Origin of the sequence: Candidatus Tisiphia endosymbiont of Piscicola geometra, assembly GCF_964026415.1 — a bacterium.
Classification (GTDB): Bacteria; Pseudomonadota; Alphaproteobacteria; order Rickettsiales; family Rickettsiaceae; genus Tisiphia.
Genome location: NZ_OZ032144.1, coordinates 1,326,445 through 1,384,115, shown reverse-complemented (window position 1 = coordinate 1,384,115; position 57,671 = coordinate 1,326,445). Strand labels below are relative to the sequence as shown.

General features: G+C 32.4%; 54 protein-coding genes, 1 tRNA gene and 2 pseudogenes (2 of these 57 only partly in view). 33 read left to right on the top strand and 24 right to left on the bottom strand.

Translation table 11 applies throughout. The annotated features are described in order from the left end of the window. Window positions 1-248 carry the 5' portion of a 30S ribosomal protein S6 gene (gene rpsF, locus AAGD26_RS06575; protein ID WP_341751584.1) on the bottom strand. The gene continues 121 nt to the left of window position 1, outside the view, so the window shows 248 of its 369 coding nt (coding positions 1-248); the start codon lies at window positions 246-248; the stop codon falls past the left edge of the window. A 473-nt stretch (window positions 249-721) separates the two neighbouring features. Here rpsF and AAGD26_RS06570 point away from each other — a divergent pair, with 473 nt between their 5' ends. Then, window positions 722-1,426 carry a winged helix-turn-helix domain-containing protein gene (locus AAGD26_RS06570; protein ID WP_341751583.1) on the top strand — a complete coding sequence of 235 codons (705 nt, stop codon included), beginning with the start codon at window positions 722-724 and terminating at the stop codon, window positions 1,424-1,426. Between the two features lie 76 nt (window positions 1,427-1,502). On the opposite strand, the gene dut is transcribed toward AAGD26_RS06570, so the two are convergent. From dut to AAGD26_RS06550, 4 genes are read right to left on the bottom strand one after another with little or no spacing between them, the layout of a single operon-like run. Further along, window positions 1,503-1,946, bottom strand: coding sequence for a dUTP diphosphatase (dut, locus tag AAGD26_RS06565; RefSeq protein ID WP_341751582.1), 444 nt, complete (start codon window positions 1,944-1,946; stop codon window positions 1,503-1,505). Window positions 1,947-1,999: 53 nt separating this feature from the next. Then, on the bottom strand, window positions 2,000-2,809 hold the full coding sequence (locus tag AAGD26_RS06560; protein ID WP_341751581.1) for an SPOR domain-containing protein: 810 nt from the start codon (window positions 2,807-2,809) through the stop codon (window positions 2,000-2,002). 24 nt (window positions 2,810-2,833) lie between these two features. Beyond that, the gene (argS, locus tag AAGD26_RS06555) at window positions 2,834-4,567 is read right to left on the bottom strand and encodes an arginine--tRNA ligase (protein ID WP_341751580.1); all 1,734 of its coding nucleotides are present in this window, start codon (window positions 4,565-4,567) and stop codon (window positions 2,834-2,836) included. Window positions 4,568-4,570: 3 nt separating this feature from the next. After that, a complete protein-coding gene (locus tag AAGD26_RS06550; RefSeq protein WP_341751579.1) occupies window positions 4,571-5,722 on the bottom strand; it encodes a deoxyguanosinetriphosphate triphosphohydrolase in 1,152 nt (383 codons plus the stop codon). Between the two features lie 243 nt (window positions 5,723-5,965). On the opposite strand from AAGD26_RS06550, the gene AAGD26_RS06545 reads away from it, so the two are divergent. Then, window positions 5,966-6,298, top strand: a complete 333-nt coding sequence (locus AAGD26_RS06545; RefSeq protein WP_341751578.1) for a HesB/IscA family protein — start codon at window positions 5,966-5,968, stop codon at window positions 6,296-6,298. Window positions 6,299-6,419: 121 nt separating this feature from the next. On the opposite strand, the gene AAGD26_RS06540 is transcribed toward AAGD26_RS06545, so the two are convergent. The 3 genes from AAGD26_RS06540 to AAGD26_RS06530 form a co-directional block, all read right to left on the bottom strand. Continuing rightward, entirely contained in the window at window positions 6,420-7,184 is a 765-nt protein-coding gene (locus AAGD26_RS06540) for a CDP-alcohol phosphatidyltransferase family protein (protein ID WP_341751577.1), read from the bottom strand. A 37-nt stretch (window positions 7,185-7,221) separates the two neighbouring features. Next, window positions 7,222-7,917, bottom strand: a complete 696-nt coding sequence (locus tag AAGD26_RS06535) for a phosphatidylserine decarboxylase (protein ID WP_341751576.1) — start codon at window positions 7,915-7,917, stop codon at window positions 7,222-7,224. A gap of 152 nt (window positions 7,918-8,069) precedes the next feature. Further along, window positions 8,070-8,540 (bottom strand): RT0821/Lpp0805 family surface protein, encoded by a 471-nt coding sequence (locus tag AAGD26_RS06530; protein WP_341751575.1) that lies wholly within the window; start codon window positions 8,538-8,540, stop codon window positions 8,070-8,072. Between the two features lie 135 nt (window positions 8,541-8,675). Here AAGD26_RS06530 and AAGD26_RS06525 point away from each other — a divergent pair, with 135 nt between their 5' ends. The 4 genes from AAGD26_RS06525 (at window position 8,676) to AAGD26_RS06510 (ending at window position 11,376) form a co-directional block, all read left to right on the top strand. Further along, entirely contained in the window at window positions 8,676-9,584 is a 909-nt protein-coding gene (locus tag AAGD26_RS06525; protein WP_341751574.1) for a cation diffusion facilitator family transporter, read from the top strand. A 10-nt stretch (window positions 9,585-9,594) separates the two neighbouring features. Then, a complete protein-coding gene (locus AAGD26_RS06520) occupies window positions 9,595-10,038 on the top strand; it encodes a nucleoside deaminase (protein ID WP_341752338.1) in 444 nt (147 codons plus the stop codon). 101 nt (window positions 10,039-10,139) lie between these two features. After that, window positions 10,140-10,610, top strand: coding sequence for an MFS transporter (locus AAGD26_RS06515; protein ID WP_341751573.1), 471 nt, complete (start codon window positions 10,140-10,142; stop codon window positions 10,608-10,610). After that, entirely contained in the window at window positions 10,567-11,376 is an 810-nt protein-coding gene (locus AAGD26_RS06510; protein WP_341752337.1) for an MFS transporter, read from the top strand. The genes AAGD26_RS06515 and AAGD26_RS06510 overlap by 44 nt, the downstream gene beginning before the upstream one ends. Before the next feature lie 14 nt (window positions 11,377-11,390). Here the strand turns inward: AAGD26_RS06510 and tsaD are convergent, their stop codons facing one another. Beyond that, on the bottom strand, window positions 11,391-12,425 hold the full coding sequence (gene tsaD / locus AAGD26_RS06505; RefSeq protein WP_341752336.1) for a tRNA (adenosine(37)-N6)-threonylcarbamoyltransferase complex transferase subunit TsaD: 1,035 nt from the start codon (window positions 12,423-12,425) through the stop codon (window positions 11,391-11,393). Between the two features lie 135 nt (window positions 12,426-12,560). Then, window positions 12,561-14,018, bottom strand: coding sequence for an Asp-tRNA(Asn)/Glu-tRNA(Gln) amidotransferase subunit GatB (gene gatB / locus AAGD26_RS06500; protein WP_341751572.1), 1,458 nt, complete (start codon window positions 14,016-14,018; stop codon window positions 12,561-12,563). Between the two features lie 286 nt (window positions 14,019-14,304). Here gatB and infA point away from each other — a divergent pair, with 286 nt between their 5' ends. The 3 genes from infA to AAGD26_RS06485 all read left to right on the top strand — a co-directional run bounded on the left by infA (window position 14,305) and on the right by AAGD26_RS06485 (window position 15,556). Then, on the top strand, window positions 14,305-14,520 hold the full coding sequence (gene infA, locus AAGD26_RS06495; protein ID WP_341748261.1) for a translation initiation factor IF-1: 216 nt from the start codon (window positions 14,305-14,307) through the stop codon (window positions 14,518-14,520). Window positions 14,521-14,535: 15 nt separating this feature from the next. Further along, complete coding sequence (locus AAGD26_RS06490) at window positions 14,536-15,168, top strand: Maf family protein (RefSeq protein ID WP_341751571.1); 633 nt, start codon at window positions 14,536-14,538, stop codon at window positions 15,166-15,168. Window positions 15,169-15,304: 136 nt separating this feature from the next. Beyond that, complete coding sequence (locus tag AAGD26_RS06485) at window positions 15,305-15,556, top strand: type II toxin-antitoxin system Phd/YefM family antitoxin (RefSeq protein ID WP_341751570.1); 252 nt, start codon at window positions 15,305-15,307, stop codon at window positions 15,554-15,556. 53 nt (window positions 15,557-15,609) lie between these two features. Here the strand turns inward: AAGD26_RS06485 and AAGD26_RS06480 are convergent, their stop codons facing one another. The 8 genes from AAGD26_RS06480 to ybeY all read right to left on the bottom strand — a co-directional run bounded on the left by AAGD26_RS06480 (window position 15,610) and on the right by ybeY (window position 23,506). Further along, window positions 15,610-16,101, bottom strand: coding sequence for a hypothetical protein (locus tag AAGD26_RS06480; protein WP_341751569.1), 492 nt, complete (start codon window positions 16,099-16,101; stop codon window positions 15,610-15,612). Window positions 16,102-16,682: 581 nt separating this feature from the next. Further along, complete coding sequence (locus AAGD26_RS06475; protein ID WP_341751568.1) at window positions 16,683-17,174, bottom strand: hypothetical protein; 492 nt, start codon at window positions 17,172-17,174, stop codon at window positions 16,683-16,685. A 584-nt stretch (window positions 17,175-17,758) separates the two neighbouring features. Beyond that, window positions 17,759-18,250 (bottom strand): SH3 domain-containing protein, encoded by a 492-nt coding sequence (locus AAGD26_RS06470; RefSeq protein ID WP_341751567.1) that lies wholly within the window; start codon window positions 18,248-18,250, stop codon window positions 17,759-17,761. Window positions 18,251-18,258: 8 nt separating this feature from the next. Continuing rightward, window positions 18,259-19,986: a cation:proton antiporter gene (locus tag AAGD26_RS06465; RefSeq protein ID WP_341751566.1), complete on the bottom strand. Its 1,728-nt coding sequence runs from the start codon at window positions 19,984-19,986 to the stop codon at window positions 18,259-18,261. Between the two features lie 83 nt (window positions 19,987-20,069). After that, complete coding sequence (rsfS, locus tag AAGD26_RS06460; protein WP_341751565.1) at window positions 20,070-20,399, bottom strand: ribosome silencing factor; 330 nt, start codon at window positions 20,397-20,399, stop codon at window positions 20,070-20,072. A 39-nt stretch (window positions 20,400-20,438) separates the two neighbouring features. Beyond that, the gene (locus AAGD26_RS06455) at window positions 20,439-22,073 is read right to left on the bottom strand and encodes an ABC-F family ATP-binding cassette domain-containing protein (RefSeq protein WP_341751564.1); all 1,635 of its coding nucleotides are present in this window, start codon (window positions 22,071-22,073) and stop codon (window positions 20,439-20,441) included. Further along, a complete protein-coding gene (locus AAGD26_RS06450) occupies window positions 22,070-23,005 on the bottom strand; it encodes a hemolysin family protein (RefSeq protein ID WP_341751563.1) in 936 nt (311 codons plus the stop codon). The genes AAGD26_RS06455 and AAGD26_RS06450 overlap by 4 nt, the downstream gene beginning before the upstream one ends. A gap of 3 nt (window positions 23,006-23,008) precedes the next feature. Continuing rightward, window positions 23,009-23,506, bottom strand: coding sequence for an rRNA maturation RNase YbeY (gene ybeY / locus AAGD26_RS06445; RefSeq protein WP_341751562.1), 498 nt, complete (start codon window positions 23,504-23,506; stop codon window positions 23,009-23,011). Window positions 23,507-23,670: 164 nt separating this feature from the next. On the opposite strand from ybeY, the gene dusB reads away from it, so the two are divergent. Continuing rightward, window positions 23,671-24,642 carry a tRNA dihydrouridine synthase DusB gene (dusB, locus tag AAGD26_RS06440; RefSeq protein WP_341751561.1) on the top strand — a complete coding sequence of 324 codons (972 nt, stop codon included), beginning with the start codon at window positions 23,671-23,673 and terminating at the stop codon, window positions 24,640-24,642. A 24-nt stretch (window positions 24,643-24,666) separates the two neighbouring features. Here dusB and AAGD26_RS06435 read toward each other — a convergent pair whose 3' ends face one another. After that, window positions 24,667-26,466 carry a Ulp1 family isopeptidase gene (locus AAGD26_RS06435; RefSeq protein ID WP_341751560.1) on the bottom strand — a complete coding sequence of 600 codons (1,800 nt, stop codon included), beginning with the start codon at window positions 26,464-26,466 and terminating at the stop codon, window positions 24,667-24,669. Between the two features lie 237 nt (window positions 26,467-26,703). Between AAGD26_RS06435 and iscX the strand changes: the two genes are divergently transcribed. From iscX to rimM, 8 genes are all read left to right on the top strand, one after another. Further along, entirely contained in the window at window positions 26,704-26,913 is a 210-nt protein-coding gene (gene iscX, locus AAGD26_RS06430; protein ID WP_341747867.1) for a Fe-S cluster assembly protein IscX, read from the top strand. Between the two features lie 223 nt (window positions 26,914-27,136). Next, window positions 27,137-27,212: transfer RNA gene (locus AAGD26_RS06425), tRNA-Val, on the top strand. A 282-nt stretch (window positions 27,213-27,494) separates the two neighbouring features. Then, window positions 27,495-30,101 (top strand): AsmA-like C-terminal region-containing protein, encoded by a 2,607-nt coding sequence (locus AAGD26_RS06420; protein WP_341751559.1) that lies wholly within the window; start codon window positions 27,495-27,497, stop codon window positions 30,099-30,101. Between the two features lie 10 nt (window positions 30,102-30,111). Next, complete coding sequence (locus AAGD26_RS06415; RefSeq protein WP_341751558.1) at window positions 30,112-31,356, top strand: AmpG family muropeptide MFS transporter; 1,245 nt, start codon at window positions 30,112-30,114, stop codon at window positions 31,354-31,356. 4 nt (window positions 31,357-31,360) lie between these two features. Beyond that, window positions 31,361-32,305 carry a D-alanyl-D-alanine carboxypeptidase family protein gene (locus AAGD26_RS06410; RefSeq protein ID WP_341751557.1) on the top strand — a complete coding sequence of 315 codons (945 nt, stop codon included), beginning with the start codon at window positions 31,361-31,363 and terminating at the stop codon, window positions 32,303-32,305. Window positions 32,306-32,312: 7 nt separating this feature from the next. Then, window positions 32,313-32,969, top strand: coding sequence for an isoprenoid biosynthesis glyoxalase ElbB (elbB, locus tag AAGD26_RS06405; RefSeq protein ID WP_341751556.1), 657 nt, complete (start codon window positions 32,313-32,315; stop codon window positions 32,967-32,969). A 142-nt stretch (window positions 32,970-33,111) separates the two neighbouring features. Continuing rightward, complete coding sequence (locus AAGD26_RS06400) at window positions 33,112-34,464, top strand: MFS transporter (protein WP_341751555.1); 1,353 nt, start codon at window positions 33,112-33,114, stop codon at window positions 34,462-34,464. Between the two features lie 3 nt (window positions 34,465-34,467). Continuing rightward, entirely contained in the window at window positions 34,468-34,959 is a 492-nt protein-coding gene (gene rimM / locus AAGD26_RS06395; protein WP_341751554.1) for a ribosome maturation factor RimM, read from the top strand. A 9-nt stretch (window positions 34,960-34,968) separates the two neighbouring features. Here rimM and typA read toward each other — a convergent pair whose 3' ends face one another. From typA to AAGD26_RS06375, 4 genes are all read right to left on the bottom strand, one after another. After that, window positions 34,969-36,789 (bottom strand): translational GTPase TypA, encoded by a 1,821-nt coding sequence (gene typA, locus AAGD26_RS06390; RefSeq protein ID WP_341751553.1) that lies wholly within the window; start codon window positions 36,787-36,789, stop codon window positions 34,969-34,971. Between the two features lie 287 nt (window positions 36,790-37,076). Further along, window positions 37,077-38,423 (bottom strand): MFS transporter, encoded by a 1,347-nt coding sequence (locus AAGD26_RS06385; RefSeq protein ID WP_341751552.1) that lies wholly within the window; start codon window positions 38,421-38,423, stop codon window positions 37,077-37,079. 209 nt (window positions 38,424-38,632) lie between these two features. After that, window positions 38,633-39,052, bottom strand: a complete 420-nt coding sequence (locus AAGD26_RS06380; RefSeq protein ID WP_341751551.1) for a type II toxin-antitoxin system VapC family toxin — start codon at window positions 39,050-39,052, stop codon at window positions 38,633-38,635. After that, window positions 39,049-39,276 (bottom strand): type II toxin-antitoxin system prevent-host-death family antitoxin, encoded by a 228-nt coding sequence (locus AAGD26_RS06375; protein WP_341747876.1) that lies wholly within the window; start codon window positions 39,274-39,276, stop codon window positions 39,049-39,051. Before AAGD26_RS06375 ends, AAGD26_RS06380 begins: the two co-directional genes overlap by 4 nt. A 217-nt stretch (window positions 39,277-39,493) precedes the next feature. On the opposite strand from AAGD26_RS06375, the gene AAGD26_RS06370 reads away from it, so the two are divergent. The 5 genes and pseudogenes from AAGD26_RS06370 (at window position 39,494) to AAGD26_RS06350 (ending at window position 48,603) form a co-directional block, all read left to right on the top strand. Then, entirely contained in the window at window positions 39,494-40,249 is a 756-nt protein-coding gene (locus tag AAGD26_RS06370; RefSeq protein ID WP_341751550.1) for an HAD family hydrolase, read from the top strand. 428 nt (window positions 40,250-40,677) lie between these two features. Then, window positions 40,678-41,432: pseudogene (gene tatC, locus AAGD26_RS06365) on the top strand (twin-arginine translocase subunit TatC). Next, a complete protein-coding gene (gene serS / locus AAGD26_RS06360) occupies window positions 41,410-42,702 on the top strand; it encodes a serine--tRNA ligase (protein WP_341751549.1) in 1,293 nt (430 codons plus the stop codon). Before tatC ends, serS begins: the two are co-directional and overlap by 23 nt. 32 nt (window positions 42,703-42,734) lie before the next feature. Next, entirely contained in the window at window positions 42,735-45,173 is a 2,439-nt protein-coding gene (locus AAGD26_RS06355; RefSeq protein ID WP_341752335.1) for a VirB4 family type IV secretion/conjugal transfer ATPase, read from the top strand. Between the two features lie 16 nt (window positions 45,174-45,189). Then, on the top strand, window positions 45,190-48,603 hold the full coding sequence (locus AAGD26_RS06350; RefSeq protein WP_341751548.1) for a hypothetical protein: 3,414 nt from the start codon (window positions 45,190-45,192) through the stop codon (window positions 48,601-48,603). 43 nt (window positions 48,604-48,646) lie between these two features. Here AAGD26_RS06350 and AAGD26_RS06345 read toward each other — a convergent pair whose 3' ends face one another. Next, complete coding sequence (locus AAGD26_RS06345; protein ID WP_341751547.1) at window positions 48,647-49,414, bottom strand: 16S rRNA (uracil(1498)-N(3))-methyltransferase; 768 nt, start codon at window positions 49,412-49,414, stop codon at window positions 48,647-48,649. 160 nt (window positions 49,415-49,574) lie between these two features. On the opposite strand from AAGD26_RS06345, the gene AAGD26_RS06340 reads away from it, so the two are divergent. The 10 genes and pseudogenes from AAGD26_RS06340 to AAGD26_RS06295 form a co-directional block, all read left to right on the top strand. Further along, a complete protein-coding gene (locus AAGD26_RS06340; RefSeq protein WP_341751546.1) occupies window positions 49,575-50,372 on the top strand; it encodes an isocitrate lyase/phosphoenolpyruvate mutase family protein in 798 nt (265 codons plus the stop codon). 64 nt (window positions 50,373-50,436) lie between these two features. Further along, a pseudogene (locus AAGD26_RS06335) lies at window positions 50,437-50,523 on the top strand (DUF1674 domain-containing protein); the annotation flags it as partial. A 7-nt stretch (window positions 50,524-50,530) separates the two neighbouring features. Next, window positions 50,531-50,998 (top strand): type II toxin-antitoxin system RatA family toxin, encoded by a 468-nt coding sequence (locus tag AAGD26_RS06330; protein ID WP_341751545.1) that lies wholly within the window; start codon window positions 50,531-50,533, stop codon window positions 50,996-50,998. A gap of 174 nt (window positions 50,999-51,172) precedes the next feature. Then, on the top strand, window positions 51,173-51,892 hold the full coding sequence (pyrH, locus tag AAGD26_RS06325) for a UMP kinase (RefSeq protein WP_341751544.1): 720 nt from the start codon (window positions 51,173-51,175) through the stop codon (window positions 51,890-51,892). 3 nt (window positions 51,893-51,895) lie between these two features. After that, entirely contained in the window at window positions 51,896-52,456 is a 561-nt protein-coding gene (gene frr / locus AAGD26_RS06320) for a ribosome recycling factor (protein ID WP_341751543.1), read from the top strand. A gap of 131 nt (window positions 52,457-52,587) precedes the next feature. Further along, window positions 52,588-52,890 carry an Asp-tRNA(Asn)/Glu-tRNA(Gln) amidotransferase subunit GatC gene (gene gatC / locus AAGD26_RS06315; protein ID WP_341751542.1) on the top strand — a complete coding sequence of 101 codons (303 nt, stop codon included), beginning with the start codon at window positions 52,588-52,590 and terminating at the stop codon, window positions 52,888-52,890. A gap of 3 nt (window positions 52,891-52,893) precedes the next feature. Further along, entirely contained in the window at window positions 52,894-54,381 is a 1,488-nt protein-coding gene (gene gatA / locus AAGD26_RS06310) for an Asp-tRNA(Asn)/Glu-tRNA(Gln) amidotransferase subunit GatA (protein WP_341751541.1), read from the top strand. Window positions 54,382-54,416: 35 nt separating this feature from the next. Beyond that, on the top strand, window positions 54,417-55,928 hold the full coding sequence (locus AAGD26_RS06305; RefSeq protein ID WP_341751540.1) for an NADH-quinone oxidoreductase subunit M: 1,512 nt from the start codon (window positions 54,417-54,419) through the stop codon (window positions 55,926-55,928). A 154-nt stretch (window positions 55,929-56,082) separates the two neighbouring features. Then, window positions 56,083-56,373, top strand: a complete 291-nt coding sequence (locus AAGD26_RS06300; RefSeq protein WP_341747889.1) for a hypothetical protein — start codon at window positions 56,083-56,085, stop codon at window positions 56,371-56,373. A gap of 376 nt (window positions 56,374-56,749) precedes the next feature. Beyond that, a protein-coding gene (locus AAGD26_RS06295) for a hypothetical protein (protein ID WP_341751539.1) crosses the window boundary here: on the top strand, window positions 56,750-57,671 show its 5' portion. It continues 50 nt past the right edge of the window; only the first 922 of its 972 coding nucleotides appear in the window; its start codon is at window positions 56,750-56,752; its stop codon lies off the right edge, out of view.

Below are 57,671 nucleotides of genomic sequence, written 5' to 3'. Positions count from 1 at the left end.
TCACTTAGCTTCATTTTCCTTTCCAGTTCATTTATTACCGAAAAATCAGTTTTAAGCCCCATAAAAACATAATGTCCTTTTTTATTATTACCAATCTTATAGGCTAAACTTCTTAAACCCCAATATTCAGTTTTAATAACTTCACCGTTACTATCTTTAACAATTTTAGTAAAGTCATCGGTAATTTTATCTACATCAGCAGACGAAATATCTTGGCGTATGATAAAAACTGATTCGTAAAAAGCCATATATAAGAATCTCCAGCTATAAAATAAAGCCATTTATAACAATAAAAAACATTTAATTCAAGTGTTATCTTTATTATAGAGCATAATTAATAAATCACTAATACCTTTTGATTGCAAAAATATAACCGTTTTACACGGATTGTAAATAAATAATTAAATTAGTAGACTTATATTAATAAATTTAGTAGAAATTTATTAATTAATTCGATAATATTGCACTTTAAAAAGTCAAATTAATATCATTACAATAAATTCACAATATATGTAACATTAGACTCTTGCATAACTGAACTATGCTCTTTTTACTTTAAAAAATTGACTCAGCAAAAACTTTGAGGATTTGCGTACTTCACATTACTTACATGTATGTCTAGCATGCTTATACCTTGTTTTATGCTCCAATCCCTCAATCATTTGGGTATACAGAGAAGAATTTAGTCATGCCTAAAGTCTTCATTTAATTAGTATTTAAAATGTTTGATAAATTACCACCTAGAGTTCTTATTATAGAATCAACTAAAAGCATTAACGTTTCTTTATCTAATGTCATAGAGAGAGCATGGTTTAATCTTGTTAAGGCTAACACAATAGAAAAAGCTATAGCTTCCTCTATTGCAAATCACCCTGACATAATTATTGTTGATTCGATGGTACAAGATAAAGTTGCTACAGAAATAGCAACTAAACTAAGAGAAATTAATGGTTTAGAGAAAGTACCAATAATTTTTTTGCTACATTCCGGAGAATCACCGTCTAATTATACTTTAGAAGATAATAACTTTGTTGTTTCTCTTACTAAACCATTCACTTCAGATCAGCTAATGATTTCAATAAGATCATTACTCCGACGATCTAATTTAATTCTACAAGATAAAGTTATAAAATATAAGGAAGTAAGTATGGATCTTACTACCTATAAAGTAACTAATAACGGCAGGATAATTCGTTTAGGACCAACAGAATTTAAGATTTTACAACTTTTTATCAAAGCACCTAAAGTAATATTTTCCCGTCAAGATATTGTAGACAAAGTGTGGGGCAGAGATACAGCTATTGATCTACGTACTATTGATGTACATATAAATAGAATAAGAACATCTCTAAAAAATAAAGAATCTGAGGTATTTATAAAAACGATCCGTGCTATAGGATATTGCCTTGATTTGCCAAATTCTTAGAATTAAAGTAAAAAATTATCTATTTAACCTGAATTCGATATAAGAATTAATAATTCTTATATCGAATCAGGTTAATTTAGAATTTCCCAGTTGAACCAAATCCACCAGAACCTCTAGAGGTTTCATCTAACGAATTAACCTCATCCCATAATATCTGCTCATATCTAGCAATAACCATTTGAGCAATTTTCATGCCACGCTCAATTACAAAATCTTCTTTAGGATGATGATTAATTAAAATTACCTTTATCTCACCACGATAATCAGCATCAATTGTACCAGGTGAATTCAGCACGGTAACACCATGTTTTAGTGCTAAACCTGATCTTGGTCTGATTTGAGCTTCTAAATGACTAGGTAATGCTATACAAATTCCCGTGGGTACTAACTGTACTTCTTGTGGTTTTATAGTGACTGGTTTAATATTTGCTGCCACTAGATCCATACCAGCACTATGCTCAGTAGCATAACTGGGCAAAAGATCTACAGAATGTTCTAATTTCTTAATTTTAATGTTCATAAATATAATATTTTTTTTGGTATGATATTGATTGGAACTGCCTTAAAAATCCATCAACGGTTAGTAATTATACAACCTTGCTGATTGTCAGATAGTTTCTTACAAATCGCTTTAGCTTGGCTTATACTTTGGTAATTACCTACTAATACTAAATAGAAAAAACTTCCTGTACTAGATTGTATCTTCTTAATATTTACTACCGTATTATTAAGAATTTTTGCATATTTTTTTTTGATTCTTTCTCCTTCTTGGTTAGCTTCTGATTCAGATTTTACCGAGGCTAGTTGAATTTTATAACCACCTTGATTCGACTTATTTAACTGTGTTTCATCAATTTTGCGATGTGATTCAGTAACTTTTATGACATTTAAACCAGCTTTATTATTAGATGGTTGAACTATTGGAACAAATTTTTGCTCTATTAAATTCTCTTTTTGCACCAAGTCATTTCTTACTATATTAGGTAAAATTGTTTCTGTTCCTTCTTCATCTTTACTTAGTTTGTGTTTTTCATACTTAGCTTGATCAGTTTCTACTATACTAAATAAAATCGTGTCTATCGAGTCAAGTTCTTCATCACTTTCTGCTAGTTTTTGTTTAGCAATATTTAATGGCTTTTCCGGTTCAGGTTGTAATATTATAGGTTTGTTGGTCTTTTTTTGTTGTAAACTCTCATAAATTATATTATTTGCATTTGGTATTACTATCCCACCACTATCTTGTGGTTTAATTTTTGTAGGTGATGGATCAGGGTAAATTATTACTACTTGACCACTATTTCGGCTGTAATTAGTATAAACTAAATATGTAATACCACTAATTATTGAGAGAATAATTAATAAGAGTAAAGTGCGGTTAGTCATCAACTTACAAATTACAATACTTCATTACATTTTATTCATAGGTGTTACCCCTATAACATCAAAACCAACTTTTATAATCTTTTGAATAGATTTTGCTAAAGCAAGGCGAGCGGTGGTTAACTCTATATTATCTTCAATTAGAAACCGATAATCGTTATTTTCCTTGCCAAAATTCCATAAAGCATGGAATTTTGAAGCTAAATTAATCAGATAAAAAGCTACTCTGTGGGGTTCAAAATATTTTGCCGAAATCTCTAAAACTTTTGACCATGAAGCAAGAAGTTTAATTATTTCTATTTCCTCTTCGCTGGAAAGTAACGACAAGTCATACTCATTCTCTAAGAATTTACCATATGCTTTTGGCATGGATTCTTTAGATTTTTCCAGTATAGATATTGTCCTAACATGAGCATATTGTACGTAAAATACAGGATTATCTTTTGATTGTTCTTTTACCTTTACTAGGTCGAAGTCAAGAGCAATATCATTTTTACGGGTTAGCATTATAAATCTTATTATATCTTTACCTACCTCATTTGTTACATCTCGCACACTAGTAAAATTACCGCTACGTTTTGACATTTTTATAGCGATACCATTTTCAACAAAATTTACTAACTGGCAAATCTTAACATCAACTTTAACTTTTTCTCCACCAAGAGCTTTAACTATTGCCTCAATTCTTTTTACGTAGCCACAATGATCTGCACCTAGAATATAAACTAGATGATCAAAACCACGATCTATTTTATTCTTAGCATAAGCTAAATCAGAGGCGAAATATGACCAACTACCGTCAGATTTTTCTATTGGTCTATCTTGATTATCACCAAAAGCCGTAGATTTAAACAATTTCTGAGTTCTTGAATCCCAAGATTCATCTATTTTACCTTTAGGAGGGGACAACTGCCCCTCATATATTAGTCCCATTTTAGTAAGCATTTGTACAACTTCATCAATCTTACCACTATCATGCAGTGACTTTTCTGAGAAGAATACCTCGTGTTCAATATCTAGCTCCTTTAAATCCTGCTTAATTATAGCTAACATTTCTTCTACTGCAAAATCCTTAACGAGTTCATGACGTTGCCTATCGGTCATTGTTAATAATTTATCACCAAATTTTTCCACCAACTTTTGTCCAATATCTACCAAATATTCTCCAGGATAAAGCCCTTCTGGTATTACGATCTTTTCTTTTGTTAATGCTTGTTTATAGCGTAAAATAACTGAACTAGCTAAATCATCTACTTGAGAACCGGCATCATTAAGGTAATATTCTTTGGTAACAATATAGCCAGTACTATCTAGAACTTTGGCTAAAGCATCACCATAAACAGCACCTCTAGCATGACCAATATGCATAGGACCAGTTGGATTTGCAGATACATATTCAATATTAACCTTTTGATTATTACCAAAATTAATCTTAAAAAAATCCTCCTTATCCAGCAATATATCATTGATAGAGTTATGCCACATATCAGCTTTGATAGTAAAGTTAATAAATCCTGGACCAGCAACTTCTATAGACGCGATATATGGAAGAGGCGTTAATAGTTCTTTAAATCTAATAGCTAGTTCCTTAGGTTTAATATTTTGTTTTGCAGCGATAATCATAGCTATATTACTTGAAAGATCACCATTGAGATTATCTTTAGGAATTTCTATAGCCGCCAATTTTAACACATCTTCATTATCGCATATTTGTCTAGCTGCACTAATGATATCTTCACGTAATTTATTAAATATATTCATAAATCAAATATTATTAAAATTGAAGGAATAAAGATCTTGATATTCTTGAATAGCGAAGCGGTCAGTCATGCCAGCTATATAATCTGCTACTATATCAGCTTTGGATTTTACATCCCCTGGTATAATTAATTCCTTCCAACTAAATGGTAATAAATCAATATTATCCATATATACCCTAAATAACCCTTGTATAATATTTTGACACTTTAAAGTTATAGAAGTCAGTTTATTATGTTTATATACTTTATTATACAAGAATTGTCTAATTGCCGTTATATGTTCTTTTGTCTCGTCAGTAAAATCAACAATCTGATAATCAAGATGTCGTATATCAGCTGTTGTAGTTATTTTCTGTTTTTGTAAGTTATCATTTGTTTGTAGCAATAGATCGGTAATTAAATCACTCATCAATTTACGTACGATTTCATAAATAAGACGAGAAGTTGTTATATCCTTAAACTTGGACTTAATTTCAAAAGCATATTGATCAATAAATTTAATTTCTGCTAGATGATTAAAATCAATAATCTTAGCACCAACACTATCTTCCAAATCATGAGAAATATAACTAATATCATCAGCTAATGAAGCAATTTGAGCTTCAGCTGAGGAATAGTGAGATAAATCAAGATCATGTTGTAAATCATACTCTACTATATATTTAGGTATGTTATTTATTAAAGGACCATTATGTTTAACAATTCCTTCTAGCACTTCCCATGTCAAATTTAATCCATTATAAGCCGCATATCTTTTCTCTACTTTAGTAAGAATCTTTAATGAATGAGCATTATGGGAAAATCCACCATAATCTTCCATACATTTATTTAGTGCGATCTCCCCTGCATGACCAAAAGGAGTATGCCCAAGATCATGAGCAAGAGCTACAGTTTCAGCTAAATCACTTGATAAATTAAGGGTTTTAGCAATAGAACGTGCAACCGTAGAAACTTCAATCGAATGAGTAAGGCGATTTCGATAATGATCCCCTTCATGATTAATAAAAACCTGGGTTTTATATTGTAAACGTCTGAAAGCCTTTGAATGAATTATACGATCCCGATCTCGTTCAAATTCATTTCTATAAGATGTAGGATATTCATTAAACAATCTCCCCCTACTCTTGGCTGGATCTACTGCATATGAAGCAAGCATATATTAACTCCTATTTAACCGTACTATTACCCACATTTTTCAGAAGCTATCGACATTTGAAGTTACCGACGTCATCCTAAAACAAGTTTAGGATAATGTCCCACGAATCCAAAGATGTGGATAATAGCAAGCCTATTTAACACCAGTATAGAATTACCTAGCAAGCTTTTCAAGGTTTTTAAATGAAACTCTTGCAAAATTAGGTTTTTAGGATTATTCTAATGGTCTTTATAATATAAGAACATGTCAATAAAAGTTACTGATAATGCTTTTAAAAGAGTAGATGAGCTAATAAAATTAGAAAGTAATCCAAGTTTGGTTCTTAGAGTAGTTGTTGATGGTGGAGGCTGTTCTGGATTTGTTTATAATTATGCTCTAGTTTCAAGCAATGACATAACAAAAGATGACTGTATTATAGAAAAAGATAATATTAAAGTAGTTATCGATGAAATATCTCAGCAGCTTATGGTTGATTGTATAATAGATTTTATCGAAGAATTAGGTAGTTCCTATTTTGAAATTAGAAACCCCCTTGCAAAAAACAAGTGTGGGTGTGGTAATTCATTCTCTGTATAACTGTATATACTCAATTAACCTGAAGAGTTGGCAAAATGATTAAAAGTTATAGTCATAGACTGTAAAAAGTAAGTCCTTCTCCTTGACTAACTTACTTGTCCCTAGTTATTATGCAACAAATCTAATAGAATTTCCTACTAATAAAATAGCACACTGGTATAGATAACATATATATAAAGGCAATGGATGGTAACAAATACCATGGATATATAATAAGACTTATAATGATAACAGCAAATACCATCATCGCTAATGATAAATATTCGTGTTTTATCTTAATATTTTTTGTTGAAAATGTCGGTAACCTACTGGCAAGTAAAAAAGCGATTACCACAATATACAAACCTATCATAACGGTATGGATACGAACATTAATACCTAAAATACCACTCACTTCAAAATCTATAATCATGGGTACTAGAGCAAGTAAAGCCCCGCAAGGTGCAGGTACGCCAGTAGAAAAATATTCTAGTTTCTTATTATGTACCTTATGAAGAATAGCAGTATTAAACCTTGCAAGCCTTAATGCCATGCATACGATAAACAATAATATAGAACCCCATGAAAATACTTTATATTCATATTGCTGAAAAGACCATAAATATATAAGACCAGCCGGAACTATTCCAAAATTAGCAAAATCACATAATGAATCCAGTTCAGCACCAAACGGACTAGTAGCATTTAGCATTCTTGCTATCCTACCATCAATTCCATCTATTATAGCAGCAACTAAGGTGCAATATACAGCCCTTTCCCATAGACCATCCAACCCAAATTTAATGGCACTAATACCAACCACAAGACCCAATAAAGTGATAAAATTAGGAAGCAATTTTATAAACGGAATTGGTTTTGTTATTTTAACTTTGTGTATTTTAAGCAATTTATACCTATATACTTATATTAAAGCAGTAAGAATATTACCTTTTTTCAAACTTAAGTTCAGATGTTTTCTTGATCCTAAAATCAGCAATAATAGTTTCTCCACCAACTGAAGTCTGACCCTCAGTAACACAAAGTGCAGTTTTAAGTGGCAAATAGACGTCAGCTCTACTACCAAATCGGATGATACCATACCTATCACCAACTCTAACCTCAGTATCTTCTTCTAAATCACATAATATTCTTCTTGCTATTAATCCTGCTATTTGAACAAAAGCAATTTTATGACCACTATTTGTTTCCATTAAAACAGACTGACGTTCGTTATATATACTTGCCTTATCAAGAGAGGCATTGAAAAATTTTCCTGGATTATAATGTAGGGATAAAATCTTTCCATTAGCTGGAATACGATTTACATGAACATTAAAAATATTCAAAAAAATACTAACTCTAATCATTTCCTGATTACCAAGACCAAGTTCTAGCGGAGGAATTGCTTCAGTTATTTTTTGCACTGTTCCGTCTGCTGGACTGACTACTAGATCGTCACTAATAGGGGTAAATCGATCCGGATTCCTAAAAAAATATATACACCAAATCGTTATAACTAATCCTACATATCCAAAACTATTATGAACAGTAGAAAGTAAAAAAGTCACAACTGCAAAGCTTACGATAAATATGTAGCCTTCACGATGAATAATCTTCGAAAAATCACTATATTGCTTCATTCTCACTCTCTAATTTTGTTACGTTATCCCATTTACTTAAGGGTAATTTAAAAGTTGGTAGGGCTTACAATAGAAACATCAGGCTAGTGCTAGCCTGATGTTATATTCTAAACGGGGTATAAAGGTCAACCGATGATAAGTTTTGATAAAACTTATCGCACAATTTCCCATTGACCGTCTGGTCTACGACAAGCTTTCCCATAAGCTTTTTCTTGCTTACCACCCACAACAACTACCTGAGTATACTCACGGCAATACTGACCACTATCGTCTTTGAAAGCTTTGCTTGGTGTTACATACCCGTAATTACCACTATCTGGGTTACGCCACTCTACACTCTGACCACTAGGAGTAGTCTCTAATGCTTTCTGCGAACTTAGCTCTAGCAATTTCCTGTCATATTCATCCATAGTCTGACCAATTTGACCACCAATAAGTGCACCAGCTAAAACACCTATACCAGTTGCGGCAAGACGACCGGTCCCTTTACCAAATTGCGATCCTAAAAGTCCACCAGCTACACCACCAATTAATGTTCCACCACCTTGTTTATTCATACCGGTACAGCCATGCAACATTGTTGCTGCCAAAATAATTGCCGTAATTTTGAATGTTAAATTCATAAAAACCATATAATTTTAAGTTAAAGATATACAAGAAACCTTATTAAGAGGTGTTAAATTTGACACATCTCTTGATTAGAGTATACTAAGCTGGATAATAATGTATTTTATATTATAAAACAATTGAAATTTTATATGGCTACTTTAGAGCATCAAAATTTAATTAAATCTGCATCTTACGCATCTTTTATTGTAGCTACATTCATTTTGCTTATTAAATCTTATGGGTGGCTTGTAACTGATTCCCAGTCTATTTTAGCATCTTTAATTGATGCTATGCTTGATATTTCATCGTCTTTTATTAATTTGATTGCTATTCGTTTTGCACTGCAGCCCCCTGATTATCATCATAGATTTGGACATGAGAAAATCCAAGATGTAGCAATTTTTTCACAATCAGTATTTTTTTGTGTTTCTGGCTTATTTATTTTTTCTTCTTCAGCAAAATCTCTTATAGATAGATCAGTTCCAAATAATATAGAGTTTGGCACTAATGTAATGTCTTCATGTATTATCTTAACTTTTATTTTGGTGGCTTATCAAAGTTACGTGATAAAAAAAACTGGTTCGGAAATAATAAAAGTAGATAAATTACATTATTTTACAGATTTACTAACAAATGTTGCGGTAATCGTTTCTATAAACTTAACTACTAGTTTTTGGTTTATAGATTCATTATTTGGTACAGGTATATCAGTATATATAATATATACTTCTTATGTTTTATTCAGAAAGGCTTTTAAAAATCTTATTGATGAAGAATTACCGGAAAAAGATAGAAAAAAAATTATATCAATAATTAGTAGCTTTAAAGAAGTAAAAGGCATCCATGAAATGAAAACTAGATACGCTGCAAGTAAACCGTTTATACAATGTCACATAGAAATGGATGGAGATATGTCATTATATAGTTCTCATCATCATAGTGATCAAATTTCCAGTGCATTGCTATTAGAGTTTCCAGGGGCAGAAATAATTATTCATCTAGATCCATATGGTTATGAAGAAAAAGTTAACTACCGTGAAAACATCAACTCCATTTAACAATTTTTTCATGGAGGAAGCTTTAAAGCAAGCACAATTTGCTTTAAATGAAAATGAAATTCCGGTAGGGGCTGTTATAGTCAATAGAATAAGTAACAAAGTTATTGCAAAGGCTCATAATATTGTTGAACAAACAAAGAATCCGCTACTCCATGCTGAAATTGTCGCGATAAATCAATCTTGTCAAATTCTATCTAGTAAGAATCTATCAGACTGTGATATGTATGTTACTTTAGAACCATGTACAATGTGTGCTGCTGCAATATCTTTTGCTAGGATAGGTAGATTATTTTATGCAGCAAACGACCCAAAACAGGGAGGAGTTGAGAATGGTGGGCGTTTCTTTAACAGTAAATCTTGTTTTTACCATCCTGAAATATATAGTGGTTTTTCAGCAGAAATTTCTGAGAATTTAATGAAGGAATTTTTTAAAAAAGTCAGATCACTGGAATAGATAGGGTATACTTAAATGATTTGGAAAATTGGATTTGGAAATGAATGGTGAGCATGCTAGAGTATATAAAGGACAATATCTGCAACCAATGGAAGTTATTAATGAAACTAGATAAAATTGAGAATATCATAGTCGCACCACTATATATTATTATACTAATGGTTACCATACCGGTATTAAGCGAGACTATTTATACTCCCTCACTTCCTGATTTAGCCAAGGATTTAGCAATTAGTGCTAATTTAGCTGAATACACACTTACTATTTATTTGTTCGGTTTTGCTATTGGTGCTTTAATATGGGGTAATTTATCTGATTGTTATGGGCGTAAGCCTTGCGTACTTACAGGATTTTTGATTTATGCTTTATCATGCTTCATTTGTTATCTAGCAGATAATATTAATATGTTATTTGCTGCAAGATTTATACAAGCTTTTGGAGCTAGTGTTGGCTCAGTATTAGGCATTGCTATAGCAAGAGATGTAGTAAAACCAGCAGAGCGTGGTAAAATGTTCTCAACGATAAGCTATTGCCACGGCGTTTTCTCCTGCTATAGGACCAGTTATAGGTAGTTTTGTTATAAAATTTTATCATTGGTCGGCGGCATTTCTTGTTCTGATAGTGATTGCCATATTTATCATGGTGTTAATATCAGTTAGACTTCCAGAAACTAACCTAAATCTTAGAACTGAACGTTTGGTTATTCCACTTTACAAAGAATGTTTTGCTAAAATGATCAGAGATCCAAGATTGCTCGGTTTAGCATTTTTAATTGGAGCAGTGAATGGTATGCTATTTGGTTATTTTACTGAAGCACCTTTTTATTTTATCTCAGGACTAAATATTTCAACTTCATCTTTTGGTATGATAACATTCTTTATATGTATTCCCTTAGCTTTAGGTGGACTTATATCCAAAAAGATGCATAAACTGCAAAGAACTTCTGATAATATTATCTTTACAGCTATTAAAGTTATGTGTTTAGGATCTCTACTATTCTTTTCATCTAGCTATTTTAATCTAATTAATAAAGATAATGTGACAGGTTCTTTATTACAAACTTTATTATGGCTAGGTATTATTATGACAGGTAAGACAATGATAGTTCCAAACTGCTTAAGTCAAGCTTTGGAAGATTATGGTAAATTTGCTGGCACGGCATCTTCACTTTTTGGTTTTATGTATTATGTAATTGTTGCAAGCTTTACAGGATTAATAGGGCATATGCATGATGGATCATTGATACAACTACCATTATTCATGCTGATCATTTCAATTAGCATGATATTAGTGTTTTATATGACTATTAATAAGCAGCAAATGGCGAAGAATAATTAATAGATTACCCATTTTTATAAATCCTCTAAGCTCCATTTAGCTCTAGGATAGAAATCGAGTCGGTTAGTAAGATTGTTTTGTAGACGTTCTAGCCCAGCATAAGCGATCATAGCAGCATTATCAGTGCATAAATGTATAGGGGGTAGTAAAAGTGCATATCCTTGAGTTGCAGCTTGATACTTAAGTATAGACCTCAAATAATCATTAGCAGCAACCCCACCGGCAAGCACGCAAGTTTTTTGTGGCAATAGCGACTTACCTATAAATTCTTCATACATTCTAAAGCTATTAAGCATTTTTACTGACAAGATTTCTCCAACCACATATTGAAAGCTGGCTGCTATATCATTAATTTCTTGATCACCTATAGGTTCTAATTTGGATATTAATATGCGTACTGCAGTCTTTAAACCTGAAAACGACATATTACAGCCAGTTTGATGGATAATGGGTTTTGGTAAAATATATTTAGACGGATCGCCAAATTTTGCTCTTCTCTCAATTTCTACGCCTCCAGGGAAAGGCAAACCCAACATTTTAGCTACTTTATCAAAACACTCTCCAACCGAATCATCTATAGTTTGTCCTAAAATTTTATATTTGCCAAGGGAGGAAGCGGCAACAAATTGACAATGTCCGCCGGAAACTAATAGAAGTAAGTAAGGATATTCAGCCTTATTGGTTAATCTAGCAGTAAGTAAATGTCCTTCTAAGTGGTTAACTGCAATAAAAGGCTTCTTTAAGACACTAGCAATGGACCTAGCAAACATTGAGCCAACTATTACTCCTCCTATTAAGCCAGGACCGGAAGTGGCTGCGATTCCATCTATATCAGATAACTCAAGACGAGTTTCATCTAAAACATATCTAACTGCTTTTTCTAAATTTTGCAAATGCGATCTAGCGGCAATTTCCGGTACTACCCCTTGAAAAAGCTTGTGTTCTTGATGTTGGGAAATAACAACATTTGACAAAATTTCTTTATCTGAGGTGACTATTGCCACGCCAGTATCATCACAACTTGATTCAATACCCAATATTTTAATTATTGTAATCTCTCCTTTAGACTTACCTAGAATAAGTCTAAATAGTTGAGAGATTTTTAGAAGAAACGAAGCCGAGTACCGCAGCGTACATAAACGTACGTGAGGAGCAAAGGCGAGTTTCGACGACAAAATCACCAACTATTTTGACTTATGCAGAAAGTCTTTTAACAAATCATTCACTAAGTTAGGATTGGCCTTGCCTTCAGTTTTTTTCATTACTTGTCCTACAAAAAAGCCAAATAACTTATCCTTACCGCTTTTATAAGCAGCAACAGAATCAGGATTTTCCGACAATATTTCGTCAATTATAGCAGATAGTATACCACTATCTGACATTTGCACTAAGCCCTTTTCTTTAATAATTTTTTCCGGTTGCTCGCCAGTTTCAAACATAGTTTCAAAAACTACTTTGGCAATTTTCCCTGAAATCACCCCATCTTCTATTAACTTCACCATTTGGGCAAGCATTTTTGGGGTAATCTTACACTCATTTAAGCTAATGGCATTTTTATTAAGTTGACCAAACAACTCACTAATAATCCAATTAGCAAGTATCTTAGGATTGCATAAGGTCACTGCTGCTTCGAAATAATATGCTACCTGTTCATCAGCAGCAAGAACCTCAGCGTCATATGTGTTTAAACTATATTCTGCAATATATCTTTTAATTTTTGCATCCGGAAGTTCCGGTAGCTCCCGAGCTAATTGCTCTATCAGCTCCTCAGATAAAACTATTGGTAATAGATCTGGATCAGGAAAATATCTATAGTCATGAGATTCTTCTTTTAAACGCATTGTCCTAGTTTCACCAATATCAGCATCAAATAATCTAGTCTCCTGTAGTATTGTTTGACCATTTTCGATTAAATTCACTTGCCTATTTGCTTCAAACTCTATTGCCCGCATAATATTACGAATCGAATTTATGTTTTTGATCTCACACCTTGTTCCGAGTGGATTCCCAGGAAGCCTAACTGAAATATTAGCATCGCAACGTAATGATCCTTTTTCCATATCACCATCACAACTTCCTATATATCTTAACAAAGCCCTGAGTTTACGAACAAATTCAGCTGTTTCCTCCGGCGAGCTAAGGTCTGGTTCAGTAACAATCTCCATCAATCCTACACCAGATCGGTTTAAATCAATGAAGCTATAATAAGGAGATTGATCATGGATAGATTTGCCCGCATCTTGCTCTAAATGCAAACGATTAATCCTGATTCTTTTGGTTGTTCTTTGTTCAGTTACTATATCCAAATAGCCATCTTGAACAATTGGATAATAGAATTGTGAGATTTGATACCCTTGTGGTAGGTCAGGGTAAAAGTAATTTTTACGATCAAATCTTGAATTAAGATTAATTTTCGCATTAAGTCCAAGACCAGTTTTAATTGCCTGATGGACACAATATTCATTTAATACTGGTAACATTCCAGGCATTGCTGCGTCAATCAAAGATACTTGTGAATTAGGAGGAGCAGCAAATTCGGTAGAACTACCAGAGAAAAGTTTAGATTTTGAAGAAATTTGGGCATGTATCTCTACGCCTATAACATATTCCCATTTACCTGTATTACCAATAATATAATCCATTTAAAATCTCTTTAGTTTACTATTAAAATGTGAAAAATTTTTAAGATTAAATCTTTATCATATTTTCGATAAAAATTGTAGTTTTTTATAAATCTTTATTTTTTACATCTTTTTTCGTGAGGTGATCCTGATATTACTTGCAAATTTTTTATATTAATGTAGATTCTTTCAATATTGGTGTATAAGCGTTTGAATAACTAATAATTTTATATCAAGCGTGGTTCTGAAATTGTCTACTACGGCAAGCCTTTTTAGAAATTAAAAATTATAATTTAGTTAAGTTGTAATGAGCAAAGAAGAGCTAATTAACTTTGAAGGTGTTGTCCTTGAGCTTTTGCCTAACGCAACTTTTAGAGTGAAGTTAGAAAATGGTCATTTTATTATCGCCCATACTTCTGGTAGGATGCGTAAGAATCGTATTAGAATACTTGTCGGAGATAAAATTACAGTGGAAATGACGCCTTATGATCTAACAAAAGGTCGTGTTATTCACCGCCATTAGAGTCTTTCATATTTTATGTCAAATATAGAATCCACTTTTTTAAAACAACAGAATATACCTATAGTTCTAGCCTCACAATCACCTGCAAGACTTGAATTACTAAAAAGAATCAAGGTATTTCCTACACAAATTATTCCCGCTAATATAAATGAAACAGAGTACTTACGAGAGTTACCAAACCAGTTGGTAACAAGATTAGCACAGGAAAAAGCCGAGGTTGTTGCCAAAAAAATAAGTGGTGAAGCTATAATTATAGCAGCTGATACTGTTGTGGTTCACGGTAGAAAAATACTACCCAAGGCTCTAACAAGTGAAGATGTTAGATATTGCCTTAATATTTTATCTGGAAGGCGTCATAGGGTTTATACAGGTATCTGTATAATAAAAAAGACTCTCGAACAAGTTCTGCTGCGACAAAAATTAGTGCAAACCATAGTCAAGTTTAAAAGATTGAGCCAGCAAGAGATAGAATTTTACTGTAGCCTAGATGAAGGAATCAACAAAGCAGGCGGCTGCGGAATTCATGGGTATGCCGAAGCCTTTGTTCCTAGCATATATGGATCTTACTCAAATATTATGGGATTACCACTACTGGAAACCATGCATATGCTTACTTCTTTAGGTTTTAAAAATATACCTCTTAAATAACCTGAATTCGATATAATATACTCAAATGATTTGAAGAAACTGAGAAAAAGCTGAGTTTAAACTTTATCAAGCCAATCAGAAAAACAACTAGCTTTGTCAAAAATTGGAAAATTAAAATATTAATCATAGTATAACAATGAATCATATTTATACTAATCTTACTGCCAGTATATCAGAATTTAAGAAAAGTCCTACAGCATTGCTTGCTAAGTCTAGTGGTGAGCCTATTGCTTTATTGAATCATAATAAACCAACGGCTTATTATGTTCCAGCTGAACTATACGAACAAATGGTTGCAATATTAGATGATAGAGATTTACTTAAACTTGCTGAAGAAAGACTAAAAGAAAAGAAAGAAGCTATAGCAGTTGATCTAAATGATTTATAAACTTTCATGTACACAAGTACAAAGTCTCAAAAACACTTAAAAGCCTCTATATATTATGCATTGCCGCCTTTATGTAATTCTTCATCATCGAAATCTATTGTTGCTTTAGCAGCATGCATTATAATGTTAAAATATGAAAAACAGAATTTTAATAAATAATGCTCTGTTATTATGTCAGTTGCTAAAAAATTATCAAATTTATCTTTTTCAGTATTGGTAGTATGCAATATATTTTCTTGAATATAAAGCCTATTAATCAGCTTAGCTTCTAATAAAGTAGTAATTACCACCCAAGTTACGAAATAACAAATATTACCAAATATACTGTCATCGATGATTAGATTGATAGGGCTATTATAATTATTTTGTTTGCTTACTGTATAAATTAATTCGCGAAGTATATTGTCATCGTATTTATTTGGTGCGTCGATAATTTTTATTATTGTAAAATTATTTTCCTTACAAAAATTGATCAAAGATTGCCTTGTGAGTTCAAAACGGGCATGTGATGAATATAATAAGATAATGGCTTGTTGGTTGTTCATATGCGACCCCTTCCCTAATGTTTTAATAATTAAGAGTTTTGATCGCCAAAGATAAAATGATAAAAGAAAATTTTATAGGTTATACATATCTTGGCGATCGGGAAAGTTCGCAGAAACCGCCAACAGCCGGTATGGTGGCCTTTAGGCTTGAAGTTTACACCCCAAGCCTTGAACATACGCTACCACCCCCCCGATCATAATAATCAAGGAACAACATTTCCGGTTGTTGTATACCGCTGTTGATAGGAGCTGCGAAACCCCAAAGTAACTTTGCAGTTACTTCATTTTTAATTTTAAACTACAGTTAGCAAAAGTCAATAATAAGTTTTTTTAATTATATCTTACGGTAATTTCTGAACCAACATCATTTACTGCAGGTGAAACTGTCAAGTGGCAACGATATTTAAACAAACAACATACGGGGAATTTTAAAGCAAACAGAAAAAGCTGAAGGAACTGCCCAATTTGTTTGGGAAAGTAGTAGTGAGCTAGGTTTTGGTTACCTTAGTTGATCTAAATGATTTATAAACTTTCATGTATACAAGTACAAAGTCTCAAAAACACTTAAAAGCCTCTATATATTATGCATTGCCGCCTTTATGTAATTCTTCATCATCGAAATCTATTGTTGCTTTAGCAGTATGCATTATAATGTTAAAATATGAGAAACAGAATTTTAATAAATAATGCTCAGTTATTATGTCAGTTGCTAAAAAATTATCGAATTTATCTTTTTCAGTATTGGTGGTATGCAATATATTTTCTTGAATATAAAGCCTATTAATCAGCTTAGCTTCTAATAAAGTAGTAATTACCACCCAAGTTACGAAATAACAAATATTACCAAATATACTGTCATCGATGATTAGATTGATAGGGCTATTATAATTATTTTGTTTGCTTACTGTATAAATTAATTCGCGAAGTATACTGTCATCGTATTTATTTGGTGCGTCGATAATTTTTATTATTGTAAAATTATTTTCCTTACAAAAATTGATCAAAGATTGCCTTGTGAGTTCAAAACGGGCATGTGATGAATATAATAAGATAATGGCTTGTTGGTTGTTCATATGCGACCCCTTCCCTAATGTTTTAATAATTAAGAGTTTTGATCGCCAAAGATAAAATGATAAAAGAAAATTTTATAGGTTATACATATCTTGGCGATCGGGGAGTTCGAAAAACCGCTTTAGAACAGTTACGATAGCCTTTAGGCTTAAGGTATAAACCTTAAGCCTTGAACATAGCTAGCATCTCCCCGACCATGAGATCGAGGAACATCATTTTTGGATGATGACTACCATCTAAAGTTAAGGGTTTCGACACCCCAAAGTAACTTTGCAGTTACTTCATTTTTAATTTTAAACTACAGTTAGCAAAAGTCAATAATAAGTTTTTTTAATTATATCTTACGGTGATTTCTGAACCAACATCATTTACTGCAGGTGAAACTGTCAAGTGGCAACGATATTTAAACTCGATAATCAAGTTTTTCCTTAACCGTCATTGCGAGAAGCCGCTGCAAGCGGCGACGTGGCAATCCAAGATACGCGAAGCGTTACTCTAAAAAAACAGCTTCGCTGTTTACCTAGATCGCCACGGCATCTAAAGACCCTTGCTATGACGATTATAGAAAAATGTACTATGGTGTATATTATTCATCCTTATATACTCCCCACAATACTGTTTTAGGTAGCCATCCAGTATAATTCTTGCAGCACACCTGACAATAATCTTGTTTGCATTTATTAAGTAGGCAACGGACATAATTACTTACTCTTGCAACAATTTTATGTTGATCATTAGCTACTTGAGTCAGAGCTACTAATTCAGGACTTACCACAATCACCGATCTTTTACCCGACAATACACTTGAATGTACCCAGCCTCCTTCTCCTTTTATATCACGAATTTGCCTCCATTGTTCATATTCTGCAATAATTTCTACTGGTTCACCTTTTTTAACAAATACCCATTCTATAGGTGTTTTTATCGAAGGACCAACTCTAGCATTTACCTCATTAGCCTTTATTGAGGCAAATCTAGGTATCGGCAATTTCTGATTATCAGCTATCGTTAGTAAAGGTGTAATGGTCAAGATTATAATCACAAGATATGACTGTTGCTTTAGTAACTTGATTGCCATGGTTATTCTTAATCATTCTCTTCTAATTCACGCAAAGCATCATCTCGTTTAGCTATTACATAATTACCTGATCTAAATTGCCCTTTGATACGATTTATTTCATATTCACTAAGACCAATAAATTTTAAAATTGTTCCACCAAGCTGTAACCCCGTCTCATAATTCTCTGGTATGATTGTTGTTGCTCCAGCATCATAAAATTCTCTAGCCTTCTCTAGATTCTTTAATCTTACAATAACTTCAAGATCTGGAAAATGACTTGAAATTGTTCGAAGAGATTTTTTGATAGTAACACTATTATTCATTGTAAGTACTAGAGTTAGAATCCTTTCTGCTCCCACAGCTTTTAGCGTATCAATCTGTGATACATCTCCTTTAAAAACTGGAAAGCCATTAGCTGTTTCTGCTTTTACAATCTCGTCATTAACATCTAGTGCTATATAATTGATTCCTTCAGCTTCCAATACTAATGCTACCATTCTACCAACACTACCAAAACCGGCAATTATTATATGGTTTGTTAAATCTCTTGCTCCAAGTTCTATAATTTGTATTGGAGTCTTGCCAAGTTGTTTATCAAGTCTTTCAGCAAGTTTTCTTCCTAAAATTGCCAGTAATGGAGTTAGTGCCATAGTACATGTCACCACTAATAACAGAACATTAGCCGTACTCTCTCTAATAACCTGAGTTTCTTTACCAAGACCGAATAAGATAAAAGCAAATTCTCCACCTTGTGATAATAATAAACCTGCATGCAAGGCTACTCCTTTATTAAAACCAAATAAAATGCAAGAGGCGGCAATAATTAGTGTTTTTACTACAATCAAGGCAATAGAACAAGTTAGTATAATTGATATTTGAGCGTATATTTCTTGAGCGTCAATATTCATTCCAACGCTCATAAAAAATAGCCCTAGCAATAAGCTTTTGAAAGGGTATATACTTTCTTCAGCTTGCAACCGAAATTCTGTCTCTGCAACCAAAACACCTGCAACAAAAGCTCCTAAAGCAAGCGATAAACCAAAATATTCCGTGGCCCAAGCTGCAGAGAGAACTACCAATAGAGTCATGGAAATTGGTAGTTCGTTTATATCGCCATTGTCCGATGAAATTAACCCAAATAAAGGTCTTAGTAATACTCTACCTGCAACAAATATTGCAAGTAGTGCTATGATAGCCTTAAGCAAAGCTGTTCCTAGAGCTATCGCTAACGAATCTTTACTATTGCTAGCAAATAGTGGTACCATAACTAGCAATGGCACAACTGCTAAATCTTGTAACAACAAGATAGCTAGGGATATACGACCTAGTTGAGTTGATTGGCTACGGCTTTCCTCAATAACTTGCATAACAAGGGCAGTTGAGGATAAAGCAAGACCACCTCCAATAATAATTGCAGCACTACTATTACCGCTGATTAGTACAACAGCGGCAGCAATCACTATAGCTGTAGTTAACACTTGTAGTGAGCCAAGACCAAATACATACCGCCTCATTACCTTTAATCTTTCAAAAGATAATTCTAAACCTATAGCAAAAAGTAAAAAAACTACTCCTAATTCTCCTAGTAATTTTGTTTGATCATATGTTACAATCTTGAATCCATGGTCTCCAATTACCGCTCCTGCAATTAAATAACCCAAAACTGGGCTTAGATTAAGGCGTTTAAGTATTGCTACAACAAATACAGCTGTTCCTATTAAAATTATAATATTGATAAGAATATGCTCTTCCATTTACACCTTTTCCCTAGAAGTATTAATACATTATTTTTTAAATACACTAAGTAATTTTCAGTAAAAAATCTAATATTTTTAATTTATTTTTTGCTCCACATCTCTTCCAACTTAAAATACTCTCTAGTTTCTGGATAGAAAATATTAACTAATACATTTCCAGCATCTATTAATACCCATTCAGATGTTCCAAGTCCTTCAATATTAGTATCGATATTAACTTGATGTTTTAACTCTAAAGCTAAATATTCAGCAATTGCTCCAACATTTTTAGTTGAACGCCCGCTTGCAAAAATAATATATTCAGCTAATGTAGTTTTTTGTCTTATATCTATTACTACTATATCTTCTGCTTTTTTTTCTTCTAAACATTTAACCATAAACTCTTTCAATAGTTCAGTATTTTCTATCATAATTATCTCCAATTGCTAAAGTAACCTGAGTTTACTATACTATTTCACTCTCTTATTTGCCAACACCCAACTACTATCCAAATAATCATTACCATACTTATGCAAATATTCCTGATATTTACCTTTAAAATCAGTGATAGTTCGGTGGGATAGAGCAATAACCCTTGTGGCTATGTTGCTAGCAAAATCTCGATCATGAGTTACTAATATTAGAGTTCCTTGGTAGTTAATTATAGCTTTTTTTAACATATCCTTAGATTCAATATCTAAGTGATTAGTTGGCTCATCTAATACCAATATATTACTTTCTTCCAATATAATTTTTGCTAGTAATAAACGTGCTCCTTCTCCTCCACTCAAATTTAAAATATTCTTAGTTACTTCATCTTTACGGAATAATAATTGACCTAATATAGTACGCAGAGTATTATCATTCTCAGTAGGTATTTGGTTGGATAACCAATCAATAACACTCATACTTTCATTTAGTAATTCATGATGATCCTGAGCAAAATAGGAAATTTGAGTTTCATATCCCCATTCATAACTTCCTAAATCAGCAGAAATTTTATTAATAAGAATCTTAAGCAAAGTGGATTTACCAATACCATTTGGACCAATAATAACAATTTTTTCTCCACGCGAGACAGTAAAATTCACATTATTTAATATTTTTTTATCCTCGTAGCTTTTAGAAATACCCTGAACTTTTAGTGCTAATTTTCCAGATGGTCTTTTTTGCTTAAAATTAAAATATGGACTAACACGCGAACTTCTTTGGATGTCAGGTAATTCCATTTTTTCTATTTGTTTCTCTCGGGATGCAGCCTGTCTAGCTCTACTAGACAACGCTCTAAACCGGTCAACGAAACTCTGCATAACAGCAATTTTTTTCTCTAAATGAGAGAATTCTTTAAGCTTTTGTTCGGTAACCAACTGTTTATCACGAACAAAAATATCATAATTACCAGTATAAATCTTGATAGTACCATAATCTATATCAAGAATATGTGAAGAAATATTATTAAGAAAAACAAGATCGTGTGAAATAAATACCAAAGCACCTTTGAATTTCTGTTTTAGGTAATTTTCTAGCCAATAAATTGAGACTATATCAAGATGATTTGTTGGCTCATCAAGTAACAATATATCAGGATTATTGAATAAACTTTGTGCTAGTAACACCCTAAGTTTATAGCCACCGGATAAAACGGATAAAGGTTGATAATGATATTTTTCTTGTATTCCTAAACCAAGCAGTAACTCAACTGCAAAAATTTCTGATATATATCCATCATTGTCAGCTATAATTTGTTCCAACTCACCTAATCGATAACCGATTTCCTCATCACATTGATCAATTGCTAATAATTTTTCTTTTTCTTGCAGTGCTTGCCATAATTCACTTCTACCGGCAATAACGGTATTAATAATTGAAGTATTTTCATAAAGAAATTGATCCTGCTTTAAACATCCTATACGTGCATTTTTGACACAGGTAAATTCTCCGATACTAGCCTCTTCCTCTTGAAGCAAAATCTTAAAGAACGTAGATTTACCAGCACCATTTGCTCCAACAAGCCCATACCTATTACCTTTCTTAATATGCAAGCTCACATCAGTAAATAATATTTTTGCACCATAGCTCATGGCCAAATTAGTTGTAATAATCATAAGGTATTATCAGGTAATATTGTACCATTTTTTAACTGCAGCTTAACTTGTTTAAGTGATCTTGGGCTTGCATCAATTACTTCAAGTTCAACCTGCTGCTCAATATCAATTTTAGTACCAACCAAAGGGACATTACCTACTTTTGCTAAGACTAAACCACCAATTGTATCAAATTCATCATTCTGAAGTTTTAGTTTCACACCTAGAGCTGATTCGAGATCCTCAACTTTCACTCGAGCATTTGATAAAATAGTATTATTATTGATAATTCTGAAACTATCATTATCCGATTTCTTATCATGCTCATCATCTATTCTGCCAACTATCTCCTCCATAATATCTTCCATGGTTACAATACCGTCAGTTCCACCATATTCATCCACAACTATCGAGATCTGTACACAATCTCTTCGCATTTTTGCTAGTAAATCTATCAATTTCATTGAAGGAGCAGAAATGATAGGTTTACGAATTATTTTTTTTAGCTGCAACTCTTGATTTGTAATAAGTTGCTTAGTAATAAGTATCTTGAATAAATCTTTTATATGAATAAAGCCTACTATATTATCCAAAGTTTCATCATAAACTAATGTTCTAGTATTAGGTATTTTGCTATTAAGCATTTGGCTTAACTCATCTATACTGGCAGTTAATTTTACTGCCTTAATATCAGATCTAGGGATCATTACATCTTCTACAGTTTTATGACCAAATTGCAGAAGATTCATAAAAATCTTTTTTTCTTCTAACGTCATTTTTTTACTGTTAGATTTTAGCTTTTTAATTGCATCATAAAAATTATCCTCTAGCTTCTCTTTAGAAAACAGCCGAGAGAAAAAAGATTTAAGTGTAACAATTTTTGAAGAATTTTTCAGCATATCCCTTTTAGAATGAATAGATGCAAGGTTTTCTTTTTTCAAAGAAGTGAACAAAAGCTAATATGGGGAAGCAATAGCAAAACTCTTTAATATCTCTACTTCTAAATTTTCCATAATATCTGCTTCCTCGTTATCTTGGTGATCAAAGCCTAGTAAGTGCAAAATACTATGTACCAAAAGATGGATAAAATGATCTCCAAAGGCTTTATTTTGACTTATAGCTTCACTTTGAATTATTTCATAGCCAAAAGCTATGTCCCCCAAATACATATAATGTACATTAGGAGTAAATTCAAGTAAATGCCGAAAGTCTAATTCTATATCAGGAAATGATAGTACATTTGTAGCTTTTGCTTTGCCACGAAATTGGCTATTCAAATTTAACATTTCATTATTATTAGTCAGTAATATTGCTAACTCAAACTCTGCAACTCCCTTGAAATTTTTATATTTACTCAGTATAGCACCAACAACCTTCTTCACTAATAGTTTATTGATAAATTTTTGATTTTTCCAATCTTGACAAGCTCGAATAATCTCTACATTGATTTTCATGATATAGTTTCTTAGCTGAAAATGCTCAATAATATTATATAACAATATCCTGCAGATAATACTAAAAATTTTTCTTAGTGATAGCATTAGTTTGTGGTATCTTATTATAATTTATAATAATTATTCTATAATTAAAAGCTACTTAAAGTAATGAAAATATATTTATGATAAAAATAGGCAATATTCAACTACCTCATTCGGTGATATTAGCTCCAATGTCCGGGGTCACTGACCTACCATTTAGAAAATTAGTACGAAAATTTGGTGCAGGTTTGGTAGTCTCTGAAATGGTAGCAAGTAGGGCAATGATTATTGAAACAAGGCAATCTTTGCAAAGATGTGCAATCATTCAAGACGACGCTACTGGTTCATGTGTACAGATTGCTGGATGTGAACCTGATATAATAGCAGAATCAGCTAAAACGATTGAGGATATGGGAACCAAGATTATTGATTTAAACTTTGGTTGCCCAGCTAAAAAAGTAGTAAATGGCTATTCTGGTTCGGCTTTAATGCGAGATGAGAAATTAGCGGCAAAAATTTTAGAGACTACGGTCAAAGCGGTAAAAATCCCAGTAACTTTAAAAATGCGTACTGGCTGGGATGATCAAACTAAGAATGCACCAAATTTGGCAAAAATAGCCTATGATGCTGGTATACAAATGATTACCATCCATGGTAGAACAAGATGTCAGTTTTATTCTGGTCAAGCAGATTGGGAGTTTATAAGGCAAGTTAAGGATGCGGTAAAGATTCCAGTTATCGCTAATGGAGATATTACCTCCTTATCTAAAGCCAAGGAATGCTTACAAAAATCAGGTGCTGATGGCATAATGGTTGGTCGGGGAGTATATGGTAGACCATGGTTTATTTCTCAAATAGCCCATTATCTTGAAACAGGAGAAGAACTCCCCTCCCCTTCCATGGCAGAACAGTTAGAGGTTATACTAAGCCATTATGATGCCATGCTAGAATATTACGGAAACGATACTGGCGTTCAGTTAGCTAGAAAACATATAGGTTGGTATAGTAGTGGTTTAGCAAACTCAGCTGAATTTAGAGGAGGGGTTAATATGATGACTGATCCAATTCAAGTTAAAGAAAAGATTATGGAATTTTATGGAAAATTCTTTTAATATAGTGACCCCAAAACTTTAATACTACCTGACAGAACCAACTGCTCTAGGACGGCTATTGTTCCTAATAGCAGGAGGAGATGCAGTAGGACGAGATGGATAGGTATTTATTGATTCTCTAATGGTATTAGCTTTTTGCTTGGCTTGCTCAAGGTCTATTGTTTTTGCATGAGCTTGGCGTAATGTTGTTCCTATGTTTTTAGATTCTTCAGCACTAAGAATTGCCTTACCTTTTGCCATGTTAATTAAATTATCCACAACGAAAACTCCACAATCTTTATCATTTGGTTGTTGCTCAGTCTGTAAATCTACTATTTTAGCATCAGGACAAACTTCTTTAAGCATATCTACTAAATCCGCTCTTGTATATATATCTGTTCCCTTAGGATCATTATAGGTAAACACTATAGCCCCCTCCTGGTCTTTAGTGATTGCTAAACTAACCCAATGTTCGTGTCCAGTATTAAGGGGTATAATAACCGCTTCTTTGTTATCTACTATTAAATCACTATACACAGCTTTATAAAGAGTGTCCTTTAATAAACTTTCTTCTCCTATAGAAGCATGATTAACAATAGAAACCTTTGTTTGATCTACAGACGCTTTTAATAGGTTGCCAATATCATCTTCGTTATATAAATAATCTAGTTTAGTTAATTTGCTACCTTCAGACAATGAATGTTCTACATTATTTTGTCTAGTTGATACCTCCCTTTCATCTGCCACTTGCTGAAGAGTACTGGTAATTCTTTTAGCATTTTCTTGTTTATACTCATTTAAATTTTCTTGCATATCCTTAATAGTTAAGCTATTGATTCCAAGAACAGTTTCCCTTTGCTTAACTTCAGCAACAATGTCAGCCTTTTTCCCATGACCTTGAGCTAATGGGATACAACCATTAGTCAAATTTTCAACCGAGCCTCCTTGGGTTACAACATATTTAGCTTGTTTAGCAATATTCTGAAGCTTTAATGGATCAGATAGGTCAAAATATATATCAACAGGGTTTATTTCCGTTCTATTAAGATCTTTCTTGAATTGTTCAGATAATTGTGACACGTAATGCTCTAGTTTTTTAGCACCACCAATTTTATCTTTTAAGATTTCTTCAACTTCTAGCTTGATACCTGATTGTTGATTTTGGTCGTTGATGCCAAATTTGGTCGTAATAATATTAGCCACATCATCTACAGATGCAGGATTGCTGGCTACTATAACTCTAGTATTTCTACCTAGTTCTCTTGCAGCAAGTATAACTTCAGTCAATCTTTCTTTATTAGGCAATTTCCCCGACACTAATATATTAGGAGGTCTTTTTAGAATTTCCGACTCTACTAAATTTGTAACTGGGATATATGGAATGTAAGAAGCCCTTTTTTGTTCTACATGCCTATGAGTTATCGCATTATCTCGGTCGTTATCATTTGTAAAAAACACGTGATTGGCTTGTGTAAGAAGAGGTGGCCAGTAGTTATAATATGGCAAAGTTTGATTATATGCATTATAATTACTAAAGGTAAAACAAGTTTGAATACCTGATTTTTTTAATGCTGCTAAATCATTTATATCAACTATAGGTTTTCCCATGTTGGAATTATATTGAATATTAAGTATAGGCGTTTCTCCTTGTTTAACTTCGTGCAATATTTCAATTATTATATTATCTTTATTTAGTTTGCCATTTTGAATGTTATATTTAAGCTCCCTAGTTGGTATGTTTAAGTAAGAATTAGCCAATATAATATTGTGCTGAGTCTTTTGACCTACATGACCATTAATATTAAATAACCTTACCTTATTTTCTTTTTTACCTGTTTTTGCCATATATACTCCAAAGTCCTCAATATCTAATTGACTATCATCTTAAACAAAAAAACAAATCTATACAAATCAATTATATCTCTAAACCAGTATTGATGCATTTTACAGATATAGTTGCATAATAATCTCACCCCCTTTAATAATATACTATATTTAAGCCTGCACTAATATATTATTTAATTGGTAGAGGAATGGTTAGATGGTAATAGTAATGCCTATGGAAATAATTAGGTAAAAATAATGCATTGGCATGATGTTGACGAAATTGCTATAAGTTTAGAAAAAAATTATTCCGATGAGGATATATCTGAATTAACACTAAAAGATCTTGAGGACTTAATAAAATCATTAAGTGATTTTGATGACCACGAAATTGAAACAAATAAAGAAGTGTTAAAAGAAATTCTCGAAGCTTGGAAAGAGATTAAAGATAGTAATTTTGAAGATTAATATATACTCTTTTGCTTTGAAGAAGAGCTATCACAAATACTTGCTAAGAATGTACGTATTTGTACCTCATGTAGTTCATCTATAGCTAACCTAAAGTAAGGTCTATCTAGATACTCTAATAGATAGACCTTACTTTAGGTTAGCTATAGAATCTAAATAATTTACAGAAATAACTTGATTTTTTTGGGGAGATAGGGCATTATCTGCGTTAAATTGAAAGAAGGGGCGGTTAGCTCAGTTGGTAGAGCATCCCGTTTACACCGGGACGGTCGGCAGTTCGAATCTGTCATCGCCCACCATATATCTCTCGGATTTCAGGGTTTTTATCATTGCAATAAAAAGTCTGTATTCCCGTCGCATGCCGTTTTTTCACTAAAGTTACCGGAATACGAGTATAAAAAATTTCTCTCTTTAACGAGTATTTTGAGGGAGAAATTATTACAAAAGTGTTAAAATGTACACCTAGTCCGCTTACCCCTTGTTTGTTACCCCCATCATGTTAGATATTTATTATATAGTTTTTATTTTTAACGTTTTTGATATATACCTAGTAATATTGGTTCTTGGAAGATAATAATTTTATGATAAGAAAAGTAATTATATTTACTGTTATTGCTATTTCGTTGTTAGTATGTACTATATTAGTTGAGGTAAACTTTGTTGATTATACTTCTGCCAGTAATAGTCTTGTTAATGAATTAAAAATTTCTCCTCAGAATCTAAAAAAAATTAAAATAATTAAATTTCCCATACCTTATTTGATTATTGATCACATAAAAGAGGAAGGGAAGTTAGAATTAGAAAATATAGAAATTCACTTTGTCCCATGGTCATTATTAACTTTTAGACCAAGAATTAGTGCTGTAACCATATATAGTGCCACAATATATTCAGATGAACAAGATTTTGACATTATAAACCATGATAGGCTAGTTAGTTCATTCATAACCAATGGTATAATCGATATAAATTTTGATGTTGAAAATCTGACTATTCTCAATAAAAATAATCAACCTATTCTTACTTTAAAGAATTGCTCTTTATTTAAAAATAACTCTATTGCTAATAGCACTTCATTCAAAGGGGATGGAGGATATGTAGGAAAATTATCTGGGTTTTTTGAGAAAAAGGCCAACCAAATAAATTTCGATCTTACTATCTCTAATAATGATTATAATTTTCATTTGATAGAAACCTATATAGACTCTAAACTAATAAATGGTAAAGCAGAATATTTAATACAAAATTTAGCTGATATATTACATATTCTAGTGCCAGATTTAGATTCTTTATTTAGAAGATTTAATCAAAATGAAAAGATAAATATCAAATTTGATATTTTGCCTACTCCACAATTACTTAAGTTAGAAAATATAGCTATAGAGTCTAATTCACTAGTAGGTAACGGCTCAATATATCTGAATAAAAGTGACGATGTTACTAGTACAATAAAATTATATTTTCCTAAGATAGACGCAAGATCACTGATTACCTCATCCAATAATATTAAACAATTTAGCAATTCAGTCTTTGGGTTAAGGTTTCTTTTTGATAATAAATCAATCATAACCGATATTTTAGTTGATCAAATAATATTAAATAACGATGAGGTATTAAATAATACCAAAATTTTGCTTAATTTAGACAAAGGGGTATTAGTGGTTAATGATTTCTCTAGTATGATAAAATCTGGAGGCAGTTTTCAATTTATAGGCAATGTAACACAAAATTCAGTACGAAGTATATTTGATGGTACAATTTACTTGCAACATAATGACCTTAATTCTGTGTTGAATACTTTAGGTTACAAACAAGCAGCTAGTAAAAAACCTACCGCTTTTATTTTATCTTCAGATTTAAAACTAACTTTAATAGATGTCTATTTACAAAACCTTATGTTAAAAACTGACAACACTAAAGTTACAGGTAATATTACTGCTAGATTTATTGGTTCTATGCCGCATTTTATAGCGACCATTGACTTTTCTTCGATTGATTTAAATAGAGACGATTACCCGATAATCTCACCAATGATCAAATTTGCTAAAAGTTTGTCAGAGAATATGAAAGATGAATCATACTTAGCTAAATATATTCCCATTAGGACAACTGATTATTTAGGTAGTTTTGATATTACTATAAATGATCTGCTTATAGGAAATAATTCATTTGGCAAAGCATACGTCTTAGCAAATGTCTCACCAGGTAATATTGGAATTAGTAATCTTGATATAAGAAGCAATAGTGATTACATCAATCTTAGTTCTAGTTTGTTAGCAAGTAACATTAAACCGCAACTAACAATTACAATAAATGATGGTTCTCTTAATGTTAACTTTTTAACCCCTAAATCTTTACTTAATCTGCGAAATAACTTATTGAATGAATTTGACGTAGAAAAAATAGAGTTAAAATTAAATTGTGCATTATCAAAAATAATTCAGAATGATCTAGTATTACAAAATGTTAAACTTGCTTTAGCAAATAATAATGCTTTATTTAAGATCGATAATCTTGAAGCAAATCTACTTTCTGGTAAATTAAAAGCAGAAGGTAATATTTTATTAAATCCATATACTCTGAACTTTGTTTATGCACTTAATTCTATTGATTTAGCTCAATTATCTAATGTTTTGCCAAGAGGATTACTAGACAATTACGGTGGAATGAGCATAAATGGAACACTTGCTACTCATGGCAATAGTTTAAAAGAATTATTGTATGAGCTTAACACTCAATCAGAATTTGTAGTAAAAAATGCCAAGATTAGTAACTTCTCTGTTGATTCATTGATAGAAAAAATTAATAATAAAGACTATAGTCTAAAGTATTTAAAAGATGATTTAGCAAAATCTATGTATCAAGGGCAAACTGAATTGAATAATTTGCGTGGTAATCTTCAGTTAAAAAATGGAATAGTTACAATGAAAGACTTAGTATTTAATACAAAATATGCTAGCGGAGCTGCATCATTAGCTGTAAATATATATAATTTGGATATGGTATTATCTTCAATATTATCTTTCTATATAGCAGACTTAAATCCTAATCTAAATAATTCTAGTAATCAAAATACACCTATAAATCTTACAATAAAAACCTCAGGCACTATATTAGATACCATAAAAACGTCAGACGAGACTGAACTAAGAAAGGCTTTAGAGAACAGAAGGAAATCTACAAATTAAAGAAGAATAAATGTTATTATTAAGAATTTTAAAAGATTATAGACTATTCGAAATATTGGTTCTTGGGGCAATTAGTGGCATGCCACTAGCTATATTATTCACTAGCTTAGTTGCTTGGCTTAAAGATTCTAATATTGATATTGCAATTATTACCACTTTTGCCGTTGCAAGACTATCCTATTCGCTAAAAGTTTTTTGGTCTCCTTTGGTAGATTATTTTAATATACCATTATTAAAGAAATTTGGTCATAGAAAAAGTTGGCTGATACTTTGTACTATACTAATATCTTTAGTACTATTCACTATGAGTACAATTTTACCTAATGAATCATTAACTTTACTATATTTTCTTACTATTTGCCTTGGTTTCTTGTCAGCAACATTTGATATTAGTGTTGATGCACTTAGGATAGATAAATTTGATCAGGAAACCCAAGCTATAGCAAGTGCTACGGCAGTATTAGGCTATAGACTTGGCATGCTGATTACTGGAGCTGGGGCTTTATATTTTGCTGAAACCACAAGTGATTGGTCAGCTACATTTGTGGCTATGAGTATAATTTTTGTTGTAGCAACAATTTTTATAATTACTGTCAATGAACCTACATTATTACGAGAAAATGTTGATATTTTATCTTTATTATCACTAACAAAAATAGTAATTAACCCTTTTAAGGACTTCTTTGTTAGGAAATATGCCGTTACTATTTTACTAGCAGTAATATTCTTTAAATTAGGTGATGCTATGCTTGCTGTAGTATCTATGCCATTTTATATGGAACTTGGTTATACAAAGGGACAGATAGCACTGATTACTAAATTTTATGGTGTACTAGCTACAGTTGCTGGGTCTTTTGCTGGCGGAATAGTTGTATACCGACTTGGAAATTTTAAAGGACTGATTATAACGGGAATTATACAGAGTATCACGCATTTCGCATTTATTTGGTTAAATCATCAACCAGTAAATTCTGAATCTCTGTTTATTGCCATTACTATAGAAAATTTTGCTTCTGCTATGGGTATGACTGCACTTGTTGGATATATTAGCATATTGTGTAATAAACAATATTCTGCATCGCAATATGCTTTACTCAGCAGTAGTAGTACTTTATTTAATAACACAGTCACCATTTATGGTGGTAGCCTAGTAAAAATGTTGGGTTGGGATAATTTTTTTATCTTAACAATAATTCTAGCCTTGCCAGGAGTTATAATATTGTTCTATCTTAATAAAAAGATTTCTAAAACGTAAAATTATGTTAATACGATTATTGCTATTTTTTACTTGCGTAATAACATTCAGTACAAACCTAAATCCTGTTTATGCTGCAAAAAAACTTGTGTCTTTGCCAACTCAAACAAGTCTTGTCGTAGATTACAATACTGGTAGGATACTGCACGATAAAAATTCTACTACTAGAATATACCCAGCTTCATTGACAAAATTAATGACCTTGTATTTGTTATTTGAAGCGTTAGAATCTAGCAGGTTATCAATGAATCAAAGATTATATGTTTCAAAAAATGCAGAGAAAATGTTGCCCTGCAAATTAGGACTTAAAGAAAAAGAAACTATTACTGTAAAAGAAGCTATTTTCGGGCTAATTATTAGATCAGCAAACGATGTAGCTATGGTAGTAGCTGAAAATATTAAAGGTACTGAAGAAAATTTTGCTCGTTTGATGAATATTCGTGCTAAACAGCTTGGTATGAAAGATACTTATTTTAAAAACGCTTCTGGATGGCATCATCCTTGTCAGAAAACTACGGCCCGAGATCTTGCTAAACTATCTATAGCTATTAAGCGAGATTTCCCTAAATATTATGCTTTCTTCTCTAGAAACAACTTTGTTTTTAGAGGCAATATTGTACGAGGACATAATAAAGTAAATGAAACTTATGAAGGAGTTGAAGGGTTGAAAACTGGTTATACCAATCCAGCCGGCTATAACTTGATTACTGCAGCAACTAGACAAAATAAATCTTTGGTTGCTATTGTTACTGGTGGTAAATCTGCTGAGTCTAGAAATATGCAAATGGTAAAACTATTAGATACCCATTTTGACCAACCTAGAAATAATAAGACTATGGTTGATAAATTGATAGTCAAGACAACAGTACCATCAAGAACATATGGTAAGAAAACAAAATCAACTAAAGTTGCTACAAATCTTAAAGTAAGAAACAGAAAAAAACTATAGAAATATTATGAAAAATGTTGCTGTAATTATTTCAGGTTGTGGATATTTAGATGGGGCTGAAATCTTTGAAACAGTTTTTACACTATTGGAACTTGATAAGCATAATGTAAATGTAAAAATTTTTGCTCCTAATAAAAATCAACATCATGTGATCAACCATCTAACTCAAGAAAAAATGTTAGAGGAGCGTAATATATTAGTTGAATCAGCACGCATTGCTCGTGGTAAAATTCAACCATTAAATCAAATACGTGCTGAAGACTTTGATGCTTTAATATTACCGGGTGGGTTTGGTGCTGCACTAAATTTGTCTGATATAGGACTTAAAAATGAAAATGCTACAGTACCAAAAGACTTACAGGAAATAATAGTAGGCTTCTATAATTTATCAAAACCAATTGGAGCTATATGTATTGCTCCTGCTTTACTTGCTATAGTCTTAAGAAATCATACAAAAATTAAGGTTACCCTTGGAGAATCAAATGATCTGATACATAAGCTAGGAGCAACAGGAGAAACTTGTAATGCTCAAGATATAGTCGTGGACGAAGATAATCGATTAGTTACTACTCCTGCTTTTATGTTAGATGCTCCTTTAGCACAAATACATAAAGGTATTAAGGGTTTAGTAATTAAAGTGCTGCAAATGTGTACTAATATCTGAACGATAATAGATTAAAATGTATTCGTAGAAGCACTTCAAGAATGCATTTTTCTAAAGAACTTAAATTATTCTAGCCAGTTTTGGATTAAAATTAAAAATTTTAATCCAAAACTAAGGCTAAATAAGGAAGATATAGGTCAATATGAATAGATTAATACAAGCAGATGGGGTATCTCAAACTTGTCTAACTAGAGAACAAAAAGAGGCTGTCGGATTACTTTCAATCGGTACATTTCTAGAGTATTTTGATCTGATGCTCTATATACATATGGCTGTAATTCTTAATGAGCTTTTTTTCCCGAAATATGATCCCCATGCAGCACAATTACTTTCAGCCTTTACTTTTTGTACCACATATTTATTAAGACCTATTGGGGCGTTAATTTTTGGATGGATTGGTGATACTATAGGACGTAAAGTAACTGTTATTATTACCACTTTTATGATGGCATTTTCTTGTATTATTATTGCTAGTTTGCCAGCTTATGCTGAAATAGGTATTACTGCTGCTGTGGTTGTATCAATATGTCGTATTATGCAAGGTATGAGTTCCATGGGAGAAAGGATAGGGGCAGAATTATATTTGACTGAAACTATAAAACGTCCTCAACAATATATGTCTGTAGTATTAATAAGTTTTTTTGCTGTATTAGGGGCAACCTTTGCTTTGGGCGTTGCATTTATTTCTACCTCTTACAACTTCAATTGGCGTTATGCTTTTTGGTTTGGTGCATTGGTTGCGTTAGTCGGTTCATTAGCTAGAACAACTCTACGAGAAACACCAGAATTTGCTGACGCAAAACGACGAATGAAAATGATTTTTGCAGATATTAATGAGAATTCTAGTATATTGGAAAAGAATCCTATTTGGACAGAAAAAGTTAATAAAGTAACAGCTTTATCTTTGTTTTTAATATTCTGTGCTTGGCCAGTATGTTTTTATTTAACATTTATTCATTGCGGAGAGATTCTTAGAAATAATTTTGGTTATACGGCTGAACAAGTTATCTATCAAAATTTCTTTGTTTCAATAGTAGAAATGTTAGGGAATTTATCATTGATATATTTAGGTTATTACGTGTACCCCCTAATGATTTTAAAAATTAGAATGGTAATTTTCTGGGTTCTTATTCTAGTTTGCCTATACTTATTGAGTCATGCTAGAACCCCTTTTGATATTTTTCTGTTCCAAGCATTTATTATATTGATTATACCTGGTTTACCACCAGCCCATTCAATTTTATTTACATATTTCCCTGTTTTTAAACGCTTCACATATGTTAGTTTTTTATCTGCTATATCTAGTACTATTATGTATATTATCACATCTTTTGGGTTTATTTATTTAACAAAATATTTAGGTAATTATGGATTGCTGATTATTATAATTCCAGTCATGATAGGATATAGCTTTGGCATATTTCATTTTGAAAAATTAGAGAAAGCAGCTGGAAACTATCCAAAAAAGAAAAAATGGTTTCTCTTAATGAATTAGGTGGTGTCTATTAAAAAAGATTTCATTTTTGTTGGTGTAGTATCATCAGCACACGGAGTGCAGGGTAATGTTTACGTCAAATCTTTTACTATGCCAAATACTAATATCATTAAAATGAATTTGGTGGATGAATTAGGAAAAAAAATTATCCTTAAACTCATTAGTCAAAATTCTAAAGGTGATATAATATGTAGATTTAACAAAATTAATAATAGGACATTAGCTGAAGAGTTAAAGGGATGTAAGCTTTTTTGTCATAGGCGTGATTTCCCTTCATTAAGTGAAGATGAATTTTATATTGAAGACTTAAGAGGCTTACTGGTACTAGATACCAATTTGGTGGCTATAGGAAAGATTACAAATGTTTTTAATTTTAAAGCAGGTGATATCATTGAAATCGAGTTTGTCAGCAATAAAAAAGTAGAACTATTTCCTTTTAACAAGCAATTTTTCCCAGTAGTGACGAAAGAGCATGCTATTTTAGCAAAGATTTGACTATAGCAATTAGTCCTCATTACGTCGTTCTGATCTCTTTCGGTCATTAGGGTTTAATACTGCCTTACGAAGCCGGATTGATTTAGGAGTAACTTCTACTCTTTCATCATTTTGGATATAGCTGATAGATTGTTCTAATGTCATAATGACTGGTGGGATAAGACGCATAGCTTCATCTTTGCCAGAAGCTCTGACATTTGATAATTGTTTGGCTTTCAGAGGATTTACCTCTAGGTCATTATCCCGATTATGTTCGCCTATAATCATTCCCTGGTATACTAGTTCATTAGGGTTTATAAACATTTTTCCACGCTCTTCAAGATTCCATAGAGCATAAGCAACAGATTCACCATCCCCATTAGAAATTAATACTCCATTACGTCTTCCTTCAATAATCCCTTTATATGGACCATAACTATGAAAAACACGGTTCATAACACCTGTACCTCGAGTTTCGGTTAGAAACTGACCGTGGTAACCAATAAGACCGCGTGATGGTCCTAAGAATGTGACTCTAGTTTTACCGCCACCAGATGGACGCATATCAGTCATTTCTGCTTTACGTATTGCCAAGGATTTAACAACAACTCCAACAAAATCATCATCAACATCAACTTGGATTTCTTCAATTGGTTCTAATCTTTTTCCCTGTTCATCCTCTTTGAATAATACACGTGGTCTGCTGATTGATAGTTCAAAACCTTCACGTCGCATAGTTTCAATTAATATTCCTAATTGTAACTCACCACGACCTGCAACTTGAAAAGCATCTTTTTCTTCAGTTTGACTGACATGTATTGCCACATTACTTTCGATCTCTCTCATCAATCTATCACCTAAAACTCGTGATGTAAGCTTTGATCCTTCCCGTCCAGCAAGAGGAGAATCATTTACTCCAAAGGTCATAGATAATGTTGGGGGATCTATAGGTAAGGAAGGGAGTGCTAGCATTATTTCAGGGTCACAGATAGTATCAGCTACCGTAGCGTTTTGGATTCCAGCAATAGCAATGATATCTCCTGCATATGCTACATCGACAGCTACACGTTCCAATCCTCGGAATGATAGTATTTTACTTATTCTAGCATTTTCAATTACCATATTATCGCGATTAAGTACTTTAACATTTTGGTTGATCTTAACCGTACCGCTCTGCACTAGACCGGTAAATACACGACCAAAATATGAGTTATACTCTCTAGTAGTAACAAGCATAGAAAAGGGAAGACTGCTATCAGAAACAGGAGCAGGTACATGAGATACTATCAAATCAAAAAGAGGAGAAAGGTCTTTTTGCTCATCTTCTAGATGACGCGATGCCCAACCGCTACGTCCCGAAGCGTAGATAATTGGGAAGTCTAGTTGTTCATTAGTTGCTTCTAATGCCATAAATAATTCAAATACTTCATCAACTACTTCACTTACTCTTCTATCAGGACGGTCGATTTTATTGATAACAACAATTGGTTTCAAACCAAGTTTTAGAGCTTTTGACAACACAAATTTTGTCTGAGGCATTGTACCTTCAGAAGAATCAACTAGTAATACAACTCCATCTACCATAGTAAGAATGCGTTCTACCTCACCACCAAAATCAGCGTGACCAGGAGTATCAACTATATTGATACGGATATTTTTCCACATAAGGGAGGTACATTTAGCTAAAATAGTTATACCACGTTCGCGTTCAAGGTCATTTGAATCCATAGCACGTTCTGCTACCGCTTGGTTTTCTCGGAAAGTCCCACTTTGTTTAAGCATATTATCAACTAGAGTAGTTTTACCATGATCAACGTGGGCGATAATGGCAATATTGCGAATAGCAAACATCAAAAACCTTTAATATATTTTTAGATGTGCATTATAGAGCAAAATATATCAAATTGGAATAGAGTTCTTGTGTTATAGTGAATTCAGTTGAATTAGCAACAACGTTGCTCCTCGCTTGCTAGAATTCTTGGATCGAATTCATAATTTAGAAACGCTAGGAGCTAAATCACTGGAAAAAGCTAAAAAGATAGTAGAAGAAACTGTAATACATTTTTTAACTTTAGCTATGTATTTCAAAATACCAACAGTAACAAAACGAATTATTACATTATGTTGTCAACATTTATCTATATCTCTACATAAGGCTTTTGTGGATAATTCCCAGTCTCTTTCTCCAACTTTTCAAAATGAAATATCCCAAATGCAAAACCTATGTAGACTGGAAGCAATATAATCATTATCCCCCAATGATGCCAATACTCAGTTAAGTAAGCAATCAAAAAAGAGCTAACTAAAAACATTAAGGCACGAGATATGGCAAAGGTAAGACTAGCACATCTAAACCGTTTAAAGACAGGGAAATGTTTATAATAAATTGGCTGTCCTAAGCTGGGACCATTAGGTACAAATAACATAACGAATAATTGCATTAAAAATACATCAAATGAGCTATTAATATTATTTAATAAATAAGGGCAAGCTAAAACAAATACACCAAATATTAATAACAAAGTTTTTACAATTTTTAACGGATATATTTTATAACTTAAATATGCTAATACCAAAGTACTTAGGAAGGAACATATTGAAATAATAAAATTTTGATGAATGACCTGTTCAGCACTATAACCACAAGAAGTTTTTAAAATATTTCCGCAATAAATATAAGCAAAATAAAAACATACGGGACACATACATTCTATTAAGAATAAGGCTATTACTGTTACTTTATTAGCTTTTTCCTGCCATATCGGGTTGTTTTCCAGTTTTTTGAGAACTATAGCGGCAACATTTGAAGTCTGCTGAAGAGTTTTTTTTAGTTGACGTTTGGTATTAGCAAATTCCGGCGTTTCTCTAAGACTCTTTCTAGCTACTGTACCAACCAGTGCTACACTCGCTCCCATCCAAAATGCTATACGCCAATTAAATCCATAGGAGGTCACTAACGATGCTATGCCTAAAGCAGCGACTCCTCCTAAAGTAGCAAAAACCGAAACTGACGAAACAGCTGGATATTGGGCTGGTGGATTTATAGATTCAGTTAAATAAAGTACTGCTCCTACTGTCTCTCCCATAGAGGACATTCCTTGTAGTATACGGCATATGGTGAGCAACCAAGGAGCTGTAATACCTATTTGGGCATAGGTAGGTAGATTAGCTATTATAAGACATGATAAAGCCATTATAAAAGTCGTGATGATAACGGTATTCTTACGCCCTACATTATCACCTATCCAACCAACAATTAATGCACCAACCGGTCGAAAAACAAAGCCAGAACAGAAAGCTGTAGCAGAGTAAATTGCTGTAGTATGTGGATCATACTTTGGGAAAAATAGCTCATTAAGAAATACTGCCATATGAACATATAACATCAGGTCAAAATACTCTAGGAATGTCCCGGCTGAAAGCAATCCGATGGCTTCTTTTTGTTTCCTTGTTAAACCTTTTTGTTCTTTATAGTTCCCTATCATTCATTCACCTTATAATTTTAATAGTACTATAAATAGTGATGATTTGGTTAATTAATAGCAAGAAAAAATGATATAGTAGGCTAAAATAATTAAACTATTAGTGTAACAATATACTAGTACTTAATACAACCTAAAAGGTCGAGTGGAGATTTCTTTGACATAATTCAACTGAATTCACTATAAGTACATATTTGAAGTATTTTAGTATTTTAAATTATAGACTCTATATTTGCTATCTTACAGCTATTAGCCAAATTATTATCTAGAGTAGCAATGCTTGCTTCAAGGCGTAGGGATAATTCAAGGTAAGAAGCATCATAAGACGTTAGACCATATTTAGCTGCAATCCTTGCTATTATATGTAGAGATTCAGGGCTAGAACAAAATTTATCAATATTAATTGGAAGGGTATTTAAGAGGTGTAAATACTCTTCATAATTACTTTTAATAATACGCTGTTTTTTTAAGGATGATATAAGCACGTTGTTACATTCTAAAAAAAAGACAGCAGGGGCAAATATATTATATACTTTGTTAGAAATCTGATGGTAAATGTTATCGACCTTAAGCTGCTGTTCATCCGGTAAAATCGATGACATGATGAATGAACAATCTACTACTAAATTCATTTTCTACCAAGATTTTTCATTTTAATAACATCATCTGTAGAGCCAAGAGGACTACGTTTTTTAAGTTCAGCAAGTTTTTTAAATAGATCATCAAATCGTTGGGAATAATATTTAGCTACAGGTATAACAAAAGCTACCTCTTTTCCTCTGTTTGTTATGCATAATTCTTCACCTGCTTCTACTTCTTTTATTAGCTCCGTTAAGTGAGTTTTTGTTTTAAACATACCAACTATTCTCATGAATCCTCTTTAATAAACTAGTTAATTTAACTAGTTTATTATATTTTAATAAGCAATGCAATATGCTAATCACAGTGATTAATCTATTTCATTTTACTTAAATAATCTTAATAATTTGTTGCAAAAATTCTAAAATTAATTTATTAAGTTCTGAGTTTTTGGGTTCAAGAAGAATAAAAAATAAATATTAAGAGAACAACAGATGTCAAAATTAAAACAGGCAAGATTAAGCTTACCCCCTTTAGATTTTAGCACACCAAAAGATAAACAGATACTGAATACTCCAAATTCTGATCAACTAAAAGTTAAACAGCAAAAGGATTTTTTGGAAAAAGAAACTCAATCTGATAAGATGTTATTATGTATTGATTGGGATGGAACAATAGTAAAAGGTTTCTTACACAATGCTCTTAATGCTACTCTCAATTATCAGGATTGTGTAGATCGATTTTTAGCAGATGAAACAAAAAATTGGAAAAATAAAGAGCTATTAGTAGAATTGTTCCAAAAAGCATTAACTATAGGATGTCATATAGCTATTGTATCTTTTGGCTCATATCCTGATTGGATCAAATACGCTCTTGAGCAACTTTTAGGATCGACTCTATCGAAAGAAATTTATGTAGTGTCGCATCCTCGTAGAAATGACTATGAAGGCAAACAGGAGCATATAGAGGAAGCCAAGAGGCATTTTGGTGTTTCTGAGAATAAGAAGGTTGTTTTAATAGATGATGATCTAAATAATGTGAATATCGCAAAGAAAAATGATATGCAGGGGATACATGTTAAAGAGGGTATTGAGTATTTAAATGAGGCTTCTGAGATAGTTACAGCACAAGAACAAAAAGAAAATCAAATACATACTAACTTTGATCAGCCAACAGAGAGTAAATTAGAACTGTTAGATGAAGTTCTTCCTTCCCTAGGAGATTTAGACTACTCTTATGACACATTATAGGGATTATACTATTTTGCTTTGAAGAAAAGACAATAGCAAAACTTCTAGGACTAAACACCTAGTATAATTTTCATCAAAACTAAGGATTATTTCTCCCATTTTTCTTAAAGCTTTGTTATAATCATTCTAGTTACAAACCTTTTTTATAGATGGTATACTGCTCGTAGGATCATTTGAGTATACCGCTAGAGTCTTGGATAATGACGACGCAATTTTTGGTTTTCTATTCTAGAGTATATAGTATACTTCTGATGAGTTTTTTATCATTCTATTCAATTTTTAGGTTCATAACAACCTATTTTGACTATCCACGTTATAATACCTCCTCACGAAAGCAGGAACGTCCATATATGACATCCTAGGCTATTAAACCGATGTCTTACATCAAACTGAGGTTACCACTTAAACTTGTACATATTGGTTAATTTATGAAGTCATATACTTTTAAAGAGCATTTTTTAGAGCTAAAGGCTAGGTTCTTACGAGTATTTGCTGCATTCATTATTGGTTTTATTATTTGTTATTGTTTCAGTAACGATATATATAACATTTTATTAGAGCCACTTGCAGAATTAGATCATGCTGATATAAGAAAAGTGATCTATACTGGTCTTACTGAAGCATTCTTTACTTATATAAAACTTGCAGCTTTTGTTTCTTTTATCATGATTATGCCAATTATCGCTATAGAATGTTTTTTATTTATAAGACCTGGGTTATATTCAGGTGAGAAGAAATATGCTGCTTTTATTCTTTTTATGTCGCCTGTTTTGTTTTGGTGTGGGAGCATCTTTGTATTTTATTTTGTTATGCCGCGTGCATGGCAATTTTTTCTAAGCTTTGAAGATAATAATGCTATTATTCCACTAATTCTAGAAGCTAGAATTAGTGAATATTTAAACTTAGTAATTCAGTTAATTATTGCGTTTGGTGTAGCTTTCCAATTACCAATTATTATGTTAATATTAAATTTATTAAAAATATTAACAGCAAAAGACTTAGTGGACAAAAGAAGATCGTCTATAGTAATTATTTTTATTATTGCTGGTATTTTAACTCCACCGGATGTACTTAGCCAATTTGCCCTTGCAATACCAATGCTTTTATTATATGAAACTTCAATTATTATGTGTAAATTTGTAGAAAATCGAGGAAGTTAAATGTTAGATATAAAGTGGATTAGGGAGAATAAGCAGGAATTTGATGATCTACTTATCAAAAGGGGAATTCCCCCAATGTCCGATAAAATTACTAAACTAGATGAAAGCAAACGCCAGCTAACTAATCTTATTCAGCAATTTCAGCATGCAAGAAGGAAGAAATCTAGGGATCTAGGCAACATGCCTAACAAATTTAGTAAAGAATTTGAAGAAATAAAGCGTGATGTGGATCACATAAATGAGAAACTGGAAGAACTGAATTTAAAATTAAATAGTAATCACCAGTTAAACGATATGTTGGAGGTATTGCCAAACCTTCCTGATCCCGACGTACCATATGGCACTGATGGCAGTATGAATAAACTGCTTAAAACAGTAGGAGACATTACAACAAAACTATCTCTTCCTTTACCTAAGCAGCATTTTGAACTTGGTGAAAGTTTAGGGATGATGGATTTTGTACGTACTGCTAAAATGTCCGGTAGTAGGTTTGTGACTCTAAAGGGAGATTTAGCAAAGTTAGAACGTGCATTGATTAATTTTATGATTGATACACATACTCAAGAATTTGATTTTACTGAACTATCTCCTCCATCTTTGGTGCGACCAGCTGCTATGTATAATAGTGGTCAATTGCCAAAATTTGCAGAAGAGTCGTTTGAAACGGTAAATAATTACAGGTTAATTCCAACAGGTGAAGTACCTCTTGTTAATATGGTGGCCGATACCATAATAGCTAGGGAAGAATTGCCTATACGTTATGTTGCTTACACACCCTGTTACAGATCAGAATCTGGAAGTAGTGGTAGAGATACTAGAGGTATGATACGTATGCACCAGTTTGGTAAAGTTGAGTTGGTTACAATAACTACTGCAGAAGAATCTCAGCGTGAACATGAATATATAACTAATGCAGCTGAAACCATTCTAAAAAAACTTGATCTACCATATAGAGTTATGTTGCTTTGTACTGGAGATATGGGATTTACTGCCAAAAAGACCTATGATTTGGAAGTATGGTTGCCTGGTCAAAATCTATACCGTGAGATTTCAAGTTGTTCTAATTGTGGAGATTTTCAGGCTAGAAGGATGAAAGCTAGATATAAAGAATTTGGTAGCAACGAAACCACTCTTGCCCATACTTTGAATGGTTCTGGTTTACCAATTGGTAGGACAATAATCGCAATTCTAGAAAATTACCAAAATGCAGATGGTTCAATAACAGTTCCAGATGTTTTGGTGAGTTACATGGGTGGGTTGGAGCGAATTCATACCACTAAAGAGTCTAAATAACATGTATTTGATAGGTATCATTGGTGTTCAAAATAGCTAGCAACTCAAGAAAAGTTGATAAGGATTTATATAATAATTCTGCAGAGGATTTCATTCCAATTGCTTGTCATTATAATGAGAATACTTTGTTAACTAAGAATGGCGAACTACTCCAAACTATCCAAATAAATGGTATCAATGCAGAAAATATTAGCACTAAGTTATTCAATTTACGAGAAGTAGTGCGTAATGCGATTAAGAAAAATGTTCATAATAAAAATTTTGCATTTTGGATACATACTGTACGACGTAAGACAAACTTAGATGACCCAACTCCTTACAATAAATTGTTACCAGCTAATATTCACAATTTATGGCAACAAAAAAATTACTGGGATGATAAATTTGTTAATACCTTATATATCTCAATAATTTATGATTCTGCTAAAATTAAAGTTAAAGATATCAACTCTTTAATAACTTCTTTGTCTTTCGATAAACTTGTCAATTACCAAAATAACTATTTAGATAGTGTTTTTAAAATGCTAAATAGTACTGTTGACAAAATACTTTTGGATTTACAAGATTTTGGTGCAGTAAAGTTAGGAATAAGATTTGAAGGAGAAGAATCTTACTCTGATTTGATGTTTTTATATCGTAGAATAATTCATCTCAACGAAGAATATTGCTTAGTACCGATTGCAAATCTATCTAATGCTTTAGCCTCTAATCAATATGCAGTTGGTAACGATAAGATTGAAGTAATAAGTAGGCATGATAAAAAGTTTGCATCCATTATTTCAATAAAGGAATATCAAGAAGTATCATCAGCTGCACTTGATGGATTCCTACAATTACCTGTGGAATTAATAGCAACAGAAATATTTTACTTCGTTGATAAAAAAGAAGTATCTAAAACATTTGAACAACAGGCATATATTTTACAAGTTAGTAAGGATACTAAACTTGCTGAAATTACAGGAATAGATAAGATAATGAACCTTGATGCTTCAATCCCGAACCAATTTTGTAAACAACAAATTTCTATTGCTATTATAGGGTCAGATTTGGAGAAATTGGATCAATCAATTGCCCAAGCATCTAAGGAACTTGCTAAAATTGGTATTGTCCATGTGCGGGAAGATATAAACTTAGAGCAAACATTTTGGGCACAGCTCCCAGGGAACTTTTCCTATGTTAGGAGGCTTGCTCCCACAATTATAGAAAATACCGCCGCTTTGGCCTCATTACATAATTTCCCGACCGGAAACCAAAATAACATATGGGGTAAAGCGGTGACTTTGCTTAGAACAGAAAAAGGAACTCCTTACTTTATGAATTTTCATGCTAAAAGTAATAATAGAGGAAATACTTGTATTTTTGGCACAGCTAATACTGGTAAGACTGTACTAACAAATTTTTTAATTTCTGAAGCAACTAAATACAAGCCAACAATATTATATCTTTCCAATAATAATAATTCAAAGATTTTTGTTGAATCAATTGAAGGGCAGTGGTTTGAAAAGGAGAAGAACCTAATAAATCCATTTCTACTAGATGATACTCTAGAGTCAAGGAATTTCGTTATCGAATTTCTTAAGATAATTTGCAATCATTCTTTTTACCCTCTAACCAAAGCAGAATTAGCTTTTCTAGAAAACTTCGCTGATAAAATTTGGACTTTAGATAATAAAGAACGTAATTTTTCCTCCATTTTAAAAACAATGGACTTTTCTATAGAAGGTGGAGACTTAATTAAACTAAGGTTGACTGATTATACAAAAGGAGGATTATATGATGGTATATTTGATAGTGATAAATTCCCTTTATCTGAAGGCGGCATAATCGGATTTAATTTGTATCCTTTTTCTGGGAAGTCTTTTACTGAACGTTTTTATCCAACAGATAGAAAACTTCTAGAAGATTTTTCAATGAATTTGACTAAGCATAATAGTTTATGTGCAGGATTAATATATGCTTTTAATTATCACTTAACTATTATAGGGAAGAGTCCAAAAATATTAGCCATAGATAATCTAGATTCCTTGTATAGACCGGAAAATTTTGATAACATATCACAAATGATTTCTGATAGATTGCTGAGTAATAATGGAATAATGGTTAGTAATTTTAATTTTAGTTATCTACAGTCAACAAAAACAAAGGTACTACAGAATTGGTTGGATTTAATAGACACTAAAATAATTTTACCATCAGAAATAAAATCACAGTATTTAGAACAAATTTTAGGATTAAATGAATCAGAAATAAATAAATTATCGAAATTTACAATTGCTTCTAGAATGTTCTTAATAAATCAAAATAATCAATCTATTGCTTTGGAGTTAAGTATAGGAAGTTTAATTGGTATTATCAAGATTCTATCCTGTAGAACCGAGGAATTAAAAATATATCAAGAAATATTACAACAATATCCAGGACATCCTGATAATTGGATTAATCCTTTGTATATAGCATTAAATCATATTTAGTTGTAAGAGGAGTTTGGTGCTAAAAAAATATTATCTAGCATTTTTTTTGTTGATTTACTCTAGCAAGAGTTATTCTTCATTTTGGGATGGAGTTGCACAATGTCTAAGTGATCCTTGCAATTGCGGGTATAGTGAGATAAATGAAACATGGAATGGAAGTATAAAACGAACAATAAAGCCAAACCCTATATGCCCACCATGGAATAGGCGGGATGGACGTGATACAGATAATTGCTTGGTTCAATTTGACCCTCCTGAGAAATTTATTGGATTTTATCTTCAGCACTGTGCGGAACGTACACCAGAAAGCTCTTATTTTTCACCAAAGATTCGTATAAGAACTCAAAGTTGTAATGCAGTTGCATGCTGGAATCAATCCACTACTTTGAATTGGGATGGTGAATGCATAATATGGCCTGGGGCTTATGCCCTACCCTTACTCAGAATTTGTGCTAGGGTTGCTGTTCCTGCAGTTGCACCAACAGCCTTGAATAGTAAAGGAACGCCAGCAGACCCTGGTTATACACCTGGAAAACATTTGAATGATGTTGGCTTTACAGAAGATGATAAACCGATTATTGGGAGTGATGGAAAACCGATCGTTGGAGATGATGGAAAACCGTTTAATAGACCAAAGCTATGTGCATATAGTGATCCTGGCTTGGTAAACCTCGTCTCAGCTACCGGAGTTCACTTAGATCCGATGGACTGGAATCCAATAAGACAACCTCTTCATAAAACAGATGAGTTACACCCTTTTGCAAAAATTCTAAAGTTTTTAATAGACATTAAGTCTAGTATGAGTATATCAGTACTATTAGGTAAGTTATTAGACATGATTGCTTCTGACAATACACCAGGTCTTGATGTTATAAAAGAAATAGTTAAATGGATAGGATATATTTTTGAACAACAATGGATGTATGAGGTGGCAAAACAAATAGTAGAAGCACTTGGTGCACTAAATCGTTCTGTTGATGACTACCAATTTGGTTGCGTTGAATTACCATTAGGTCCTTTTCCACCACCATATTGCCCTAAATTAAAACAGTTCATTATTACTCCTACGACAAAGCTTGTATGCAGTAAAAAGAAAGGTAATTTATTTGTTCAATCTTCAAATGCACCATGTGTGGTGTCTAAATTAAGAAATAATTTTATTCATAATGTCGTACGTGTTAGTTTAGACAATCTTGTCCCTCTTTGTAGAAATAAAGAAAATCCACAAGAAACCGATAAATGTGTAGTAATAGATAATCTTGGTCCATTTTCTTCAGCCAAAGGAATTCATATTGCTACCGCTCAACTCGATGCAATAAAAAAATGTTCAGCTAGTGATAAAGAACGTTGTGTTAACACAAAAATTCCCTTTGAATGTACTATTGAGGATGGTTGCAAAGATGGCTTTAGGATAGTTTACGCACAAAAAGTAGGTGATCATTCTGCACCAAGTAGTTACTATGTTGATGATTTACCTGATTGTAATAGCAAAGAAGCAAATGGTAAGATTACTTGTCAAGAAATATGGGGCATAAATATTGGTGAGTTTATTGATGTTAGTCTTGCATTTCCTCCTATACAAGGTCAAGATACTACAAGTTTACTACCGCTCAAAAAAACCTTTAAGCTCAGAGACAATGTCAGTGACAGGACTTTTGTTGCTTCAATTACTAGGAATACTATATTGGATACTACCTTAAATCCTAATCTTCGTCGTGATCCAAAATCTATTTGTGTATCGGAAGGAGATAACTTGGTTGGTTGTGAAGACAGAGTAACAGATGGTTACCAAATTCTAACCTATCCGTGTGGAGGACTTCCTGGAGTTACTTGCAATAATAATAGCTATTATACCCCTCAATTTATTGCGTCAATACGAGTGTTAGACGATAAAGGGGATACTGTTGATTCAACTAGTACTGTTATTACACCATTATCGGTTACTCAGTCAATAGCAGGCGAGACAGAAGCAATAATAAATTTAGCAGGATTTAATTTTACTTCCTTCATGGCATATATTTCTAATACACCCCCCACTATATATACTGCTATGCCATTTTCTGGCAAAAAATCTATGAATCCTTTAACAATATATGGTAATTATAAAGACGACAAGATCCCCTATGATGCTAAGACAGGAATTCCTATTACAGATGCTGTATATTTAAAGGGTCTTGAATATATAAATGGTAAATATATTCAAGGTGCAACGCATGGTTGTTTACAATTAAAAGATATAGACAAATGTATTCCTGGAGTAAATAATACTAACTGTATACTAGCAAGACTACTTGAATCAGATACAGTTGATTGCTCAAAATTTAAGACAAAAAGTATGCAATACCTAGGTCTGCAAATCTGTCAGGATACTCATACTGGTTGTAACTCTACGGAGACTACAGACGATCTTAAGACAAAGGGTATTACGATTTATAAATGTGATAACTCTATGTATTGTTATAAAAATAATCGTAAGCCAAATGTTGAAGTATGTAAAGTGTCTGTAGATAGTAATAATAGAATCGATCCTTCCCCGTCACTAGGTCCTACAATAAACATTGATGGGCAGTATTATACTGCTAAGTTTAATGAGCAAGGTATTCTTGTCGATAAGGATGGTATTTCTCTTGACAAAACTGCTGCAATCCGAGATAAAACCCCACAAGAATTAGGTTTTTGCACTTCAGTTCTTGCCCCTAAATGTCAAGCAATTACCACCCCGACTAATGCCAGTGGTAACGCAACATGGTCTAGCACAGAAACAGATGATCCTAACACAAAAATAGGTGATTTGGCACTAGGTACTTGTAGGTCTGGTTGGGTATTAATTGATCCGAATAAACCACTACAACGTTATTGTCTATCAAATATCTATACTAAAACAGTGGCCTTTGAAGCCTTACCGGATGGTGTTGGATGTAAAGAGAATACTGGTCTTAATTTCAAATATACAAGTGATAAAAAAGATTTTCCTGTTAACAATAACTACGATACTTTAACTAAGGTTGGAACCTTTATACTTGGTGGACCATACCATTCTGCAGCCCATACTTACGATACATTGTATTGCGTAAATTATGAGTTTGATATACCAAATACTAACATGCTAAACTCTTTCACCATAGGTGGTACTGGCTCATATTATGATGATTACATAATGATTAAAGTTAATAATCAGCTTATTCATACTGGTCCTGATAACTTTAACTCTATGGAATGTAGAAATTACAATGCTGACCGTACTCACTGTGATGTTTACATTTCTAGAAATAGTCAATTTGTGAAAGCATCCGACATAGGTAGAGCTAATAACCTAGCACAACTTAATCTTATGCCACATTTACAAAATGGTAAAAATAATATTAATACTTGTGTGGGAATAGTTGGTGGAGGAACTTTAAATGTTACTATTAAATATCAACTGAAATAACCTGAGTTTGATAAAGACATCAGGCTATCACCATTACTATTAGTCAATTTAGGAGGATTGGTTTAGTTGCAACGCAACTAGCTGTGAATAATTTAATTTGTGCTAGACATGTTGCTACAGCAGTTTCAGTTCGGAGGATATTTGACCCTAGACTTATTGATAAAGTATTAGGTCTTAATGAAAGCATTTGGAGTTCATTTTGTGAAAAACCACCTTCTGGACCAACAACAACTGAAAGATTTGCCGAAATATCTGATGAGTATATAGGCATGATTTTTAATAAAGTATTATTTTCATCTTCATTTTCATTGGCATATATTATAGAATTATCTAAAGTTTGTTCTAGGAAAAGACTAAGTGATACTACTGGCATAAGAATGCAGGGTATTAAACGCTCAGACTGCTCTGTAGATTCGATAATACATTTCATCAATCTTTGAGTATTAACAGTGCGAAATTGAGATCTTTCAGCGATTAGTGGAATAATTTTTGTTACCCCAAGCTGTACAGCCATATCTATGGCATCCAACATTCTATCACTTTTAATAATAGATATTCCTAAAGTAAGTTCAGGTTCAACTGTTGCTTTTCTTAAAATATTAGTAAGTCCAACATGTAAATTGTTTTTTGTAATACCAGTAATTTGCGCTATAAACTCACCATCTGTGCCGTTAAAAATTCTAAAATGATCGCCAACCTTTAGTCTTAATACTGTTTTAAGGTAGTGACTATGCTCTTTTGCAAGATTTAACGAATAATTTTCAATTAGTCTGATATTGGTATATATTCTGTGAAGACGAGCAGTTTTCATAATTTTAACTCTAATGGTTAACACCTAGACATTTTGACTTTTTCATGTACTTCAAAATATTATTTTAATAATTAAAATTATGTTTTGAGTAACAATATATTATTAAGGAAAAAACAACAATGAAAAAAAACTAACTCAAACAGAAGGAGATATATGTAGTATGAAAAGAAAATTCACAGAAATAGAAGATAACTTGTTTAAAACACTTCATAAAAAGGGTAATCCTTTAGTATTGTATAATATTTGGGATGTTGGTTCAGCACAGATTGTAGAGAAGTCCGGGGCAAAAGCATTAGCTACAAGTAGCTGGGCAGTAGCAAAATCTTATGGTTATGAAGATGGTGAGAAATTCCCACTTAAATTAGCCTTGCAAAATTTAAAGAATATTATTGAAAAAGTCAAAGTACCTGTGAGTTTTGATTTTGAATCAGGATTTGCATCGAAGTTAAGTGATTTAATAGAGAATGTTGAACACGTAATTAAAACAGGGGCAATTGGTATAAATTTTGAAGATCAAATTATTGGGAAAGAAAAGGCAAGATACTCTATAGAAGAACAATGTAAACGAATTAAAGCAATTAAAGAAGCTATAAAGGAGTTATTGCCTAATATGTTTATTAATGCTAGAACGGATATCTTTCTTCAAAAAGATACATCTGAGCATAATGAACAAGACTTAAAAGAAGCTATAGAACGAAGCAAAGCTTATGCAGAAGTTGGAGCTGATGGGTTTTTTGCACCAGGCTTAGCAAATTATAATTTTATAAAACAATTATGTGAATTTTCACCTATTCCTGTCAATATAATGGTGCAAGATATAACGACAGTAAAAAACCTTGTTGATTTAGGTGTATCTAGAATTAGTTACGGTCCTTTCCCATATATTGCAGTGATGCAAGAATTGGATAAATCTGCAACTGAAGTGTTAACATATATAGATACAAATAAAAAGACGTAATAGGAGAGGACTAGTATATATTATGGATAACAAAAAAGACACTACCATAAAAGATGAAAAAGAAAAGCCAAAGGAAATAGGTGGTTTTAAAGGTCAAGAACCCACTACCCACGGAGATTGGCAGCATAAAGGTAGAGTAACTGATTTTTAAAGAATTTATGCCAAGTTTTCATCAAGCCAAAATCCTACCATATAATGTACAAGAATTATTTCACTTAGTTCTTGATGTAAAGTCATATCCCGAATTCTTACCATGGTGTAGGGCGGCTAGAATCATCTCAGAGAGTGAGAATCAAATTATAGCTGAATTAGTAATTCAGTTAAAAGGTTTTTCAGACAATTATCAATCAAGAATTATATACTCAAATGATTTGAATAAGCAAAGATATTCCATTGAAGTAGAGGCAATCTCCGGACCATTTAAATATTTAAAAAATTTATGGCAATTTTCTCAAGAAGATACTGGTAGTAAAATAGAGTTCTTTATTGATTTTAAGATGAAATTTGCAATAGTTGACAAGTTAGTTAATATATTTTTTACTGATGCTACTGAAAAAATGGTTGATGCATTTGAAAAAAGGGCAGATACTATGTTAACTAAAATAAACTTAGCAAACTACTCTTGAAATAGGGATCAAAATGGCCTAAAAGGCTATTAGATACTATAGATTTCTGCCTTCGTGGGAATGACATCATGCGAATTCGGGATAAGAATTAACTAATTCTTATCCCGAATTGGGGTACATCGAGAGTGTATTTAGGGTTTACATAGAAAATTTATAAAACCAAGAGTTTAATTTATGTCCTCTTTGCAATATAAACGAGTCCTATTAAAAGTTTCTGGCGAAGCCTTAATGGGCAACAAACAATTTGGTCATGAGTACTCTATAATCTTAGGAATTGCTGAAGATATAAAGGAAGCAATTGATCTTGGAATAGAAGTATGTGTGGTCGTTGGCGGTGGCAATATTTATCGTGGCACTGATGTCTTATTTGGCATGGAAAGAGCTGCTGGTGATTATATTGGCATGCTTGGCACGGTAATAAACGCACTTACTCTACAAAATATTATGGAAAGTTTGGGTGTTCATACTAGAGTCCTTTCTGCAATCCCTATGATGAGCGTTTGTGAGCCTTATATACGTCGTAAAGCAAAAAAACATATAGAAAAAGGTAGAGTAGTAATTTTTGCCGGCGGTACTGGTAATCCATTTTGCACTACTGATAGTGCAGCTGTTTTAAGAGCAATTGAAATGAGCTGTGATTTATTACTAAAAGGTACTAAGGTTAATGGTGTATATAATGCAGATCCGACAAAGAACCTTAATGCAGTGAAATATTCTACTATAAGTTATACTAATCTTTTAAAAGATAATTTACAAGTTATGGATATTGCTGCTATTGCTGTGGCTAGAGAAAACAACTTGCCAATTAAGGTATTTTCTATTAAAGAGAAAGGTAATTTTGCAAAAGTACTGCAAGGAAAAGGTGAATATACAAAAATTCAAGAAGGTGAATAAAGTATGGATAAAGCAACTATACGTAAAGAATTACAATCAAAAATGGATAGTTCGATAAGAGTATTAGATCACGAACTCAAGGGACTCAGAACTAGTCGAGCTTCAGTTAACTTACTTGACCCTGTATTGGTTGAAGCATATGGCGATAAAGTACCATTGTCGCAAGTAGCAAGTCTCTCAACTCCAGATGCACGAACTATTACTGTACAAGTGTGGGATAAATCTATAGTAAAATTTGTAGAAAAAGCTATTATAGATACAAATTTGGGTCTAAACCCATCATCAGATGGACAGCTAATAAGAATCACAATACCGTTACTTACTGAAGAACGCCGCAAAGAACTTGTTAAATTTGCTCACAAATATGGAGAAAATACTAAAATTGCCTTGCGTAATATAAGAAGGGATGGTAATGAAGATTTAAAAAAGTTAGAAAAAAACAGTATCATAACTGAAGATAAACAACATAACCTATCAGAAGAAATCCAAAAATTAACTGATGAATATAGTAATAAAGTAGACTTACATGTTAAACAAAAAGAACAAGAAATACTGACTATTTAAGTCTAAAATAGGTGTCATTCCTCAAAGAGATGCCACCTAAATGACTTAGGTATATTTTTTCATAAAATAGCCATAAACTATTAGTGCAAACATATTTCATGCTATAATGACTATAATATTTAAGGTATATAATGATTACAAATGAAGAAGTACAAAAAATAGCAAAACTTGCTAGGTTTAATTTTACCCAAAAAGAGATAAGCAGTTTTGCCCATCAATTAACTGAGATGATGAATATGATCAACATTTTAAACGATGTAGACTGTAGTAACGTTGAACCACTTACTTCTGTTTGTGATATGCACCAAAGAATGCGAAAAGACCAAGTATTGTATGGTGACATTTCTGATGAATTATTTGCTAATGTGCCTAATGATAAGGCAGAACTTGCCAAAGAAGTAAAATGTTTTGTTGTCCCAAAAGTAGTAGAGTAAAATATGTCGGAAATTATAAAATTAACCATCACACAAGCCCTTAAAGCCTTAAAGAATAAAGAATTTTCGTGTGTTGAGCTGACTAAAGCACATATTAAAGAAATGGACAAACATAAAGAGTTAAATGCTTATATTACTGAAACTACAGATATTGCTTTAGAGCAATCTAAAATTGCTGATCAAAATTATCATAATGGAATAGCAAGATCCTTAGAAGGAATTCCTATTGCTGTAAAAGATCTTTTTTGTACAAAAGGAGTACTAACTACTGCCGCCTCAAAAATACTCAGCAACTTTGTACCAACATATGAATCTACTGTAAGTAAAAATGTTCAAGATCACGGTACAATAATGCTTGGTAAGGCTAATATGGATGAATTTGCCATGGGATCGGCTAATATTACTAGCTATTTTGGTAACGTTATTAGTCCTTGGAAAGCGATAGATGCACCTACAACCCCGGTAGTCCCTGGTGGGTCTTCTGGAGGCTCGTCAGCTGCTGTCAGTAGCTTTTTAGCTATGGCAGCTCTTGGAAGTGATACAGGAGGTTCTGTTCGCCAACCTGCCAGTTATACTGGGATTGTCGGATTCAAACCAACATATGGTCGTTGTTCTAGATATGGTATGATTGCTTTCGCCAGTTCGCTTGACCAAGCTGGAGTACTTACAAGAACTGTTGAAGACACTGCTTTAATGCTACAAGCCATGATTGGTTTTGATGAAAAGGATTCTACTTCTATAAACTCTGAAATACTAGAGCTAAGATCGGCATGTAATAGTAGTGCAAAAAACATGAAAATAGGTGTACCATTTGATATTATGAAACAAGATGGTATACAACCGGATATTATTAAGATGTGGCAGCATACTATTGATATTCTAAAAAACGATGGGGCAGAAATTATTGATATTTCATTACCCTATTCTAAATATGCTCTAGCTGCATATTACGTTATAGCACCTGCTGAAACCTCATCTAATTTATCTAGATATGATGGTATAAGATATGGAATCAGGGTAGGAAATGAGGGAATATCCATTGAGGAAATGTATGAAAAAACAAGAACTGCTGGCTTTGGTGCTGAAGTTAAAAGACGTATTATGATTGGTACTTATTTACTTTCATCTGCTTTTATGGATGCTTATTACTTAAAAGCCCAAAAAATAAGACGCTTGATTTCAGATGATTTCAAGAAAGCTTTTTCACAAGTTGAAGCAATAATTTTGCCATCTACACCATCCGAAGCTTTTAACTTAGGTGAGAAACAAGATAATCCTGTGACAATGTATTTAAACGATTTATTTACTATTCCAGCTAGTCTTGCCGGTCTTCCTTGTTGCTCTGTACCTGCTGCATTATCTTCTAGAGGTTTGCCTCTTGGCATGCAAGTAATAGGAAAAGCCCTTGATGAATATAATACTCTAAAGGTAGCAGCAGCAATTGAGCGTGGTTCAAGAGATATTAGTTTTGTATATTCTAATAAACGCTAAAGTTATCGGAGTTAATTTGATTATTAGAGCTTAAAATGTCCGGGTTACCGATCTTATCAATAAGTATTTTTTTGCCTTTAGTAAGTGCATTATATATTCTGCTATTTATCAACCAAAGTAGGTCAGTAAATAAGCAAGCCCAAAATAAACAAGTTTATGCGATGTATGTCGCAGTTTTAAGCTCTATCCTAACCCTAATATCTACTATTTATTTATTAGTTCAATTTGATAATACATCAAAACTTTATCAATTTGTAGAATGCTATAGTTGGATTCAATCTATAGGTCTTGAATTCCACATTGGAGTTGACGGAATTTCAATATTCTTTGTTGTTCTGACAAGCTTTTTAACCCTTATCTGTATTATAGCTAGCTTATTTACCGTCAAAAAATATATCAAAGAATTCTTATTTTGTTTTTTATTAATTGAGTCTTTTTGCATTGGGGCTTTCTGCTCAATGAATTTACTATTATTTTACTTGTTTTTTGAAGTAATATTAATCCCTATGTACATAATTATAGGAGTTTGGGGAGGTGAGAATAGAATTTATGCGGCTGTAAAGTTCTTCTTGTATACTTTCTTTGGTTCGGTATTTTTCTTATTGTCACTCATATATATTTACAGTCAAGTTCATAGCTTTAATATGCTTGAACTGAACGAATTATTACCTTCATTAGCGTTATCGGTGCAGAAAGTTTTGTGGTTGGCAATTTTTATAGCCTTTGCAGTAAAGGTGCCTATGCTACCATTCCACACATGGCTTCCTGATGCACACGTACAAGCCCCAACGGCTGGGTCTGTCATTTTGGCAGGTATCTTGTTAAAACTTGGAACATATGGTTTTTTACGTGTATCATTACCAATGTTTCCAAATATATCAAAAGAATTTGCATTTTATGTATTAGTGCTGAGTATTTTTGCTGTAATATATGGTTCACTAGTAGCACTGGCTCAAAGAGACATGAAAAAGATGATAGCTTATTCATCGATAGCTCATATGGGCTATGTGACTGGAGGGATTTTTAGCTTAACAGAAGCTGGGATTAAGGGAGCCGTATATCAAATGATTAGTCATGGTACTGTGGCATCTGCTTTGTTTTTGATAATTGGTACTTTGTACGATAGATTGCATACTAAGGAAATAGACAAATATGGTGGAGTGGCAAATAAAATGCCAATACTTGCCACCTTTTTCATGATTGCCATGCTTGGCTCTATAGGTTTACCAGGCACTAGCGGTTTTATAGGAGAATTTTTAAGTTTGGTAGGTATTTATCAAGCTAATGTAGTGATAGCTATGATAAGTGCTGTTGGTATTATTCTTGGGGCTGTTTACATGCTAAAACTTTACAAAGAAGTAATGTTAGGACAAATTACTAACGATCAGGTTGCAAGCTTTAAAGATCTATATCTTTATGAGATACTTGCAATTATGCCGCTTTGTGTAGCAATAATTTATTTAGGTTTGTTACCAAATACAATTATGAACATACTGGATTTATCAACTCATAAAATCTTATCACAAATACCTTGTGTTGTAAAATAATTACTTAAATTAACTTAATTATTATTATTTTAATGATTTAACAATTTTTTTAGATATTTATAAATTAATTTTATATTATTACTTGTAGGACTCAAATAACTATGCTAGGGTTTATTAAAATCTTTCTTAACTATAGAATTAATAGGTTATACAAATGTTAAAAGATAATTTAAATTCAGAAATTATTACTAACGAATTAAATGTTGAAACAGAAAAGATTGAAGAAACAGAAGAAGAAAGAGAAAACCGCTTAGATCGTGAAGAATCGGCTAGAAAATTAAAGGCAATTATATTTGTTGTTATCCCACTTTTGGTTGGGTTTCTAACGTTTACTTATTTCTTTCTTAATTCAATAGAGGAAAAAAGTAAGCTTTTGAAACAAGAGCAGTCAAATCAACAGTTAGATCAACAGACTGATCAAAATACTCCAACAAAAACCAAGTAAACCCTAAGTTCACATGCTTTGCTGAGTATAGGAGTATTATATCCTAGTTCAACATTCCATGTGGTGTAGGGGCGTCTCATAGTACCCTACATTTTTCTATAATCGTCATAGCAAGGCTCTTTAGATGCCGTGGCGATCTAGGTAAACAGCTAAGCTGTTTTTTTAGAGTAACGCTTCGCGTATCCTAGATTGCCGCGTTGCCGCTTTTTCGCGACTCCTCGCTAATAGACGATCAGTAGCCATTTTAATAGTGGTTATATAAAAAATGTAGGGTACTAATGGTCTATCATGGGATTATACTAAGTCATGAAACAGTGAGGTTTTAGTGTTATAAGTTTGTACCTAATTTCCAATATGTAATAAGAAAAAGAGGTTTATGCAACAAACAAATAAATTAATCTTTAATTACAAAAAAACATCTCATATACCATGCATATTTAATAATCAGTCATTTATTGTAATTCGGTCATTTAACAGGAGTAATGAGGACTATTTTGTAATAGTTAATATTAATACTCTAGAAGTTAAGATAGTCGCTCAGAACTTATGTGCTTACCGTAAGAGTGATCAAGATGGCAGATATTTCTCATTAAAGGAACTTGAATCTTCTGTATATTATAGATCATTGTATTATTTTAATAATATAAAAGATAGTAGAGAGAATCAAGGGCTCAAGAATATTCCAGGAGTCAAAGGATGTTTTTTATCCATAGATATGTGTCCATCAATAAAAAGGTTAGAACATAATTTATTTGATGCAATTTTAAAAACTGCTAAAAGAAGTCAAGAAATAAACCTATTAATAGCTGTAAGTGGTTTATGGATAGCAACACATCTAGAAGACTTTATGTGGTTACAAACTCTTCCAACCCAAAATATAAAAATCACGTGGGTTAATCATAGTTTTAGTCATATTTTCTACCCTGATAAAGATTTTACAGACAATTTTTTATTACTGCCAAATACTGATATAGAAAATGAAATATTACAAACCGAACACTTGCTAATTGAAATGGGCGAATTACCATCTCCATTTTTTAGATTTCCTGGGTTAGTAGCCAGTCAAGAAATATTAGATATATTAACTTCTTATGGGCTAATACAATTAGGTGCAAGTGCGTGGATACATAAGCTTCCTGAACATGAGACAGTTAAAGATGGTGATATAGTACTAATCCATGGAAATGGTAATGAAGATAGAGTATCCCTAGATAAATTGATTAAATTAGTTCAATCAGATCAGTTTTTATGGAAAAATTTACAAAAAGAACTAAGTTTGAGTAATACACTGCTCGTAA

Excerpts from the sequence above, each read along its gene's own strand:
- AAGD26_RS06535 (WP_341751576.1), bottom strand. The coding sequence starts at position 7,917 with ATGAAGCAATATAGTGATTTTTCGAAGATTATTCATCGTGAAGGCTAC.
- dusB (WP_341751561.1), top strand. The coding sequence starts at position 23,671 with ATGATAAAAATAGGCAATATTCAACTACCTCATTCGGTGATATTAGCT.
- AAGD26_RS06525 (WP_341751574.1), top strand. The coding sequence starts at position 8,676 with ATGGCTACTTTAGAGCATCAAAATTTAATTAAATCTGCATCTTACGCA.
- AAGD26_RS06385 (WP_341751552.1), bottom strand. The coding sequence starts at position 38,423 with ATGATAGGGAACTATAAAGAACAAAAAGGTTTAACAAGGAAACAAAAA.
- gatB (WP_341751572.1), bottom strand. The coding sequence starts at position 14,018 with ATGGATTATATTATTGGTAATACAGGTAAATGGGAATATGTTATAGGC.
- AAGD26_RS06570 (WP_341751583.1), top strand. The coding sequence starts at position 722 with ATGTTTGATAAATTACCACCTAGAGTTCTTATTATAGAATCAACTAAA.
- iscX (WP_341747867.1), top strand. The coding sequence starts at position 26,704 with ATGCATTGGCATGATGTTGACGAAATTGCTATAAGTTTAGAAAAAAAT.
- AAGD26_RS06300 (WP_341747889.1), top strand. The coding sequence starts at position 56,083 with ATGTTAAAAGATAATTTAAATTCAGAAATTATTACTAACGAATTAAAT.
- AAGD26_RS06370 (WP_341751550.1), top strand. The coding sequence starts at position 39,494 with ATGTCAAAATTAAAACAGGCAAGATTAAGCTTACCCCCTTTAGATTTT.
- gatA (WP_341751541.1), top strand. The coding sequence starts at position 52,894 with ATGTCGGAAATTATAAAATTAACCATCACACAAGCCCTTAAAGCCTTA.
- AAGD26_RS06400 (WP_341751555.1), top strand. The coding sequence starts at position 33,112 with ATGAATAGATTAATACAAGCAGATGGGGTATCTCAAACTTGTCTAACT.
- pyrH (WP_341751544.1), top strand. The coding sequence starts at position 51,173 with ATGTCCTCTTTGCAATATAAACGAGTCCTATTAAAAGTTTCTGGCGAA.
- AAGD26_RS06560 (WP_341751581.1), bottom strand. The coding sequence starts at position 2,809 with ATGACTAACCGCACTTTACTCTTATTAATTATTCTCTCAATAATTAGT.
- elbB (WP_341751556.1), top strand. The coding sequence starts at position 32,313 with ATGAAAAATGTTGCTGTAATTATTTCAGGTTGTGGATATTTAGATGGG.
- AAGD26_RS06345 (WP_341751547.1), bottom strand. The coding sequence starts at position 49,414 with ATGAAAACTGCTCGTCTTCACAGAATATATACCAATATCAGACTAATT.
- dut (WP_341751582.1), bottom strand. The coding sequence starts at position 1,946 with ATGAACATTAAAATTAAGAAATTAGAACATTCTGTAGATCTTTTGCCC.
- AAGD26_RS06470 (WP_341751567.1), bottom strand. The coding sequence starts at position 18,250 with ATGGCAATCAAGTTACTAAAGCAACAGTCATATCTTGTGATTATAATC.
- AAGD26_RS06480 (WP_341751569.1), bottom strand. The coding sequence starts at position 16,101 with ATGAACAACCAACAAGCCATTATCTTATTATATTCATCACATGCCCGT.
- AAGD26_RS06380 (WP_341751551.1), bottom strand. The coding sequence starts at position 39,052 with ATGAATTTAGTAGTAGATTGTTCATTCATCATGTCATCGATTTTACCG.
- serS (WP_341751549.1), top strand. The coding sequence starts at position 41,410 with ATGTTAGATATAAAGTGGATTAGGGAGAATAAGCAGGAATTTGATGAT.
- AAGD26_RS06475 (WP_341751568.1), bottom strand. The coding sequence starts at position 17,174 with ATGAACAACCAACAAGCCATTATCTTATTATATTCATCACATGCCCGT.
- AAGD26_RS06465 (WP_341751566.1), bottom strand. The coding sequence starts at position 19,986 with ATGGAAGAGCATATTCTTATCAATATTATAATTTTAATAGGAACAGCT.
- AAGD26_RS06550 (WP_341751579.1), bottom strand. The coding sequence starts at position 5,722 with ATGCTTGCTTCATATGCAGTAGATCCAGCCAAGAGTAGGGGGAGATTG.
- AAGD26_RS06330 (WP_341751545.1), top strand. The coding sequence starts at position 50,531 with ATGCCAAGTTTTCATCAAGCCAAAATCCTACCATATAATGTACAAGAA.
- AAGD26_RS06485 (WP_341751570.1), top strand. The coding sequence starts at position 15,305 with ATGAATCATATTTATACTAATCTTACTGCCAGTATATCAGAATTTAAG.
- AAGD26_RS06515 (WP_341751573.1), top strand. The coding sequence starts at position 10,140 with ATGAAACTAGATAAAATTGAGAATATCATAGTCGCACCACTATATATT.
- AAGD26_RS06340 (WP_341751546.1), top strand. The coding sequence starts at position 49,575 with ATGAAAAGAAAATTCACAGAAATAGAAGATAACTTGTTTAAAACACTT.
- AAGD26_RS06305 (WP_341751540.1), top strand. The coding sequence starts at position 54,417 with ATGTCCGGGTTACCGATCTTATCAATAAGTATTTTTTTGCCTTTAGTA.
- rsfS (WP_341751565.1), bottom strand. The coding sequence starts at position 20,399 with ATGATAGAAAATACTGAACTATTGAAAGAGTTTATGGTTAAATGTTTA.
- AAGD26_RS06435 (WP_341751560.1), bottom strand. The coding sequence starts at position 26,466 with ATGGCAAAAACAGGTAAAAAAGAAAATAAGGTAAGGTTATTTAATATT.
- AAGD26_RS06530 (WP_341751575.1), bottom strand. The coding sequence starts at position 8,540 with ATGAATTTAACATTCAAAATTACGGCAATTATTTTGGCAGCAACAATG.
- typA (WP_341751553.1), bottom strand. The coding sequence starts at position 36,789 with ATGTTTGCTATTCGCAATATTGCCATTATCGCCCACGTTGATCATGGT.
- AAGD26_RS06490 (WP_341751571.1), top strand. The coding sequence starts at position 14,536 with ATGTCAAATATAGAATCCACTTTTTTAAAACAACAGAATATACCTATA.
- AAGD26_RS06410 (WP_341751557.1), top strand. The coding sequence starts at position 31,361 with ATGTTAATACGATTATTGCTATTTTTTACTTGCGTAATAACATTCAGT.
- AAGD26_RS06375 (WP_341747876.1), bottom strand. The coding sequence starts at position 39,276 with ATGTTTAAAACAAAAACTCACTTAACGGAGCTAATAAAAGAAGTAGAA.
- AAGD26_RS06545 (WP_341751578.1), top strand. The coding sequence starts at position 5,966 with ATGTCAATAAAAGTTACTGATAATGCTTTTAAAAGAGTAGATGAGCTA.
- frr (WP_341751543.1), top strand. The coding sequence starts at position 51,896 with ATGGATAAAGCAACTATACGTAAAGAATTACAATCAAAAATGGATAGT.
- infA (WP_341748261.1), top strand. The coding sequence starts at position 14,305 with ATGAGCAAAGAAGAGCTAATTAACTTTGAAGGTGTTGTCCTTGAGCTT.
- gatC (WP_341751542.1), top strand. The coding sequence starts at position 52,588 with ATGATTACAAATGAAGAAGTACAAAAAATAGCAAAACTTGCTAGGTTT.
- AAGD26_RS06420 (WP_341751559.1), top strand. The coding sequence starts at position 27,495 with ATGATAAGAAAAGTAATTATATTTACTGTTATTGCTATTTCGTTGTTA.
- argS (WP_341751580.1), bottom strand. The coding sequence starts at position 4,567 with ATGAATATATTTAATAAATTACGTGAAGATATCATTAGTGCAGCTAGA.
- ybeY (WP_341751562.1), bottom strand. The coding sequence starts at position 23,506 with ATGAAAATCAATGTAGAGATTATTCGAGCTTGTCAAGATTGGAAAAAT.
- AAGD26_RS06520 (WP_341752338.1), top strand. The coding sequence starts at position 9,595 with ATGGAGGAAGCTTTAAAGCAAGCACAATTTGCTTTAAATGAAAATGAA.
- AAGD26_RS06455 (WP_341751564.1), bottom strand. The coding sequence starts at position 22,073 with ATGATTATTACAACTAATTTGGCCATGAGCTATGGTGCAAAAATATTA.
- AAGD26_RS06415 (WP_341751558.1), top strand. The coding sequence starts at position 30,112 with ATGTTATTATTAAGAATTTTAAAAGATTATAGACTATTCGAAATATTG.